This is a genomic window from Mangrovicoccus ximenensis (assembly GCF_003056725.1).
GTDB lineage: Bacteria > Pseudomonadota > Alphaproteobacteria > Rhodobacterales > Rhodobacteraceae > Mangrovicoccus > Mangrovicoccus ximenensis.
In genome coordinates, this window is sequence record NZ_QBKZ01000001.1 from 1082777 (window position 1) to 1140109 (window position 57333).

A 57333-nucleotide genomic window follows, 5' to 3' on the forward strand; every position below is an offset into this window, starting at 1 on the left:
AGGCCGACACGCATGACGGCGGCGCCCACCGGTTCCGAAACGGCAGACGGAAGGCCCGCGGCATGGCGCTACCCGACGCGTCCCGCGGCGGGCCGCCACCCGGGACCCTCCGCGACAGGAGACAGGGCGCAGGCACGGCCGTGAGCACCGGCGGGCGCTGCAACTCAATGCTCCGGAATGGCCGGCACATCAGGCTTCAAGGAACGCAGGTGCCCCCCGGAGCGCTGCGGCAACGCACCCGGCGACCGGGGGAACGTCCTCTGCCCGGCCCGGTTTGCGGCACAGCTACCCAGTGCCGCAACCATGCAGCCGCCGAATTTCCCGATCGGATATGACCCTTTCCCGACGCGGCAGACGCCGGGGGCAGCCGGAACCGGGATATCGGCCGCTTTCCTGTCCTGCCCGGCTGCGGGGGCGGTCCGCCGGGAGCGGGACCAAAGGACGCGATCCGCCGGGAGGCAGGCCGAAACCGCACGCCACAGCGCCGGACATTCCGGCCGGCCTGTGCCATCCGCCCGGCCTTGGAGCTCGCTTCGACCTGAAAAGCAGGCGCCATTGCTTCGCCGAAATCCCGTCCAAGCGGTCTCCGAGCCGCCCTCTTGCATCCGCCCCGAAAATCCGTCGCCAGGGCGGCCGGGGACACCGGTCCGCGCTCGCCGAACAGCCCGCGGCACATCGCCAAGGCAGAAGGCACGCACCCGGCGGCAATCTGGGGCAAGGCGCAAGGTTCTGGCGGCCCCGGCCGCGGGACGGGCCGGGGCGCCCGGCAACGGCGTCTGCCTGCAGTTTCCGCCACATCCGGGACCGGACCGGATTGCATGCAGGGCAGCGCCGTGACAGGGTCCGCCGCGCTCCGCAGCCAAGGACGCCATGCCCGGCTCTCGGCCTTCCCGCCCAGCCCGCGCCGCGCACTGCAGCACCTGCGCGAGCTGCGCCGCGGCAGCCGCCGCACCCACCTGTCCCACAACCCGCTGGGCGCCTTCATGGTGTGGAACCTGTGGTTGACGCTGGCCGCAATGGCCGCGACCGGCTACATGATGGGCATGCTCCGCTTCTTCGGCATGGATTGGGTGAAGGACATGCACGAGCTCGCCTTCGACTGGCTGATCCTCTCGGTGATCCTGCATCTCGCGGGCGTCGCCTTCGACAGCTGGCGCACGCGCGTGCCGCTGGTGCGCGCCATGGTCACCGGCCGCAAGTCGATTCCCCACGGGATCGAGGCCGAATGATCCGCGCCCTGGTCGCCAGGCTGGGATGCGACCGGCGGGCGGCAACGCTCGCCGCGATCATCCTGCTGCAGGCGCTCTGCGTGGTCTATTTCATCACCGACATCGTCGTCGACCTGACGGCCGGCACCGCGGAATCGCGCGAGCCGGTCCACATGGCGCTGGAAACGGTAGCCTCGCTGGCGATGTGCGCGGGAGTCGCGATGCTCTGGATGCAGCTCAGGAGCCTGCTGGCCGAGCTCGACGCGCTCGACCGCGGCATCCGGATGGCCCGCGGCGAGGTCGCCCAGCTGGTGGATGCGCATTTCGACCGCTGGACGCTGACGAAATCCGAACGCGACGTGGCGCTCCTGCTGCTGAAGGGGCTGGACAACAAGGCGATTGCCGACATGCGCGGTACCGCGCCCGGCACCGTCCGCGCCCAGACCGCGGCGATCTATGCCAAGGCCGGGGTGGAGGGCCGCGCCGATCTGTTCTGCCACTTCATGGAAGAGCTGATGTCCGGGAAATAGGCGCCGCCCGGCGGATGGCCCCCGGCAGGCTTGCCCCGGCACCGGAGGTCCAGAGCCGTCAGCCTCCGCCCGGGCCGTGTTCGGCCGGTCAGGCGGCCGGTGCGCCCGTCCCGTGACGCAGCCCCCCCCCTCGCCCGGCGGCGGAAACGGAAAAGGCCGCCCGGGGCAGTCCCCGCGCGGCCCGTGTCTCAGCTCGCCGAACCTGGGGTCAGGCGAAGAGGCGCTTGTTGAAGAACGGGGTCGAAGCCACGCCCTTTGCCGATTTCGCAGCGCCCAGCACGGCCAGATCGGCCAGCGGCTCGAGCAGGATGACCGACATGTAGGCCGCGCCGAAGGAGGCGACGGAGGCGATGTTCGCCGCGCCGAAACCCTGGCCGTAGAAGGCCCAGAAGGCGACCCAGGCGACCACGCCGCCCTGATAGGCGGTCGAGAGCTTCAGCGCCTGGCCGTAGGTCAGGTCGACATAGGCGGTATCCGGCGCGATGATGCGCTTGGCCAGCTCCGAAACCGCCCAGAGCGGCACCAGCAGCGTCGTCACGTTCATGCCGTATTGCGGCAGGTCGAACTGCGCGAAGAACAGCCCCTGCAGCAGCAGCGCCATCGCGAGGCCGATCGAGGCCGCGCCGCCGCCGAACATCAGGAACAGCGTGGAGCCGAGGATGAAATGGACCTCGGAAACGCCGACCGGGAAATGCGGCAGGATCTGGAAGAAGGAGAAGGCCAGCGCGGTGGTCGCCAGCGCAGGCCTGCTGGGCGTCGTTGAAGCGCTTGGAGATCTCGTTGATGACCTCCTGGTTCTTGCCGCCCATGCCGTGCCACCACTGGATCTGGGTGGCCTGCTGCGCGGTGGCGGAGGAAAGCGTGGCGATCAGGGCGATCGCGGAAACCGTGGCCTTGCGGATCATGTCTGTCCCTCGGAAATGCGGCCCCTGCGGGCCTCCGTTTGCTGTTCCGGCGGGACCTAGCGCCGGGCCATGACAGTTTTGCGTCGCCTGGTTGAGGCTTTTGTGACGTTTGCGTCCAAACGGTTTTCCGGGTCTGCATGGCGGGTCCGGCGGTCGGAAATGCCTGCATTTTGGGCGTTTCCCGCGCCGCCGCACGGCCGCGGCCGGAATCTGCCGTCCTGCCGCCCCTGCGTCCGTTGCGGCAATTGCGGGGCCGCCGCGCGGCCGCTAATCCGCTCTTCGGCCATTTCGAACCGCGACTCATTCCTGCCAAGCCATTCCGACGACCCCGGTCCGCGCCGAGACGGCGCCGCAGCCGGGTCCCATCCCCTCCATTCCGCTGCGGCCCTGTCATGTTCTTCGACCCCGGTTCCCTTGCTCCCTACCTGTCGCTCGGCCTCGTCGCCTGCGTCTTCGCCGCCTTCCTGGCCGAGCGCTGGCCCTCCGATGTCGTCGCCTTCACCGGCGCGGCGGCGGCGCTGGTTCTTGGCCTTGCCGGCCCCGATCAGGTGCTGGCCGCGATCGCCAACCCGGCGCCCGCAACGATCGGCGCGATGTTCGTGCTCAGCGCCGCCTTGGTGCGCACCGGCGCGCTCGAGGCGCTGGTCATTTCTCCTCGGCGGCGCGGCCCCGGCCCAGCGGATCGACATTGCGCGGCGCCTCGCCCCCGGCCAGCCCCTGCCAGTCGAGCACCTGCCGCATCAGCACCGCCTTGCCGACGCAGATGATCGCGGGCGGCTCCAGATCCGAGGCGGCGATATCGGCCTCGACGGTGGCGAGCCGGGTCTCCAGCACCTTCTGGCGCGGCGTGGTCGCATCCGTCACCACCGCGACCGGGTCTTCGGGGTCGCGCCCGCCTGCGATCAGCTCGGCCGAGATCCGGCCGATATGCTTGACGCCCATGTAGATCACGATGACCTGCGCGGCCTTCGCCAGCGCCTGCCAGTCGACCGATTGCGGCGTCTCGCCGGTCTGGTCATGGCCGGTGACGAAGGCGACGGTCTGGTTGATGTCGCGATGGGTGACCGGGATGCCGGAATAGGCGAGCCCGCCGATCCCCGCCGAGATGCCCGGGATGATGCGGATGTTGACGCCGTGCTGCACCAGCGTCTGGGCCTCCTCGCCGCCGCGGCCGAAGACGAAGGGATCGCCGCCCTTGAGGCGCAGCACCCGCTTGCCGTCGCGCGCGAGGTCCACGAGGCGCAGCGAGATGTCCTTCTGCACCGAGGACGGCTTGCCGCCGCGCTTGCCGGCATAGATCTGCTCGGCGTCCGCGCGGGCCCAGTCGAGGATCCGCGGATCGACGAGCGCGTCATAGACGATCACGTCGGCCTGGGAGAGCGCGTTGAGCGCATGCAGCGTAAGGAGCCCGGGATCGCCCGGTCCGGCCCCGCAGAGCCAGACCCAGCCGGGTTCCATTTCGGGCCAGTCGCCCGGAGGCAGGGGAAAGCGGTCGGTCATCCCGCCTTATTTGCGGGAAGCCCGCCGCTGCGCAAGGGGGAACCGTGCCGCGCCCGCGGGCTGTGCAGGAGCTCGGTCCGGCCGATCGCCCAGAGCAGCGGCGGGGCATCGGCCGTCTCCGCCAGAAGCGCGGGATAGTCGGGATCGCCGAGGCAGATCAGCCGCGCGCCGCATCTGCGCGCTGCCTTCATTTCGGCCCGCGCGGCTTCGGCCGGGCAGGGCTCGTATCCGGAGACGCCTGCCGCGCGGGCGACCTCGGGCAGGGCATCGAGCGCCGCTTGGGCGGTGCCGTGCTCCTCGATCAATCTGTGGAATGTCGCCACCCCGACCCGTCGGGATCGAAATAGGCGGAGCCACGATAACCTGTCTTCTTCCAACTTGGGTGGGGTGAGGGGTGTGGGGATGGAAGAATACAGTGTTTTGGTCATCGCAGCTCCGCCCGAGGGGTGAAGCCAACATGGCGGTCTTAAGGTTAACCGCGGGTGAACGGACGCGGGCCCAATCGAGAAAAAATGGAATCTCCTGCTTTTTTATGATCCCGCGCCACCGACCGTCAGGCCGCCCATCAGGAGCGTCGGCTGGCCCACGCCGACCGGCACCCACTGCCCGGATTTTCCGCAATTGCCAATTCCGGGGTCAAGTTCCATGTCGTTTGCGATCGCACGGATTCGCTTCATCGCCGCGGGACCGTCGCCGATCAGCGTGGCGCCGCGCACCGGCGCGCCGACCTTGCCGTCCTTCACCCGGTAGGCCTCGGTGCAGTTGAAGACGAACTTGCCGTTGGTGATGTCGACCTGGCCGCCGCCGAAGCCCACCGCGTAGATGCCGTCCTTCAGCTCCGACAGGACCTCGGCCGGGGTCGCCTCGCCGCCGGTCATGTAGGTGTTGGTCATCCGCGGCATCGGGATATGGGCATGGCTCTGGCGGCGGCCGTTGCCGGTGGATTTCGTGCCCATCAGCCGCGCGTTCTGGCGGTCCTGCATGTAGCCGACGAGGATGCCGTCCTCGATCAGCACGGTGCGCTCCGAGGGCGTGCCCTCGTCATCGACGGTGATCGACCCGCGGCGGTCGGGAATTGTGCCGTCGTCGAGCACGGTCACGCCCTTGGCGGCGACCTGCTGGCCCGTCAGCCCGGCAAAGGCGGAGCTGCCCTTGCGGTTGAAATCGCCCTCGAGCCCGTGGCCGACCGCCTCGTGGGGCTCAGCGAAGCGGCGGTCGCGGCGGCGCTGGCCGCGCTGAAGCCCTTCGGCCGCCTCGTCGCCAATGCGGTGACGCTCGAATCCGAGGCGCTGCTGCTCGATCTCCATGCCCGCCATGGCGGCATGCTGCGCCGCATCTCCGTCGCCCGCGCCGAGCCGGTCGGGCCGTTCCGGGGCTGGAAACCCGCCATGCCCGTCACCCAGTGGAGCCTCAGCACATGACCGGAACCCTGCATGGCGTCGGCGTAGATACATGAAGGAGCCGTAGAAGAACGGGTCGCCCTCGCAGAGCACGACGACATCCTCGCCGCTCTCCAGGATCGCGGCCAGCTCCGCGGCGGCGCGGTCATAGACCTCCTGCGCCGGGNAAGCGCTNCGGCCCGCATCGGGATGACGATCGGGATCTCGCGCACGCCCTCGGGCAGGTAGCCTGCCACGATCCGGCGGGCGAAGCTGTCGCCGCTGTCGGGCGCNCGGATAGGCGATGGTGGCGGCCGAGGAGATCAGCCGGTGCGCCTTCAGCGTCATCAGCTCGGGATCGCCGGGGCCGCAGACCTCGCCTTGCGCCGCCTCTTCGGCAACGGCGGCCGCCGCGGCGAAGTCGAGACCCAGAAGCGCCGCCATCGCGCCGATGCCGACCGGCACCGCCGCCTCTCCCCGGCATGGCCGCCGCCGATCAGCAGCCCGCGCAGCGCCCCGGCCAGCTGCAGGTGCATCGGCGCCGCCGCAGTCCGGTCGAGCCCCAGCCCGAACAGCGCCGCCTGAAAATTGGACCGATGCTTTTTGTCCGGATTGGCCATGTTACCATAGCCAATAGCGCGCTACCCCGCAGCGGTCCAGAGTTCGAAGGAGTCCCGCCATGAGCGACAGCCTCGCCGTCACCGACCGTTCCCGCCTGCGCCGCGCCCATGCCCGCGGCGCCTTCGACCGCGAGACCGTCCATGCCATCCTCGACGCCCAGCCGCTGTGCAGCGTCGGCTATGTCATGGACGGCACGCCCTATGTGACGCCGACCCTGCAATGGCGCGAGGGCGACCATGTCTACTGGCACGGCTCCTCGGCCAGCCGGGCGCTGCGCGCGGGCAAGGATGCCCAGGTCTGCCTCAGCGTGTCGATCCTCGACGGCTTCGTGCTGGCGCGCTCGGGTTTCCACCATTCGGTCAATTCGCGCTCGGTCACGCTGTTCGGCACCGCCTTCAAGGTCGAGGACCCCGACGAGAAGCACGCAAAGCTGATCCGCTTCGTCGACGGGCTGTTTCCCGGCCGCTACGGCACGCTGCGCCCGGACCATGCGCAGGATCTGAAGGCCACGACCGTTCTGGGGATGAGAATCGAGGAGGGCGCCGCCAAGGTCCGCACCGGTCCGCCCGGCGACGAGGAGGAGGATTACGCCCTGCCGATCTGGGCCGGGGTGATCCCGGTCGCCACCACGGTCGGCACGCCCGAACCCGATCCGCGCAACCTGCCCGGGGTGGACATGCCGGAACATGTGCGCGGGTTCCGCCTCGGCTGAGCCTCAGGCGCGGCGCAGCGTCTCCAGCGTCGCCTGCGCCTCCGCCGCGAGGCAATCGGCGACCTTCGAGGCGATGCGCGGCAGGCTGCGCCGCGCATTGACCGCCATCGAGATGCTCTGCGCCGCGATCTTCTGGCCCTCGACGGGGAGCGCCACGGCGCGGCCGTCGAGAAGTTCCGGCGCGGCGTCCATTTCCGAGGTCAGCGCGACATGGCTGCCCGCGGTGACCAGCTGCTTCAGCAATTGCAGCGAGTTGGTCACGACCGGCGGCGGACCCTCGGAGAAGATCCAGGAATGGCGCGCCTCGAGGATGCGGCGGATCGCGAGCGCCCGGCTCTGCACCACGATGGCATGCTCGCGCACCTCCTTCAGCGCGACCGCGCCGCGCGCCGCCAGCGGATGCGACGGCGCCACGACGCAGCAGAGCGGCAGCTCGGCCGACCAGAGCACGTGGAAATCGCGGTGCGGCCGCAGGTTGAAGGCCAGCACCATGTCGCACTGCCCCTCCTCCAGCGCCGCGGCGGCATCGTCCGGCGTCGCCACCTCGACATCGACCCGCACCCGCGGATAGCGCGCCGCGATCTCCGCAAGGAAGCGCGGCACCAGCCCGTTGACCAGGCTGTCCATCGTCGCCAGCCGGATATGGCCCAGATCCACCCCCTGCATCTGCTTGACGTCCGACAGCAGCTGCGCCTCGTCCGCCCGCCAGCGCTGCGCCAGCAGCACGAACATTTCGCCCGCCGCCGACAGCGCCATGCCGCGGGTCTGCCGGTCGAAGAGCTGCACGCCCAGCCGGTCCTCCAGCAGCTTGACCTGCCGGTCGATCGCCGAGGCCGCGATGCCGGTCGCGCGCGAGGCCGCCTGGATCGAGCCGTGCTCGGCCACCGCCTCGACATAGAGCAGCCCCCGCGGGACCAGATGGAGCGCCATGGTCATCATCCTAATTTCGAGAATGGATAATTGCCCACAATGTCATGGATGGCAATGATGTCCTGCGGCTAAGGTCGTGACGGAAGACAAGGAAACCGCCATGACCCCCGCCCTGAGCTGCCTGAACACCGCGCCCCGCGCCGATGCCCTGGCCATGATCGCCCCGCTTGCGGAGCGCTCGCCCTGGGTGGCGGAGGCGGCGCTCGACGCCCGCCCCTACGAGAATGACGAGGCGCTGGCCCGCGCGCTGGTCGAGGCGATCCGAGCGCTGATGGGCTGCGATGCCGGGCTGGTGGCCTGGCGGATCACCGCCGGCCGGCTCGAGGCCGCGCTTGTGCTGGCCCCCGAGGTCCCCTTGGGCAAGGCAATGGCAATACTGCCGCTCCTCGGCGTCGGCTTCCAGAACGCGCTCGGCGTGATGGCGCCTCCGGAGGTCGCGGTGCATCTCGGCTGGGACGGCGGCATCCGGGTCAACGGCGCCGCCTGCGGGCGGTTCCGCTGCATGGCCTCGACCGGCGATCCGGCAGCGGTGCCCGACTGGCTGGCAATCGGCTTCTCGCTGCCGCTCATTCCCGACAGCGACCGCCCCGGCGACCGGCCCGACCAGACCTCGCTCTATGCCGAGGGCTGCGCCGATGTCGCGCCCGCCGCGCTGATCGAGGCCTGGGCGCGCCACAGCCTGAGCTGGATCAACCGCTGGGAAAGCGGCGAGACCCGCGCGCTGCATGCCGACTGGCGCGCGCTGGTGCAGGAGATCGGCGAGGAGGTGGTGCAGGACGGGATCGGCGGCACCTTCCTCGGCGTCGACGAGGATTTCGGCATGCTCCTGCGCGACGGAGACACCACGCATCTAATCCCGCTGACCACCCTTCTGGAGCCCGCCCCGTGAAACTTGCCCGCGCCATCCATTTCGACGAAAGCGACACCCGCGTCTTCGCCTCGCCGGCGCGCACCGGCGAATGGTGCATCGCCGGCGGCTTCGAGTTCTCGGACTGGACCGAGGGCGACCTGACCGGCAAGGCGCGCCAGGCCTTCGCCAATGGCTGGCTCGGGCTCGAAACCTTCGGCCGGGTCACCTTCGTCGCCGTCACCGCCGTCGAACCGGCCGAGATCGAGGCGCTGGCCGACCTGCTGGCCGGACATTTCGTGACCTATTACGGCGCCCCCTCGGCCGAGGCCGCGCGCCCCGTCGCCCGCGAGGAACTGGCGCAGATGGCCGAGCTCTGCGAGGACCACGCGCCGAACACGCTGCTGACCGTCTCGCGCGAGCTGACCTCCGCCGGGGTCCGCGAGCAATACCGCGCGATCGAGCCGGGCGAGGCCGATCTGGGCCAGTTCGCCATTCACGGGTCGCTCGACGAGCCGCACGGACATTGAGGATCGCCCGTCGATCCGCTCGGGCATTCAGGCCGGGGGCCGACATGCCATGACGGCCCGGTCCCGCCCCGCGCCCACCGTCCGGTTGCGCCTGCTGATCCTGGCGCTGGCGCCGCTGGTGGTGCTGATGCCCTTCCTGCTGCTCCTCGGCATGACCCGCTGGACCAGCGACTACGACAAGGTGCTGGCGGCAAACGTGCAGAGCGACCTGCGCATCGCCGAGCAGTACCTGTCGCAGCTGCAGGCCCGGACCGGAGAGGAGCTGCACGGCGAGGCGCGTTCGCTGGACTTCGCCCGCGCGGCCGCCGGCGGGCTCCCCGATCCGGATTTCCTCGAACGGCGCCGCGCCGCGCTGGGGCTCGATTTCCTCTATTACCTTCCCGGGGAAGAAGCCGCCGCGTCGCGCTGGCCGGTGATCGCGGCGGCCGCGCAGGGCGCCAGGGCGCGCCGCGCCGTCATCGGCCAGCGCGTTCAGCGTGGAGGCGGCCGCGTGGTCGCGCACCAGCGGCGCGGCCAGCGTAACCGTCGTGCCGGCCAGGCCGCTGATCTCGACGATTTCGTGGGCGGCAATGTCGCCGCTGTCATCGACCAGCGCCAGCGTCATGCCCATCGCGAGACCCGTGGCATCTGTCACGTCGAACGTATCCGTCCCGGCCGCGAGATCCCCGGCCAGTGCTCCGGCGATCGGCGTCACGGTCTGCAACGTGACGTCCGTCCCCGCCGGATAGGCCAGCGACAGCCCGGCAATTCCCGCACGCGGCACGATCGGGTCCGCCGTCACGGCCGCCATCTCCGACTTGGCGCCGTCGGAAATCAGCACCGTGTCATCCGCCGCCAGCGCTCCGGGATCGTCGACCAGCAGCTCGGACGCGCCCTGCCCTGCCTGCGCCACCAAGGCCGGCGTGGCCGCAACAGCTGTTTCGGCCACCAGGCCCAGGACGGATTCCGCGGCAGCCGGGCCGACAATCCGGGTCACGTAGGCCCGCGCCCCGCCATTGCCGAAGAAGCCTTCGACCGCATAGGGCAGCGCATCGCGCCCGCCGGAATAGGCCAGCGGATCGAGAAGACCGCCGAAGCTGCGGGCGAAGGCGCCGCGGCTGGTGACCAGGGTCGGCCGGTTGACCGGCCCGCGCTGGGTCATCCCGACCATTCCCGCCGTCGACGTCCCCGCGGCCTGGATCGGCTTGTTGGCGGAAGGAACTTCCTCAACGTAAACCCCTGGGGCAAGATATTCGGGCATCTGAGACCTCCTGGTTATGCCCCGCCGAGCGAGAGCGTGACGCTGTTGACCCGACGCGCATAGTCGGGACGGAAGGGAATTTCGGTGATGCCACTGCCGCCATCGAGCGACAGGAGCATGGTTTCCAGCACCGGCAGTTCGGCGATGAAGAACTGCCCGGCGGCATCGGTGACGACCGGCAGGCCGCCGGGCGCCGAGACGCTCACACCGGGAAACGGGTCATCCGGATCATGGTCGCGGATCACCGTGCCCGACAGGGCAACCGGCAGCGGCGACAGGGAAAGGTCGAAGCGGAAGGGCGCACCGGCAATCCGCTCGACCTCGACAGCTGTTTCGCCGGCCTGCCGCGGTTCGGCAACGAGGGCAAGGTCTGCCGGGTCGACCGCTTGCGACACGACCACCGGAGCCCGCCCCGGCACCGAAATCTCGGCCTCGAGCGTCACCCCGGGAGCAGCCGGGAAGACCGGCCAGACCCGGCCCGGCGCCAGATGCGCCGCGTACCAACCTCCGGGCTTCATTGCGAGAGACACCGGCAGAGGCACCGTGACACCGTCCTGAACGGCGCGCAGCTCGACCCCGACACCGTCGAAGGATCGCCCGGTGATGGTTTCGCCGATGCGGCCCCGCACCAGAACCTGGCGGGCACTGAGACGGGCGGAGGCGAGCACGGCGCTCATGGCCGTTTCCCGACTGCGGCCGCCAGCTCGGTCACGCGCGTGCCGCGCAGCGGCGGCAGGCCGCTGTCGATGGCGACGGTTTCGACGAGGAGCGAGACGGCCACCCGGTAGGGCTGTGAAAATGCGTTCCAGATCTGCGACAGCTGTTCCAGCGTGAGCAGGTCCGGCCGCACGCGCAGCGCCGGGCTTGCCCCGCCGAAGCTGTCGCCGAGCGGCGTGCCCTCGAGAAGCGAGACCGTCGGGTGGTCGTGGAAATGCTGGATGATCCGGCCGAGAAGAAGCTGGTTGGTCTCCTCGTCCTCGCTGACCGGAGTGAAGAGATAGCGCAGCTGCAGCGGCAGCGGCGGGTTGCGGAACTGGTCCTCTGCCGTGCGGTCGGGCAGCGGCCGCTGGTTCCGCAGATGCTTGTCGACCTCGACATGGTAGAGATAGAGGCTGGCGACCACCGCCGCATCGAGTCCCTCGACGGGCGGCTGCAGGCTCAGGCGGGCAAGGACGCCCTCCAGCGCGAAATCGACATCCGGCGTCGCCTCCAAGGCGTCGAACACCTGTCGGCGAAGCTCCCGGCTGATGTCGCGGATGACACCGAACCCGGCCATGGATACACCCTCCCCTTCGCGCATGTTGCGCGTTGCGGCAGATCGAAACGATGACTTGATACGACGCTACGGTTCCCGGACGGGACAATCTTCGAAGGACAACACCAACCGCTTCCTTCCGCTCTTGCCCAGACACTAACACTAGGTAAAGCCTCCGGCAACGGGGAAGGAAGTCAGCTATAACCTACCAGAATCGAGCCGGTTTTCCGCGCGTGCCGCAGCACCGGCGATGGCTCAATTCGGCATTTCCCGACCTTAGCGACCGTCGAACAGACCAACCGCCAGCGAGCAGCCGGACACGGCGCCTGACCGCGCGCCCGGGGCCCAAGCGGGCAGAGCAGGCCGAGGCCGCAGTCCGGCCAGCCGCTCCCCGCCAGGTCACGCCGCGGCGTCGCGGAGGGCGCAAGTTAACAGCTGTTACAGCCGGCCCCGCGCATCCGCACGGCACGGCAGGCCCCTTCACGGCATCCGCAGCCGGACCCGCGCCGAGCCACGGGCCTTCGGATCACGCCATACTGCGTTAACAGCTGTTAACCCCGGGAATCGAATTCCCGGCCGAGCGCGCACCCAAGACGAAAAAAGCAAGCAATAGTTTGCACTTGACTTGGGCCAATGAATCACGGCCATAGTCGATCAGGTTGCGCAAATAAGCGCCAGTGAGCAGAGAAACGCAAACCATGATCGAGACGAGCCCCATACAGGCGGGGACACAGTCGGAGCTTACCCGCGAGATGGCCTCGCGTCTACAGACTGCGTTGACCACGCATCTGATGCAGGCCTATGCGCCGGACTACAGCAAGCAGCTGCGCTCCTTTTCGGCCACTGAGGCGGCAGACCTCCTTGGCGTGACCGGGCAGTTCCTGCGCAAATGCCATAGCGAAGGCAGCATTCCGGAACCGGCCGTGAACCGGGGCGGCCGCCGCTTCTATTCCGCCGAAGAGATCCGGGAGGCCCGCCGCATCCTCGAGGCCGGATCGCGCAAGCCGGGCAAGTACATCCCCGGGCGGCGCCAAGGCGACAAGTTGCAGGTGCTGCAGCTGATGAACTTCAAGGGCGGCTCGGCCAAGTCCACCAGCTCGATCCATCTGTGCCATTACCTTGCCCTGCAGGGCTACCGCGTGCTGGCCATCGACCTCGACCCGCAGGGCAGCCTGTCGGGTTTCTGCGGCATCCAGACCGAGCTGGAGTTCGACGGCGTCTCGATCTATGACGCGATCCGCTACGAGGACCCGGTTCCGATGGCGGATTGCATCGTCGAGACCTATTTTCCCGGGCTGCACCTGGCGCCGGCAAGGCTGATCCTCAGCGAGTTCGAAACCGAGACGGCGATCAGCGCCGGCCGTGGAGTCTCCTTCTTCGACCGGCTGACCAACGCGATCTCGACCGTCGAGGAAGACTACGACATCGTCGTGATCGACAGTCCGCCTGCCCTCGGCTTCCTGACGCTGACCGGTCTCTATGCCGCCACTGCGGTCATCGTGCCGATGACGCCCAGCATGCTGGACCTGGCCTCGACGCAGCAATTCATCGAGATGACCTCGGCCTATCTGGAAGTCTTCGAGAGCACCGGCGTGAATCTCAGCCACGACTTCTTCTCCTTCCTGATCACCCGCGACGATCCCTCGGACATCCCGAGCCAGCAGATCGTCAGCCTGATGCGGGCGCTGTTCCAGGATCGGGTGGTCCACGCGACCGGGCTGAGGAGCACCGCGATCGCGGATGCCTCGATGCTGAAGATGACGATCTACGAGGTCTCGCGGGCCGACATGACCCGCACGACCTATGACAGGGCCAGAACCAGCATGGACGCGGTGGGCGCGGAAATTGCCGGCATGATCCAGAACGCTTGGGGACGCTGACCATGGCGATGGGAAAGAACAAGACAGGGATCATGGCGGCCATCACCGCCGCGGCAGAGGCGAAGCCGGCCGCCGGGCGGGCGCATCATTCCCTGCCCAAAGGCACGATCGGCTCGGTCCGTGCGGGCCTCGGAGGCATCCAGGAAATCGATACCTCGCTGATCCTGCCTTGGGGACCGAAAGACCGGATGAATGTCGAGTTGACAGGTGTTAACTCTGACGAGGCGCAAAGCTCGATCGCGGAGCTGGCCGACAGCATCCGCGACTCCGGCCAGCAAGTGCCGGTACTCTTGCGCCCTTCGGGCCGCGAGGACGGCCATTTCGAGGTGATCTATGGCCGCCGCCGTATCCTTGCCTGCAAGGCCGCCGGGCTGCCGGTCAAGGCGCTGATCCGGACCATGGATGACAGCCAGGCCCTGATGGCCAAGGGCCTGGAGAACGCCTCCCGCTCCGAGCTGAGCTTCTACGAGCGCGCACGCTTCGCCCTGTCGATCGCCGACCAGGGTTATGAGCGTGCCGAAATCATGCAGGCGCTGGCGATATCGAAGAACACGCTCTCGCAGCTCGAACGGATCACCCGCCTGGTGCCAGCCGAGGTTGGCGACGCAATCGGCCCGGCGCCGGGATCGGGGCGGCCCAAATGGATGAGCCTTGCCCAGATCTTCGAGCGCGGGGTCACGGATGCGGACGCCGCCGTCGCGATCCTGTCGCGTTTTCCGGCTGATGCGACCTCGGACGAGCGCCTCGACGGGTTGCTGAAGGAGATCAGCCGCCGTGGAGCCCGCAGCGGAGAAACCGCCGAGGCCACGCCGGTCCCCGGCGTCACCATCCGCAGCGCACGCAGCGCCATCACCATGTCCGTGAAGCGGGCAGGGGAGAGCAAGGCCTTTTCCGACTGGCTCGACAGCCACCTGGAGGAAGTCATCCGCGAGTCCTACGAGAGGTTCCGTTCAGAGAACCCCGGGGAATGAACCCGAGTTGACAGCTGTTAACTCGACCATTGAGGCAGAAACAGAAAGGAGAAGGCGGGCAAAAGAAAACCCTCAGAACCGAAGTCCCGAGGGCTGTAAGCTGATCGCGTCCGGCAAGACGTGACCAAGTTTGACACCTAATCAGTAGCAGTCCCCCAAACTTCGAACAACGAAAAACGTCTTCGGGCGAACGGTTTTCTGCTGTCTGTTGACAGGACATGATGCATTTCAGGCAGGCCCCGGGCGGGGCAGGGCAACCGCAGGCAGCGGCGGCCGAGGGAAAGCATTTGCCGAAATCCGGCGGGAGCGGCTGGCGAAAGCAGGATGACGCCGTCCTGAGAGCCGAAGAGCTGGGCCGGGAAGGGCAGGCACTTGCCGTAGGGAAATCCGAAGCGCTGATTGCGCTGAAGCGCGCTGCGCCTCTCATTGGGCTGAAACCTGCGCAGGTACTGCTGATGGATACGCTCTGCGCATTTTCCCAGGCCCAGGACTGGGAAGACGGACAAAGCCCGATCGTCTGGCCATCCAACGCCCTGTTAACCGACCGCACCGGATTGTCGCTGAGCGCCTTGCGCCGCCATCTGCGCAAGCTCTGCGAGGCGGGCGTGCTGTCCTTCAGGGACAGCCCGAACGGCAAGCGCTGGGGACGTCGGCATGCCGACGGACAGATCGCGGACGCCTATGGCTTCGACCTTTCCCCTCTTGCCGCAAGGGCAAGGGAATTGGCCCGGCTCCATGCCGATCACGAAGCCGAGCGCCATGCCGCGTCCCGTCTCCGCCGCCAGATCACCGTGCTGCGGAGAACCATCGCCGAACGCATCGCACTGCTTTCCGATGCTGCTGGACAGGACCAGCGGATGAAGCTCGAGCAACTGGAGGCGGAAAGCAACCGCCCCGGCACCCTCGACCAACTTACCCGGAAGGCCGAGGCACTCGCCCGACAGCTTGCCCAGCTCGATGCCGAACTGGCACCCAAGGGCACCGGAAACGACACCCACATAGAAGATACAATCAATTCCCAAGAATCTAAATCTACAGGGGAAGTCATCGAACAGCCGTTAAGCCCTCCGGCGAGCCGACACACAAGCCACCGACACACATGCCGCGCTGAGGACTTGCACAGAGCCTTTCCAGCATTTGCAGCTTGGGGAGGACCTGCCACTGCGACATCGGACTGGGTCACCCTCGCAGGCCTCTGCAGAAGCCTCGCAACACTGACCGGTTTGGCCGACAGGCAATGGACCGAGCTCAAGCAGCAGATCGGCGATGTCGACGCCGTCAAAGCCATGTGCCTGTTGCTGGAAAAGACCGCGCAGGGGCAGATCCACTCTCCGTCCGCCTATCTCCATGGCATGATCCGCAAGGCCAAAACCGGCGATCTTCATCTGGACCGCTCGATCAGGGGGCATCTCCGCCGGGCACAAGCTGCCTGATGCTGCCATGAGCCACACATGCCCATGCGGTGAACTGTACAGACCGGTTTCAGAAATGCCAATATTCAGGGCACCTTGCGGGACTTGTGTGCATGCGTACATGAAATGCCACATCATTCCCAAAACGAAACAAATGTTCTTGAAAGGCAAGCGCCGGTCTTCTTCCCTCCTGCAGGCAACCCCGCGGCCTGCGCGGGGCGGAACCGAGAACCGACAGACAGGGACGACACCAAGATGAGTTTTCTGGCACGTTTCGCCGGCATGACCGCAGCAGCGCTTCTGGTCGCCAGCACCGCGGCAGCCCAATCCCCGACCTTCTTCCGCATCGGCACCGGCTCTGCCGGGGGCACGTATTTCCCGATCGGCGGCATGATCGCCAATGCGATCTCGGCGCCGCCCGGATCGCGGCCCTGCGAGGAGGGCGGCCAGTGCGGCGTCCCGGGCCTGATCGCCATCGCCCAGTCGACCACCGCGTCGGTCTTCAACTGCCAGGCCGTGCAGAACGGCGAGCTCGAGGCAGGCATGGCCTCGACCGACGTGGTCCGCGCCATGTATCTCGGCGAGGGCAAGTTCGAGGGCAAGCCGCATCCCAAGCTGCGCGTCGTCGCCAAGCTCTATCCCGAGGACCTGCACCTGGTCACGCCGAAGGGCTCCGACATCGCCTCCATGGCCGACCTCGAAGGCAAGCGCGTCGGCATCGCCGAGGCGGGCTCGGGCACGCAGGTCGCCGTGCTGCACATGCTGGAACAGTGGGGCATCACCCGCGACAACATGGACGAGGCCGAGCTGAACAACGCGCAGTCCGCCGAACGCCTCGCCGACGGCCAGCTCGACGCGTATTTCTACGTGGCCGGATGGCCGGTCGCCGCGATGGTGCAGCTCGCCTCGACCAAGGGCATGGACCTCGTAAACTTCTCCGACGAGGACATGGCGAAAATTGCCGAAGTCGAGCCGGCCTACATGCCGTCGGTGATCCCGGCGGGCGCCTATGAGGGGCTCGCGGAAGACATCCAGACCCCGGCAGTGACCGCCCTTCTGGTCGTCTCCGAGGATCTGGACGAAGAGCTGGTCTATGGCATCACCAAGGCGCTCTGGAACGACAACAGCCGCAACCTGTTCGACTCCGGCCATGCCAAGGGCAAGCAGATCACGCTGGAAACCGCGATCTCCGGCCTCGATGGCCTGGGCGTGCCGATGCATCCGGGCGCCGAGAAGTTCTACCAGGAAGCCGGCATGATGGAATAAGGGCCCCGGGTCCTCTTTCCGGGCGGTCCCCAGGGGCCGCCCTTTCGCATTCCACCACGACCTGACCGCGCGCAGCCGCGGCCCCATGCGGGAGCCTGACCATGACCCCCAGCCCCGAGTCCGATGCGCCGAGCGCGGAGGACCTGCGAGAGATCGAGCGCAAATACGACGAGGGTGCCGCCACCCGGGCCGTCGGCCCCGGCATGGCCCTGGCCCTGCGCGGCGTCGCGCTCTCCTTCGCGCTCTACCATTACCTGACCGCCGGCTTCGGCATGCCGTCCGACCGCTGGCACATGGGCTGGCATCTCGCCGGGCTCTTCGTGCTGATCTATGCCTTCTACCCGGCGATGCGCAGGAGCGGCGCCTATGCGCTGAAGACCGGGCGCTGGCGGATCGGCAACGTGCCGGTGCCGGACCTCGCGATGATGGCCCTCGGCGTGATCAGCGCGCTCTATATCGGGCTCGCCTGGCGCGGCATTCCGTTCCTGGGGATCGAGGAGCAGACCTTCCGGATGGGCAATCCCGACCCCTGGGACATGGCTTTCGGCTGCATCCTGATCCTCCTGGTGCTCGACATCGCGCGGCGCACGCTGGGCTGGATCCTGCCCGCGATCATCTGCGTCTTCATGGCCTACGCGCTCTTCGGGCCGCATTTCCCGGGCATCCTGCAGCATCCCGGCGTGAAATTCCGCACCTTCGTCAGCTCGATGTACTTCCCGTCCGAGGGCATCTTCGGCGTCACGCTCTGGGTGACCTCGACCATCGTGTTCCATTTCGTGCTGTTCGGCGTGATCGCGCAGCGCACCGGGCTCGGCAAGCTCTTCATCGACAATGCCACGATCCTGGCGGGCAAGTACCGCGGCGGCCCGGCCAAGGTCTCGGTCGTTTCCTCGGCCTTCTTCGGCACCATCTCGGGCAGCTCGGTGGCGAACACCGTCTCCACCGGCGCGCTGACGATCCCCAACATGAAGCGGCTCGGCTATCCCGGCCACTTTGCGGGGGGCGTCGAGGCTGCGGCCTCGGCGGGCGGACAGATCACACCCCCGATCATGGGGGCGGCCGCCTTCATCATGGCCGAGTTCCTGGAGGTTCCCTATACGACCATCGTCATCGCGGCGATCTTCCCGGCGCTGCTGCACTATGTCGGCGTCTTCGCCGTGGTCCACCTGATGGCGCGGCGGCTGGGGCTCGAGGGCATGGCGGCCGAGATGCTGCCGCGGCTGCGCACGGTCTGGGCCGAGGGCTGGGCCAACCTGATCCCCCTGGTCGGGATGCTCGCCATCCTCTTTGCCGGCTACACCCCCTACATGGCGGCCTTCTGCGGCATCTCGCTGACGCTGATCACCGGCATGGCGCGCTGGAAGGCCCCGGCCACCCTGGCGCTGCCTGCCGCCTTCGTCGCCTTCGTGCTGTGGAAATACGCCGGCGACGGCTTCGGCGCGGCGCATTCGGTGCTGCTGATCGCCGGCGCGATCCTCGGCACCTTCAACCCGCAGGCCCGGATCAGCCTGCCCGACATGGCCGAGACGATGGAGACCGGCGTGAAATACGCGCTCGCGGTCGGCGCGGCCTCGGCGGCCGTCGGCATCGTCGTCGGCGTGATCAACACCACCGGCATCGGGTTCCGGCTGGGCTTCATGGTGACCTCGGGCGCGGCCTCGCTGGCCTCGGACCTGCACACGATCTTCACCTTCGGCGCCTTCGAGCTCTTCTCGGTGCAGGACCTGACGCTCTTCCTGTCGCTGATCCTGATCGCGCTCGCCTGCATCCTGATGGGCGCAGGCGTGCCGACCACCGCGCTCTACATCATGCTGGTCTCGGTCGCGCAGCCGGCGCTGGCGCAGCTCGGCGTGCCGCCGATCGCCAGCCACCTCTTCGTGCTCTATTACGGGGTCGTCGCCGAGATCACGCCGCCGGTCTGCACCTCGGCCTATGCGGCGGCGGCCATCGCCAATTCGAACCCGTTCCGCACCGGCGTCTCGGCCTTCACGCTCGGACTCGGCAAGGTCGTGGCGCCGATGGCCTTCGTCTATGCGCCGGTCCTGCTGATCGTGGGGCAGGGCGGCTTCGAGTTCTTCCCGTTCCTCTACGCGTCGGTCTCGGCCATCGCCGGGGTCGTGGCGCTCTCGGGCGCGGTCGTCGGCCATCTGGCCGGGCCGGTCGCGCTCTGGGGACGGGTGCTGCTGGCGCTGGCGGGCGTCGTCTTTATCGCGCCGTCGCTGACCGCCGACCTGATCGCGGTGATCATCGCCGCGCCGGTGGTCCTGTCCCAGCTGGCGGCGCATCGCGCCCGCCCCGCGGAGGTCTGACATGGGCGAGACCGTCATCATCGGCGCGGGCGCCGTCGGCATCTGCACGGCGCTCTCGCTTCTCGCGCGGGGGCAGCAGGTCCGGCTGATCGACCGCGACGAACCGGGGCAGGCGACCTCCTACGGCAATGCCGGGGTGATCTCGCCCTTCTCGATCGCGCCGCATTCCTCGCCGGGCCTCTGGAAGGCGCTGCCCGGAATGCTCACGGACCCGCGGAAGCCGCTGCGGGTCCGGCCGGAATTCTGGCCGCGGATGGCGCCCTGGGGCCTCCGCTTCCTCGCCAACGGCACCGAGGCCAGGTTCCGCCGCAGCGCCGCCGCGATGCGCGCGCTCTGCGCGCCGTCGATCGAGCTCTACCGCCGCCACTTGGAAGCGGCGGGCCAGGGCGGGCTGATTACCGACAGCTACTACGTCCATGCCTTCCGCAACCCCGACAAGGCCAGCCTCGAGACCCTGGGCTTCAAGGTCCGTGCCGAACTGGGCGCCGAGCTGGAGCTGGTCGGATCGCAGGGGCTGCAGGCCGTCGAGCCGGCGGTGTCGAAGGACTTCAAGGCGGCGATCCTGATCAAGGGGCAGGGCAGGGCGCTGTCGCCCGGCCGGATCGGCGCGGTGCTGGCGGAGCGTGTCGCGGCGCTCGGCGGCATCGTGGAGCGCGCCGAGGTCACCGGGCTGCGCCCCGCCCGCGACGACCTGCACGCCCGCAGGCAGGCCCAGCTCGGCGGCCAGACCGGGACGCAGCGTGCCGACCACCTCGGAGCCCTCGACGAGATCCGGCATCTGGTCCGGGCGCATTCCGGTGGCCTCCAGCGCGGCCTCCGACCAGCGGCGCCCCGCCACGTCGAGCCAGGAGGTCCCGGCCGCATCCGACATGTCGGTCACCAGCCGCCCGGTCATCCACCAGAGCAGGTAGTCCTTGGGCAGGAGCACGGTCACCAGCTCGGCGAAAATCCCGGGCTCGTGGTTGCGCACCCAAGCGAGCTTCGGCGCGGTGAAGCCGGGGAAGACGACATTGGCCGAGGCCTCGCGCATCACCGGCATCGCGTCGAGCGCGGCGGCCTCCAGATGCGAACGGGTGTCGTTCCACAGGATGCAGGGGCGCAGCACCTGCCGGTCGGCGCCGAGCAGCACCGCGCCATGCATGTGACCGGAAAAGCCGATGCCCTTCAGCGCGGCCAGCACGCCGCCGTGATCCGTCCGCAGCTCCGCAAGCGCAGCGCGGATCGCGTCGATCCAGCCCTGCGGGTCCTGTTCGCTCCAGCCGGGATGCGGATGCGCGACATTGCAGGGCGCCTCCGCAGAGCCGATGACCCGCTGATCCCCGTCGGTCAGCAGGAGCCGTGCCCCGGAGGTTCCGAGGTCGATTCCGAGATACACGCGATGTCCTCCCTTCGCGGGCCCCTCTCGGGACCGCTCTCCTGCCGCGAGAGGACCACGCTTTATTTCGGCTGTCAAATTATATCTTGGCGCTCCGGGTCAGAGCGCCATGTCGAGGATCGTCTCCAGCTGGGCCTGGCTCAGCTCCACCGGGTTGCCCTTCATCGAGGACGAGCCCCGCGCCGCCTCGGCCACCATCGGGATGTCGGCGGGATCGAGCCCCATAGCTCCGAGCCGCGGCAGCCCCTGGTCGGTCACCCACTGGTCCAGGTTGGCGCCAGTGATCCCCAGCTTCAGCCGCTCGCCGATCATCCGCGCCACCCGGTCGATGCGGATATCCGCCGGATCGGGCAGGCCGACGCGCATGTGCACCGACATGACCGGCTGCAGCAGCCGCCCGCAGATCGCGCCATGCGGCGCGCCGGTGACGCCCCCTAGCGGGCCGGCAAGCCCATGCACCGCGCCGAGCCCGGCATTGGCGAGCGCGATGCCGCCGCAGAGGCTGGTCCAGGCCAACGCGTCGCGGGCCTCGGCATCCTCGCGCTCCATCAGCGTCGCCAGTGCCGACAGCCCGGCCGGGATCGCCTTTTCGCAGAGCGCATCGGTGGCGACGCTGGCCTTCGGGCTGAGATAGGGCTCGATCACCTGCACGATCGCGTCGAGGCCCGAGGCCAGGGTCACCCCGCGCGGACAGCCATCGGCCAGCGACGGATCGACGATCGCCAGCCGCGCCAGCATTCGGTCGTCGCGGAGACTGACTTTGCGGCGATGCCCGGGAACGCCGATCACCGCGTTCTTGGTCACCTCGGCGCCGGTCCCGGCGGTCGTCGGAATGGCGATGAAGGGCAGCAGCGGACCGGCCAGCTTGCGCCCGGTGCCGACGACCTCAAGGTATTCGGCCGCCGGATGGTCCTGCCCCGCCAGCGCCGCGACCGCCTTGCCGAGATCGAGCGCCGCGCCGCCGCCGCAGGCCACGAAGGCGCGGCGCTCCACCGGGTCGAGCGCCAGCCCGACATCGCGCAGCAGCCATGGCGGCAGGTCCTTGACGGCGCGCCAGTCGCGGCGCGCACGGCGCGCCCGGCGATGCTTCATCAAGGCGGCATGCAGGTCGTTGAGGTCTTTCATGGTCTTGCTCCGGGTCAGTGTTGAACGGCCTCCACTGTCGCCCGGACGCGTTTCGCGCCGATGTCTCCGCCGGGCGTGCCGTGTTTCCTTTGCATCGCGCTGCGGCCCAATGCTGAAACAATCGAAACACCCGGCCGCCTGCCGCGACACCGGACTGAAACGCGGAGGCGGCCTTATCGACCCGACAAGTCACGAAATCCTTGCCCCGGAGGACCGGTTTCCGCCATGCTCGACACCTGTTCCGAATGTTCCGACCAGTACCGCGTGATGGGATCGACCCGGCCCTGCCGGAAGGAGGACGCCTTGGAAAAATCGCTGTTCGACCGCTATGGCGGCTTTTCGACGGTCAGCAAGATCGTGCTGGATCTCTATGACAGGCTGCTGGACGACGACGATGTCGGACCGTTCTTCGACGAGATCGACATGGCGCGGATCGTCGACCACCAGACGAAATTCGTGTCCTCGCTGATGGGCGGCCCGGCTTCCTATACCGACGACCAGATCCGCAAGATGCACGCGCATCTGGCGATCGACCCCGAGCATTTCGAGCGGCTGGAGGAGATCCTGCGCGCCACGCTGTCCGATCACGGCGTCGCGCCCGAGGACATCGAGGCGATCACCGGCGCCTTCGCCGCGCGCCGCCCGCTGGTGGTGGAGAAGGAGCGGTGAGCATCGCCGCGATCAACGAACAGCTGCTGCGGGCGATCGGCGTCGGCGTCGCGCTCCTTGACCTCGACACGTTCCGCCTGCGGTTCTCCAACGACACGTTCCGCGAATGGTTCGGCGAGATCGAGATCGGCGGCGAGCTGCTCGACCGCTTCGCGGGCTTCGACGCGGCGGCGCTGCGGGCCGGGCTGGAGGCCGAGGGCCGCTATGCCACCGAGACGACCTTCCGGCTGCGCCGCCGCACCATGACCGTGGCGCTGGCCTTCAACCGCGCGCTCGACGGGGACGAGGCGGTCGCCGTGCTGGTCTGCCAGAACATCAGCCGGATCAAGGAGCTGGAGTCGATGATCGACTCCTATTCGATGATGGTCGAGCGCAACACCCGCGAGATCAAGCGCGAGAAGGAGCAGGTCGAGAAGCTGCTGCTGAACATGATGCCGCGCACGGTCTACGAGGAATACAGGACCTTCGGCGTCGTCACCCCGCGGCTCTACGATCCGGTCTCGGTGGTCTGCATCGATTTCGTCGGCTTCGCCGAGATGGTGGCCGCGCATGACCCGGCGGTGATCGTCAGCGAGCTGAACGACATCTACACCGCCTTCGACAGGATCGGCGAACAGTTCGACTGCGCCCGCATCCGCGCCGTCGGCGATCTCTACATCGCGGTGGCGGGCCTGCCGGACCCGGCCGAGGACCATGCCCGCTGCGCCGCCGATGCCGCGGTGCGCTTCCTGCGCTATCTCGAGCAGCGCAACAGCTCGCACCCGATCCGCTGGACCTGCCGGGTCGGCATCGCCTCGGGCGCGGTCGTCGGCTCCGTGGTGGGGGTCCAGAAATACATCTACGACGTGTTCGGCCCGGCGGTGATCCACGCGAGCCGCCTGCGCTACCACGCGCGGCCGATGAAGATCGTCGGCAACGGGCCGCTCGCCCGCGCGCTCGGGCCGGGCTTCGCCGTGACCGAGGCCGGGATGGCCGAGCTGTCGGATGGCGGCGAGGAGCCCGCCTTCCCGTCCCTGCCGCGCATGCCTGTCTCCGCCGTTGATCCGCGGCAGATGAATCATGTTCTGCAAACGGCGTCGAGGTCCGACTATTTCAGCAGCCTGCTAGGCCGGGGGCGGCGCGCAGCTTCCGCGCAGGCTGATCTGGCAGCCGAGCTCGATCCGCCGCGCCAGATGGCTTCCGGGGCGGCGCAGCGCCAGCTCCAGCTCCTCGAGCGCGGTCACCGCGATGTCGTCGAGCGGCGGCCGGATCGAGGTCAGCGGCGGGCTCGACATCTGTCCCGCGAAACTGTCGTCGAAGCCCATGACCGAGACATCCTCCGGCACGCGGTAGCCCGCCGCCTGCAGGACCTGCATCGCCCGGATCGCGATGTTGTCCGACAGGCAGAGCACCGCCGTCACCGGCAAGGTTCCGCCCTGCGCGGCGATCCAGGCGCCGAATTCGCGCTCGGCGATGTCCGGGGCGAAGCCCGAGAGCCGCAGGATGCGCGACTCGTCCGGCTCGATCCCCTGCTCGCGCAGCGCTTCGCGGAACCCGGCCTCGCGGCGGCGGATGGTGAAGCGCCCGCTCCAGGACAGCAGCAGGATGTCGCGGTGGCCGAGGTCCAGCAGGTGCTGGGTGCCGAGCACCGTCGAATAGGTGTTGCCGATGCCCACCGAGCTGATCCGCGAGCTGGGATCGAGCCCGAAGAGCAGAACCGACGGGCGCGGCTCTTCGGCCAGCCGCCCGATCAGCGCCGGGTTCTCGTCGAAATGCACGACGATCGCCTCGGCATCCGATCCGGCGATGCCTGCCATCACCCGCTCCGGGTCCAGCCGGTCGCCCGGAGAGATCACCGGATCGACGCGGATGCCCCGTCCGGCACATTCCGAGCGCAGCTTTTCCAGGATGCGCCAGGAGGTGAAGTTGGTCTCGGAGGCCTGCAGCATCGCCTCGGGCATGGCCAGCACGATGGATTGCAGCCCCGCCTGCGTCGCCTTGCGCACGCGGGTGTCGATATACCCTTGCGCGCGGGCGATCTCGAGGATCTCGCGGCGCTTTTCCTCCGAGATCCGGGAGCTGCCCTGCAGCGCCCGGCTGACCGTGCTGACCGACACCCCGGCCGCCTGGGCGATGTTCTTCAGGCTCACGTCATTTCACTCCGGAACTGGCCACCCCTTCGGTGATGTACCTCTGCAGGAAGAGGAAGATAAGGGTCACCGGCAAGAGCGCGACAACGGTCATCGACAGGATGTAGTGCCATTGCACCGTAAACTGCCCCTGGAAGGCGTTGAGACCGAGCTGCAGCGTGTAGTTCTCGGGGCTCGAGAGCACGATCAGCGGCCAGAGGAAGTCGTTCCAGCGCCAGATCACCGAGAAGATCGCCAGAACCGCCAGCGCCGGCGCCGAAAGCGGCAGGATGATCCGCCAGTAGATGCGGAATTCGCTCGCGGCATCCACCCGCGCCGCCTCGATCAGGTCGTCGGGGATGGTCAGCATGTACTGGCGCAGGAGGAACACGCCGGTCGGCGTCGCCACGGTGGAGAAGATCACCCCCCAGAGATTGTCGGCGAGGTTCAGCCCGACGATCACCATGAAGGCCGGGACCATGATCACCGACAGGGGCAGCATCAGCGTCGAGAGCATCAGCACGAAGATCGTGGTCGAGCCGCGGAAGCGGTATTTCGACAGGGCGAAGGCCGCCATCGAGTTCAGCACCAGCGTCAGGATGGTCGCCACCACGGTCACGAAGACCGAGTTCTTCAGGTAGGTGAGGAAGGCGAAGCGCTCGAGCGGGTCGGTGTAGTTCGCCCATTCCGCGCTGATCACCGTCTGCTTCTCGATGGCGCCGGCATCGACGCTCAGCCGCTCGCCGGGGCTTGCCGGATCGACCACGGTCGCCTTCAGCCCGATGCGGCGGACCAGCCCGACGGTGCGGGCCTCTCCGGTCTCGTCGGTCCACAGATAGGCGGGCAGCGGCTCGTCATAGCCTTCGATCACCAGTTCTTCGGCGGCGCGCGGCAATAGCGTCGGCGGGAAGCTGTTGATCTCGGCCTCGGGCTTGAAGGAGGACAGGAACGCCCAGCCGATCGGGATGGCGATCACCAGTGTGCCGAGGATCAGCCAGGCCCAGGCGAGGATGTCGGTGACGTCCATGCGGCTCTTGCCGCGGGTGCGGGTCAGGAAACCGAGCATGTCAATTCTCCGCTTTCTTGCCGAGCCAGAGCTGGACCAGCGTGAGGACGAGAAGCGCCAGCCCCATCAGCACCGAGGCGGCCGAGGCGAGCCCGTAGAGCCGCACATCGGTGGCAAAGGCGGTCTCGTAGATGAACTGGACGACGAAGGTGTTGGCCGTGCCCGGTCCGCCGCCATCGGTCAGCACCCAGGCCTCGTCGAAGACCTGCACCGAGCGGATCAGCAGGAGCACCAGCACCACCAGCAGGTTCGGCATCAGCAAGGGCAGCGTCAGCCGCCAGAACTGCCGCCAGCGCGAGGTGCCGTCGATCAGCGCGGCCTCGTAGATGTCGCGCGGGATTGCCTGCAGGCCGGCAAGGATGATGAGCGTGTAGAAGCCCATGTGGAACCAGATCGAGACATAGACCACCCAGAAGCGCGACCAGAGCACCTCGAGGAGGAAGATCGTCCGCTCGCCCATCATGTCGGCGAAGACCGCGTTCAGCAGCCCGTTGCGCGCCAGGAACCATTTCCAGACCAGCGCGACCACCACCGGCGACAGCAGTACCGGATAGAAGAAGATCGCGCGGAAGAAGGCCTTGCCGCGGGTCAGCCGGTTCAGCACCAGCGCAGTGACCAGCGACACCACGAGCGTGCCGGTGGCGTTGAAGGCGGTGTACCAGGTGGTGTTGAAGACCGCGGTCCAGAACAGGTCGAGTTCGCAGGTGGCGGGGTCGAGGTAGCTGCCGCAGCTCAGCAGCCGCGAGAAGTTCTCGAACCCCACGAAGGGCCGGTTCCACAGCAGCAGCTCGGTGCCGCCGGTGAAGGCATAGCCGATCGCCAGCAGCACCGGGATGAACACGAAGATGGTGAAGAGCGCCATGTTCGGCAGCACGAAGACCCAGGGCATCCGGCGCAGGCCGATCAGCCGCTGCAGCCGGGTGAAGGGCCATTCGACCACCCCCATCGCGGCCTCGAGCAGCCGGTCGCCGCGGTCGCCGGAGCTCACCGCCGCCTCGCGCGCGGGCCGTACGTAACCGTCATCCGTGGCGGCCATCTCACGCCCTCCCCAGGCTCTGGCCGCTGGCGGCGTCGAACAGGTGGACATGGCCCGCGCGCGGACGGACCGGCAAGCGGTCGCCCGGCGCCGCATCCAGATGGTTCTGGACATGGACGATGGTGGTCGTCTCCGCCCCGTTCAGCCGGCCATGCAGATAGGTCTCGTGGCCGAGGCTCTCGACCTGGTCGACATCGAGCATGAGGGGCGATCCTTCGGCCTCGGCGCCGACGGCGAAATGCGACGGACGCAGGCCGATCTTGACCGCGCGCCCGCTGGCGGCATGGCCGAGCGGCACCGTCAGTTCGCCGGTCTCGGGCGAGGCGACCCGCGCGGCGCCGCCTTCGGTCCCGACGATCTGCCCGTCATAGAGGTTCATCCGCGGGCTGCCGATGAAGCCCGCCACGAAGAGGTTCGCGGGCCGCTCGAACAGGTCGAGCGGTCGGCCCACCTGCTCCACCTTGCCGCCGTTCAGCACGACGATCTTGCCCGCCATGGTCATCGCCTCGACCTGGTCATGGGTGACGTAGATCATGGTGGTGCCGAGCTGGCGGTGCAGCCTCGTGATCTCGCCGCGGGTCTGGACGCGCAGCTTGGCGTCGAGATTGCTGAGCGGTTCGTCGAAGAGGAACACCTTGGGGTGGCGCACGATGGCGCGGCCGATGGCGACGCGCTGGCGCTGCCCGCCCGAGAGCGCCTTCGGCTTGCGGTCGAGATAGGCGTCGAGTTCCAGCATCCGCGCCGCCTCGGCGACGCGGGCGTCGATCTCGGCGCGCTTCATCCGCAGGTTCTCCAGGCCGAAGGACAGGTTCTTGCGCACCGTGAGATGCGGATAGAGCGCGTAGCTCTGGAACACCATCGAGATGCCCCGCTCCGACGGCGTCATCTCGTTGACAACCTCGCCGTCGAAGGCGATCTCGCCGCGGCTGATGCTTTCCAGCCCGGCGATCATCCTGAGCATGGTCGATTTCCCGCAGCCCGAGGGGCCGACCAGGGCGACGAACTCGCCTTCCTCGATATCGAGGTCGATGCCGTGGATCACCTCGAGATTGCCGTAGGCCTTGGTCAGCCCGTCCATCCGGATGGATGCCATTTCCGTCTCCTCCCTCGTTCGGTTCAGCGGGCCGTCTGCGCGGCGCGGTCGCATTCCATCAGGAACAGGCTTCCCAAAGCCTGCCCGTAGGGCGTCGGCAGGTTCGGGATCTGCCGGTAGAATTCCAGCGTGTCGCCCATCGGCGTGCCGTCCGAGACATCGCCGAGGAAGCCGTCGCCGTCGATCCGCGCCAGGATCGCGGGCAGCGCGCGTTCGACGATCCGGGCCTCCTCCGCCCCGATCAGCCCCTCGCGGCGCCCGGCCAAGACGCCATAGGCGATGCCGGCCGTTCCGGATGCCTCGACCGGGCTGCCGGGATCGTCGAGCAGCGTGTGGAACAGCCCCTCGCCGTTCTGCAGGACGGCCAGCGCGCGGACCTGGGTCAGGTAGACCTCGCGCAGGTAGCGTGCCACCGCGCCTTCCGGCGGGCAGATGCGGAACAGCTCCGGAATGGCGATCGTCACCCAGGCATTGCCCCGCGCCCAGAGCGCCTTGGCATAGCTGTGCCGTCCGATGAAGGTCCAGCCGTGGTAGAACAGCCCGCTTTCGCGGTCGCCGAGAAAGCGGACATGGGTCAGGTACTGGTAATGCGCGTCCTCGATCCAGTCGCGGCGGCCGAGGATCTTGCCGGCCTGCGCCACGAAGAGCACCGCCATGACCAGCGTGTCGTCCCAGAGCTGGCCGTCATTGTCGCGCTCCTTGACGGTATGCTGGTAGCCGCCCTCCTCGGTCTTCGGCATCTCGTCATGCAGCCACGCGGCCCAGTCGCCGATGATCGCGCGCCAGTCCCCGCGCGGGCGGCGTTCGGCCAAGAGCGCCAGCGCCAGCATCGGCGCGGTCGAATTGACCTGGCGGCGCGGCAGGCCGCGGGCGATCTGGCGGTCGTACCAGCGCGCCAGCCGGTCCATCGCGGCCTCGTCATTCTCGGCCTCGGCGCGGCGGAACTCGCCGTAGAGGCCGACGCCGACCTCCCAGTCCCATTCGTCGAAATCGATCTCGTCGCCGGGGCCCGCGCCCTCGTCGCCGATGCCCTTGAGCCTGCGGAACCCGCGCGACAGCGCGGCGATGGCCGAGGCAATGTCCAGATTGGCGTGATAGGTCATTCAGAACTCCACAGCTTGGAGGGGCGCGCCGTCGAAACCGGCATGCGGGGTGATCGAGAGAGGGGCGAAGGGCACCGGGCTGCCGTCGCGCAGCAGGCCGCCGGCGAAATCGGCGGCAAGCGACGCGTCCCCGGCCTGCCAGCCCAGCCGCAGCCCGGCGGCATCGAATTGCGGCGCCAGCGCACGGGCCGCGCCGCGGAAGTCATCGAAGCTGCCATGGGTGGCGGCGGAACCGGCCACCATCAGCCAGCCCGCCTGCGCGGCATGGGCCCGCCATTCCTGGCCCTTGTAGAGCCCGGTCTCCAGCCGTTCGAGCGGCGCCGAGGCCCAGAGCGCAGCATAGCCGTCGCCCGTCCGCTGGAACAGCCACTGGCCGTCCTCGATGCAGTCGTCGAGCAACTCGGCCGGGGCGAAGGCATGGGTGAAGCGCACCGGATGGCCGTGGCGGCCGAGATCGTAGACCAGCGCGGCAACATTGCCGTCCATGCAGACCCGCGGCACGGTGCCGTTCGCCATCCAGTAGGAGGGCCGCCCGCCGCCCCAGACCTTCAGTTCGCCGGGATGGCTGATCCAGGTCCGCGCCAGCGGATGGGCGGCGAACTGGATTTCCGCGACATGCTGCTGGTGGCCCGGATCGCCGGTGCGGTGGCCGGTCACCGCCGAGAGCTGGGCGGCGGCCGATTTCCACAGCGCAAGCTTGGCATTGCGGTTCAGCCCCTGGACATAGCGCGCCTCCAGCCGGCCATGGCCGCCGAGCCGGTGCAGCCCCTCGCAGGCGGCGGGCGGCATGTAATCCGACACCGCGAAGAGCGCGGCGGCGCGCTCATGGCCCGGGCACCAGATGCCGCCGAAGGCGACGGCGGCGACCGCGCCCAGCTCCGTGGCGGGCCCGGCGAACAGCTCCTTTTCATAGACCCGGCCCTGGCTGCCCACCGGCATGCCGTCGACCGAATGCAGCGCGGTCATCACGAAGATGCTGTCGATCAGCGCCTTTGCGCGCGCCTTCAGCGCCGCATCCGGGCTGCAGGCCTCCAGCGTGAAGAGCCCGAGCAGGTCGATCGGATAGTAGCAGGAGGAATTCCACTCGGCGAGCCCGTGATCCTCGACCGAGGCGAACCAGCGGCCCAGCCGGGCACGGGCGGCCTCGCGGTGCTCGGCGCCAGTGCGGCCGCTGTTGGGGAAGACCTCCTCGGGGAAGGTGTCGCCCGCGAGGAACTGCGCGACATGGAAGCAGAAGGCATGGTTCTCGCTCCAGAACCACATCACGTCATTGCCCGGCTCGTCGAGCCAGTAGCGGAAGCCGAGGATGGCGCGGCGCACCTCGGCCCAGAGCTCCGCGCCGATGCCGGTCCCGGCATGGCCGCGCCAGGCCCAGATCAGCGGCAGGATCCAGAAATCCGCGCAATCGTAGCGTCCGTCGATGCCGGTCAGCGTGTGGCGGACGATCCGCTCGATCTCATCCGCCGGGCCGCCTTCCTTCAGCAGGAGCAGGCCGCGCGAGATGCTGCTGCCGGGTTCGGCGGCGATGCGGGCGCGGGCTTCGGCCTTGCGCGCCTCAAGCGTGGCGCCGCCGAGCCAGAGCCCGAGCCGCGCGGCGTCCGCGCAAAGCGCCCTGAGCTTGCCGTCTCCCGGCCCGGAGTGGCCGAGACGGCCCGTCGCGGCCCGAGCGCGCCACATGGCTCCGGCCATCGCCTCTTCGGCCATGTACAGCCGGCGCAGCAGGCCGGAAGTCCCGGACCGGCTTCTTGCGAGGCGCGGCTTCTGCCATGCCGCGACGGGGGGGCGCAGCATGTCAGAAGACATCGAAACGCTTCATGAAAACCCGTCTCAGCTGACGGAAGGCCTGCAGGCCCAGCGGTTCCCGGCCGAGATCGAACCGCAGGAAGACGCGATCGCCGATGCGTTGCGGCCTCCACTCCGGCGGCGTCGCCAGACGGACATGGAAGATGTCTTCGAGCACGGTGAGGTCCTCCTGGCCTGCAGGAGAAAGGCTGAAGCGCCCGCCGCCCGGGACGGCAAGCGCGGCCGAGTGCAGCTGGCGGGTGGTTCCCGGCTCGATCAGCAGCACCTCTGCGTCGCTCACCTGCGCCAAATCCCATGCGGGCCGCGCCTCGGCGCGGCTGAGGCGGCTGCGCAGGATATCGAATTCGACAGCAGGCAGGGCCGCCTCGATCAGGGACGCGTCCAGCGTGCTGACGAAGCCCGGCGACTGGCCGCGGCCAATGAAGCGGCCGACAAGCGCGCCGGTGTCATGGGCCAGGAAGATGCCGCCTTCCCCGGCGCGCAGGACCAGCGATCCCGCCCGTTCCTCGGCACGCGCGAGACGGGCCTCTACATGCGCAAGCTCCGCCCGGAAGCCGCGGGTGCTGACCGGATCATCGAGCGTTGCGCGCAACAGCGCCCCCAGTTCCGCCGCCTGGGACCGCAGCACGGCGATCTCGGCATCGACCAGCGGCGCTTCGAGCCTCATCAGGACCTGCCCCGCTTCGACATGCTCGCCGGGCTGCGCCTCGATCGACCGCACAAAACCGTTTTCCCCTGCACGGACCGCGCTGTCCTCGGATGCCAGGATGACGCCTTCGGCGATGATGGCCGAGGGCGCGGGCACCAGGAGCAGCAGGCAGGCCAGCAAGGCAAGTCCGCCGCCGCTGAGGCCCAGGGCCCTTGTCCGGCGTCCATTGAGGGCCGGTGAGGCGGCAAGGAACCAGGCCAGCCTGGCGATCGGCAGGACGAACATCTGGAATGCCGCCCAGACCGCAAGCATGACGCCAATGGTGAAGAACCTGCTGGCGACGAACAGGATGATCGCCGTCATCACCGTCAGCCGGTAGAGATACGAGGCAATGGCGAAGGAGAACAGGATCTTGCGCTCGCCGGGGGAATCCGCGGTGCTTTGCGCCCGCTCCACCCCAAAGGCATGGCGCTGGACAAGATAGCCGATGTAGCGGTTCGCCCGGGGCCCGAGATTGGGCATCTGCAGGAGGTCCATCAGGATGTAGTAGCCGTCGAAGCGCAGCAGCGGGTTCCCGTTGAAGAGAACCGTCGAAACACCGGCGATCAGCACGACATTGTACATTGCCGACCGCGCCAGCCCCGGCTCCATTTCGGTCCAGAACCACAACGCAATGACGGCAAGCGGAAGTTCGGCGAGGATACCGCCGGCGCTGACGGCGACCCGCTGCCAGCGGGACGGGAATGCCGTGGCACTGGAGGCCTCGACATAGGGCACCGGCACGAACACCAGGAACATGATGCCGATCTCGTGCACCTCGCCGCCGCGGCACTTGGCGGCGTAGCCGTGGCCGAGTTCGTGGATCACCTTCACGGCCGGGAAAAGCATCCAGAGCAGGAGGAGGTTGTCGGCGCTGAGCACCCGGTCCGCGACGTCGGAACTCAGCTCGTTCCAATGCAGCGCTCCGAGCGATATGCCCCAGGCAACGAAGGCGAACCAAAGTACCGCGCCGAACGGCGAGAAGAACGGCCGGACGAGGAAGGCCGTCGCCTCGAGGAAACGGTCGGGATCGAAGAGCGGAACCCGGATTGCCAGCGGGCTGCGCACGCGCGACAGCCGGTTGCGGCGCGCCAAGTCGCGCGCGCGGCGGCCGATTTCGTCGAGATCGGGCGATAGTTGGCCCCGCATCACGTCGGCGCTGTGCAGCCGCCCCAGGAGGGCGATCACCTCGTCCTGGGTCGGGCTGGCCTCGCCTTCATGATGAACGGCATCGGTCCAGATGTCCTGCACCGTCCGGCGGCCGTCCATTCCCGCGACGATCCGGTAGAGTTCGGGGGTGATCCGGTGGAAACGGCCGTTCACCTTGTCCTGCAGAACGTACCAGACCTTGCCGCGCAGCACATGGCGGTGGATCTCCGCCTGGGGCCTCAGCCGCGGCCGCATTGCCGCGACATGGCGCCAATGCGCGCTCAGCAGGGGATCCGGCGTCCCGCCCGCGGTGTTTTCCGTCCCGGCATCGCGATCATCCTCGGCCATGGGATCAGCTGCTCCACCGCCACAGCTTCAGCCGCGCCCAATCGGCGATGCGGTGGGTCCAGATCCAGATCAGGCGGCGGTCCTCGATCCCGATTTTCGCCACGCCCTCCATCCCTGGACGCAGCTTGGCCTGTCCGGCTGCATCGCCAAGCACCGCGTCGACCTCGAAGAAATTCAGGCCGTCGGCCTGGGACGCGACCGGAGACACCCTTTCGACCAGGATATCGACGGGTGTCTCGGGAAAGGCCGACAAGGCGAGCTGGCCGGTCTGGCCCGGCGCTATCTGGTCGATGTCGCGCTCGTCGACCTGGACCCGGACGCGATACGCGTCGAGCGGGGCTATTTCATACAGAACCTCGCCGCGGCCCACGGCATCCCCGATGCGCTGGCTGAGATCGCCGCTGACGACCACGCCGTCCAGCGGGGAATGCAGACCGGTCCTTGCGATCTGGGCGTCAAGCAGCGCGATCTGCGCGTCCGCCTGGTCGATCCGCGCGCGCAGGACGTTGAGCTCGGCCCGGTTGCTTTCCGCCAAGGCCTCATCGTATTCTACCATGCTCTGGTTGCGCTCGCTCAGGCGCCGCAGCCGCTCTATCTCAAGGTCGCTCGCGTCGAGCTGCGCCAACAGGTCCCCCTCGCCCACCACGTCGCCGGCGCGAACCGCGGCAAGTTGCAGATACCCGTCGAAAGGCACCGTCACCACGCGCTCGACCAAGCCGGAAAGCCGCGCATCGGCGGTCACCCGATAGGGCCGCTGCACGAAGACCAGCGCCGCGAGCACGGCCGCGGCAATTGCCAGCACCAGCTTGCGCCCGAGATGGCGCGGTCCGAACAGGCGCACCAGCCCGCCCCGGAGCGCATCCGCCGCCTTGAACAGGAGCGGCCGGCCGTTCAGGCGCTTCTCTTCCAGCGCGGGCGCGGCCAGTGCCGCCACTGTCTCCAAGAACAGCGCATCTTCTTCCGAGAAGGGGGAGTCGCAGGCCCGTTCCAGCACGAGGCCGCCGATCGCCCGGTCGCGGACCGGAAGCGGCGTCGCGAGAATGGCCAGCCCGCCGCTCAGCTTCGCCAGTGCCGCCTGCGCCAGCCGAACCGCCCCGTCCCCGACGGGCGCCGGGGTGAGGATGGAGTGCCATTGGTCGATGGCTTCGTCCGAGACGTGTTCGATGGCCCGCATCAGATTGCTGCGCCGGTCGAAGGCCGCGCTGTGCGATACCGCGATGACGCGGCTCTGCCGGTGCCTCCAGCGCGTGACCGAAACCCGGTCGCAATCCAGTTCGGTCGCAAGTTCGGTGGCCAGGGTGCGGCAGGCATCTTGGAAACGCGTCTCCGACAGCATCGCCGCAAAGAGTTCCAGCGACAGGCGCAGCCGGTTCTGGCCCAGCCGGTCGCGCCTGCCTTCGCGTTCGCGGAAGGCGGTGGTGATCCAGGCCGAGCCCCATTGCAGATCGCGCATGACCAGCGCCAGCGCCTGGCGTGACCGCGGCGATATCTCGACCGACACGATGCCGATCGTCTCGCCGCCGGCCCGGATCGGTTGGGCGATGTCGACGGCATCCGGCGCGCGGGCCTCGCCGGCGCCGCCTGACCTGGCCGGGCTGCCGCCCGCGTTCCGTTCGGCCAGCGGGGCAGCCCCGGTCGCTGCCGGCGGCGTCCCGGCCTCCGGCGGTTTGCGGTTTTCGGTCATGCCACGCCTCCCGGGGTCTGGGCTGCCCTGATTTCATTCGCGTTCTTGACCATCTTGCCCAGCACCTCGTCGCGCGGCCCGAAGGCCTTGACGCTGCCGCCGTCCAGCACCAGCAGCATGTCGCATTCCTGGATCGCGGCCGGGCGGTGCGCCATGATCAGCACCGACTTGCCCTCGGTCTTCATCGAGCGGATCGCGTGGTTCAGCGCCTGGCTGCCCTCGTTGTCGAGGTTGGAGTTCGGCTCGTCCAGCACCAGAATCACCGGGTCGCCGTACAGCGCGCGGGCCAGGCCCACCCGCTGGATCTGGCCGCCCGAGAGCTGCGCCCCGGCCGCGCTGACGCGGGTGTTGTAGCCGTCGGGCAGGCGCAGGATCATGTCATGCGCCGCCGCCTTCTTGGCCGCCTTGATGATGTCCTCGTCCTTGGCGCCGGGCTCCAGCCGGGCGATGTTCTCGGCCAGCGTGCCGTCGAACAGCGTCACCTGCTGCGGCAGGTAGCCGACATAGCGGCCGAGCGCGTCGGCCTCGTACTGGTCGATCGTGGCGCCATCGAGGCGGATCTTGCCGCCCGCGGCGCGCCAGACCCCGGTCAGGGCCCGCGCCAGGGTCGACTTGCCGGCCCCCGACGGCCCGATCACCCCGAGCGCCTTGCCCGGCTCCGGAGGGGCTGGCGCGGCTCGGATTGCCGACCTGACACCCGCAAACGCGGGCGAACCTGCGGCAGGACACTCCGCCCCCGCGCCCCGTCGACAGCGCCATCGCATTTGCCTCTGGGATGGCAGCGGCTGAGCGGGCAGATAGGACACCCCAAGCGCCGCCCGGACCGCGGCAGGCAGCGCGCTGGCCGCCGCCAAGTTTTGCGAGAACTTCCCAAGCCGCGGCTCCTCCCGGCAGGAGCCGCAACGCGGTCAGCGACGGACTGGCGGACAGGCCTGTCCGCAACGGCGGGGAACACTGGATCGGCCTCCGGGGCCGGTGCAGGGAGCGATCCCGGACCGGGCTCCGGAGCCGCCGGAACCGACGCGCGATGACGTCGCCGGATTTATCCCCGCGGAACCGAAGCCATGGGCAACCTGCGGCATGGCCCGCAGACCCGGCCCCGTGGATCGGGCAATGCGTGATCCAGTGCGGGAAGCACCGACCTGCGGCACGGCAAGGAGCGGCAGCTGCCGCGTCTGGGATCGGCAGAACGGCGAAGGCCGGTTCGAGCCCCGCTCCGCAGATCTCCGCTGCAGGCCTGCGCGCCAGATTGGCGGGCCGAAGCAAGGCGCGGCGGAACCAGTGCCGCGCCCGTGGCCTGGGCACCCGGACGGGGCAGCACCACATCCGGCTTTTTACCGATCTCTCCCGGGCTGGATGCAGCGCCTGCGAGCGTCGGACGGATGTGGCGGAATGTGCGCAACTCTGCCGCCGCAAGCCTTCGCGGCGCCGGCGCCATGCATTCGGCTGCTGCCCGGAACGCTCTCTGGTCGCACCCGCCTCGGCAATTTTGGAGATAGGCGCGTCAAGGCCCCGCAGTCACTGGCCAGTGAAAGCTCCGGAAACACGCTTGCCGCGGCGATCCGGTACGGGCAGCCGCTCAACCGCCAAGCCGATGGCAGACAAAGAGCCGCCGAGCGCAGTCCGATGGCAGGGCGCCCGACATTGGCGGATGCCCTGACGGCCGGTCCGGCGCTCCCGTCCCCAAGCCAAGCGGCGGCGGTTCTCCGGCGATGCGCCGCATCCCGGACGGGAGCGGCCGCCCGCCCGGGCATGGCGCGGATCGCCCGTGCGCCGGTCTTCGGGCCGGTGATCTCGGCGCGCGTGCCGCTCGCGGTCTCCGAGGCCGGCCGGGTGCATGTCTTCCGCCCCGAGGATGGCGGCGAGGAACATTACGCGGTCGAGATCGGCCGTCCGGACCGCGCGAAGCCGGTGCTGGCGCGGCTGCATTCGGCCTGCTTCACCGGCGACCTTCTTGGCTCGCTGAAATGCGACTGCGGCCCGCAGCTGCGCGGCGCGCTGGAACAGATGGGCAAGGCCGGCGAGGGCGTGCTGCTCTACCTCAACCAGGAAGGCCGCGGCATCGGGCTGGCGAACAAGATGCGCGCCTATTCGCTGCAGGACCAGGGGTTCGACACGGTCGAGGCCAACCACCGGCTGGGCTTCGAAGATGACGAGCGCGATTTCCGGCTCGGCGCGCAACTCCTGCGGACGCTGGGATTCTCCAGGGCGCGGCTCATGACCAACAATCCGAACAAGATGAAGATGCTGGCGGCAAACGGCATCGAGGTCACGGAGCGGGTGCCGCTGAAGGTCGGGCGCAATCCGCTGAACTCGGCCTATCTCGACACCAAGGCCGCGAAATCGGGGCATCTGCTGTGAGCGCCGCCGACATCGTCGTGACCCGCTGGGGCGTCCGCGCCTTCGGCCGCCGCCTCCCCGCCGCGATCGGCAAGGGCGGCATCACCCATGCGAAACGCGAGGGCGACGGCGGCACGCCCGCGGGCATCCACCGGATCGAGGGCATGCTCTACCGGCCCGACCGGATCGCGCGCCCCGCCCCCTGGGCCGAGCCGATCCTGCCGGGCGACCTGTGGTCCGACGCCTCCGGGCAGCCCGACTACAATCATGCGGTCCGCGCGCCCTACCCGTTCAGCCATGAAAAGCTCCGCCGCGCCGATCCGCTCTACGATGCCGTGCTGGTGACCGACTGGAACTGGCCCGAGGCCGAGGCCGGCCGGGGATCGGCGATCTTCCTGCACCAATGGCGGCGGCCGCGCTTTCCGACCGAGGGCTGCGTCGCCTTCGGCCGGGACGATCTGATGTGGCTGCTGTCGCGGATCACCCCGGGGACGCGGCTGATCGTGAAGGGCTGAGGCCTCAGCCCGCCGCGGCGGGGACACGCTCGCCGAAGATCGCCGAGCCGACGCGGACATGGGTCGCGCCCATCGCCACCGCCTTCTCGAAATCCGCGCTCATCCCCATCGACAGGCCGGCAAGCCCGTTGCGCTCCGCCATTTTCCGGAGCAGCGCGAAATGCAGGGCCGGCTCCTCGTCGACCGGCGGAATGCACATCAGCCCGGCCATCGGCAGGTCGAGCGAGCGGCAGAGCCCGACAAAGGCGTCGACCGCCTCGGGCAGGACCCCCGCCTTCTGCGGTTCCTCGCCGGTATTGACCTGGACGAACAGTTCCGGACAGCGCCCTTCGGCCTGGGCGAGCTCGGCGAACTTGCGCGCCAGCTTCTCGCGGTCGAGCGAATGGATCGCGTCGAACATCTCGAAGGCGGGCCGGACCTTGTTGGTCTGCAGCGGTCCGAGCAGGTGCAGCTCGATGCCTTCGTAACGCTCGCACAGCTCGGGCCAGCGGCCCTGGGCTTCCTGCACGCGGTTCTCGCCGAACAGCCGGTGGCCCTCTTCCAGCACCGCCTCGATCCGGTCCCGCGGCTGGACCTTCGACACGGCGATCAGCCGCGTGGCGCCCTCGGGGCGGCCGGCCCGGCGCTCGGCGGCGCGGATGCGGTCAAGGATCTCTGCGAGTGCCATGGTGCGAACCCTCCGTCTGACGCGGCGGTTTGACCATGCATGCGCCCAAAAGAAAAGAGCGGACCCGAGGGTCCGCTCTCCGAAAAACCGATCCGAGTGGGATCAGAAGTTCATCATGACGCCGAAGGAGTACTTCTCGGTCTCGTCGTCGGAGTCGGAGATGTCCTGTGCGTATGCAGCGCGCAGTGCCAGACCGCCGCCCAGGTCGTAACCTGCGCTCAGAGCGTAGCTCTCGGTCTCGTCGACGGCCAGGTCGGAGTCGTAGTCGATGTAGCCGTAGGACGCTGCGACGGTGATTGCGTCGAAGGTGTAGCCGACGCCGACACCGTAGGAGGTGTAGTCGGTGTCGAGGCTTTCGCTGGTGTTGCCCGGCAGGTTGATCAGGTCCCGTCGATTTCGGTCTGCGACACGACTGCGTTGAACTGCAGGCCCATGTCGAGAACCAGCTGAGCCGAGATGCCGTAGACATCCAGGTCGCCGTCGAAGACGTTTTCGGCGGTGCTGTCGAAGGAGAAACCGGTGAACTCGTCGCTGTCGTCGTCGATGTTCGCGCCGACGGTTGCGTCATGCACGCCCTGGTAGGCTGCACCGACCAGAACCGAGCCGCCTGCGAAGGCGAAGTTGTAGGTCGCACCGATGCCCAGCAGCGGATCGCTTTCGAAGTCGTCGTCCAGTTCGGCCGACACGGCGATGCCGAAGCCGCCGAAGGAGTAGTCGTAGCGGGCAACTTGGCCGCCGAAGATGCCGTCCAGGCCGTCATCGAGCGGGTCGATGCCGTAGCCGCCGCTGTATGCGCCGTACTCTTCGACGTCGCCGATGGTGCCTTTGTGCGGGCGGATGTACTCGGCGATCGCGTAGTCGAACGCGCCGTTGGTGTCACCCATTGTGATGGTGCCGAAGTCGCCCGACACGAAGACGGACTCACCGCCCTGGTCTTCTTCGTTGGCGAACTGCGGGCTGCCGATTGCGTCGTCGAGCTCGATGGCTGCGCCGAAGGTCACGCCGCCGTCGGTTTCGCCGGACAGGACGAAGGTGACGTCAAGGTCGGACACGAAGGAGTATTCGTTGTCGTCGTAGTCGTCGCCGGCCTTGATGTAGTCGTCACCGCCGATGACGCCCATCGCGGCGTAGCCTTCCAGGGTCACTTCTGCAAATGCAGCACCGCCGACCAGGACCAGCGCGCTCGAAGCAAGGAGGATCTTTTTCATGTCATCCCTCGTAGGTTACAGGTGGTCCTCAAGCGGGAGGACCCGATTGAGTTGCCCCCTATCTCACGCCGGAGAGAGCGGATTACAACAATCCCGGAGGATGCCTTGAAAACTCGCCCCCCGATTGGTGCAGCGAAGACACAGTCCCGGACATGCCCTCCGGATGGCGCGTCAGCGCATCCCGGGACGGCGCGCTTGTCCGCGGAGGGATCATCCGGTAGACACGCCGCACCGGACGGGGACGGGGTCCCCTTTCCAATCTTGGAGGTCCCAATGGGCTGGGCAGCAAAGAGTTTCGCCGCCGCGCTTTGCGCGATCGTTCTGGCCGGGTGCGCCAACGAGGGCAAGCCGGTGGTCGAGGACCCCCGGGGCAACAACCTCCTGGACGAGGGCCGCGAGACCGTCTTCGACCTGTTCGGCGCGGACCAGGACCCGAACGTCACCCTCGAGGTGAACCGCTACATCTGGAACGCCTCGCTCGAGGTCCTGTCCTTCATGCCGATCCGCAGCGTCGATCCCTTCTCGGGGCTGATCGTCTACGATTACGGCACGCCGCCCGGCGGCGGCACCTCCTACCGCGCCACGGTCCACGTGAAGGATCCCGCGCTCGACGCACGCTCGCTGAACCTGTCGCTGGCCACCCGCTCCGGCCCGGCCGCGCCCGACACCGTGCGCAAGGTCGAGGACGCGATCCTGACCCGCGCCCGCCAGCTGCGCATCGCCGACAACAACCTCTGATCCTCCGGCGCGCGGCGCAGCGGCGGGCGGGGTCTGGACCGCGCCGCCGTCCCGCTCTATCACCCGCGCCAAGTTCCCAGAGCAGACATTTAGCCGGAGGCCCTCCCATGTCCCGCTACGATCACACCCAGGTCGAACCGAAATGGCAGGCCGCCTGGGCCGAGGCAGAGGTCTTCGCCGCCCGCCACGACCCGGAGCGCCAGAAATACTACGTCCTCGAGATGTTCCCCTACCCGTCCGGGCGCATCCACATGGGGCACGTGCGCAACTACACGATGGGCGACGTGATCGCGCGCTACAAGTCCTCCGCGGGCTTCTCCGTGCTGCACCCGATGGGCTGGGACGCCTTCGGCATGCCTGCCGAGAACGCCGCGATGGCGACCGGCGGCCACCCGAAGACCTGGACCTACAACAACATCGCCGTCATGCGCGACCAGATGAAGCCGCTCGGGCTCTCCATCGACTGGTCCCGCGAATTCGCCACCTGCGACCCGGAATATTACGGCCAGCAGCAGGCGATGTTCCTCGACTTTCTCGACAAGGGCCTGGTCTACCGCAAGAACGCGGTGGTGAACTGGGACCCGGTCGACATGACCGTGCTCGCGAACGAACAGGTGATCGACGGCTGCGGCTGGCGCTCGGGCGCTCCGGTGGAACGCCGCGAGCTGACCCAGTGGTTCTTCCGGATCTCCGACTATTCCGACGAGCTGCTCTCCGCGCTCGACGGGCTGGAGAACTGGCCCGAGAAGGTCCGCACCATGCAGGCCAACTGGATCGGCAAGAGCCGCGGCCTGCAATTCGCCTTCACCCTGACCGCACCGGTCGCCGATTTCACCGGGATCGAAGTCTACACCACCCGCCCGGACACGCTGATGGGCGCCAGCTTCGTCGGCATCTCGCCGGATCACCCGCTGGCCCGCCAACTCGAGGCCGAGCGCGAGGACATCGCCGAATTCTGCAACGAATGCCGGCAGATGGGCACCTCTGAGGCCGACATGGAAAAGGCCGAGAAGCGCGGCTTCGACACCGGCCTGACCGTCCGCCACCCGCTGGACGACAGCTGGGAACTGCCGGTCTGGATCGCCAACTTCATCCTGATGGATTACGGCACCGGCGCGATCTTCGCCTGCCCGGCGCATGACCAGCGCGACCTCGATTTCGCCCGGAAATACGACCTGCCGGTGAAGAACGCCTTCTTCGCCCCCGACGACGACACGCCCGTCGGCAACGAGGCGCTGGTGCCGATGAAATCCGAAAAGGTCCGCTTCGCGGATCATTTCGCGGGCATCTCGGAGGTCACCGGCGAGGAGGCCGTCGAGGCCACGATCCGCTTTGCCGAGGCCGAAGGCTGGGGCAAGGGCGTCGAGAACTACCGCCTGCGCGACTGGGGCCTGTCGCGCCAGCGCTACTGGGGCTGCCCGATCCCGGTCGTCCATTGCGCCGATTGCGGCGTGGTGCCGGAGAGGAAGGAAAACCTGCCCGTCCTGCTGCCCGACGATGTCAGCTTCGACGTGCCCGGCAACCCGCTTGACCGGCACCCGACCTGGCGCGACTGCGCCTGCCCGTCCTGCGGCAAGCCGGCCCGGCGCGAGACCGACACGATGGACACGTTCGTCGACTCGTCCTGGTACTATGCGCGCTTCACCGCGCCGCGCGCCGCCACGCCGACCGATCCGGCCGAGGCCGCCTACTGGATGAATGTCGACCAGTATATCGGCGGCATCGAGCACGCGATCCTGCACCTGCTGTATTCCCGCTTCTTCGCGCGGGCGATGAACATCTGCGGCCACCTGCCCGACTCGGCCCGCGAGCCCTTCGACGCGCTCTTCACCCAGGGCATGGTCACCCATGCGATCTACCTGACGCGCAACGCCGAGGGCCGACCGGTCTACCACTACCCGGAAGATGTCGAGCAGAAGGACGGCAGGACCGTGCTGAAGGCGACCGGCGCCGAGGTGGAGGTCATCCCCTCCGCCAAGATGTCGAAATCCAAGAACAACGTCGTCGATCCGCTGAACATCATCCGCGATTTCGGCGCCGATACCGCGCGCTGGTTCATCCTCTCCGACAGCCCGCCCGAGCGCGACGTCGAATGGACCGCCTCCGGCGCCGAGGCCGCCTTCAAGCACCTCCAGCGCGTCTGGCGCCTGGCGGACGACGTCCGCCAGCGGGCCGAGGAGGCGGGGGCCGCAGGCCCCTCCGACGAGGCCCGCCCCGAGGACGACAAGGCCCTGGAAAAGGCGACCCACCGCGCCATCGCCGACGTGACCGCCGGGATCGAGGGTTTCGCCTTCAACACCTCGGTCGCCAAGCTCTACGCCTTCACCAATGCCGTGGCGAAATCCAAGGCCTCCGCACCGGTCAAGGCGCAGGCCATGCGCGCCATGGCCCAGCTGATGTCGCCGATGACCCCGCACCTGGCCGAGGAAATCTGGACCATGCTCGGCGGCGAAGGGCTCGTCGCCCGGGCCGCCTGGCCGGTGGCCGATCCCGCCCTGCTGGTCGAGGACACGGTCACGCTGCCGATCCAGATCAACGGCAAGAAACGCTCCGAGCTGCAGGTGCCCGCGGACATGGACAAGGCCGGAATCGAAGCCCTCGCCCTCAGCGACGCCGCCGTGCAGAAGGCGCTCGGCGGCGGCCAGCCGAAGAAGCTGATCGTCGTGCCGGGCCGGATCGTCAACGTCGTGGTGTGACGATGGCGCGGGCGACAGGACCTTCCCCCGCCCGCCTCTCCCGCCGGGCGCTGCTCGGCGGGCTGTCCCTCGGCCTCGCGGGCTGCGGCTTCGCCCCGGTCTACGGGCCGGGCGCAGCGGCAGCGCGGTGGCCAGCACCAGCCCGGCGCTGCCGGTCAGGAAGCCGCGGCGCGACAGGTTCAGCGGGCGGGATTTCGGGAAGCTCATCTCGGTCATGGATCAGGCCTCCGACGCGGCGCGCACGGCAGCGCGGATCTTGTTGTAGGTCCCGCAGCGGCACAGGTTGACCATCGCGGCCTCGATGTCGCCGTCGGTCGGCGCGGGGGTGCCGGTCAGCAGGGCGGTCGCCGCCAGCACCTGGCCCGACTGGCAGTAGCCGCATTGCGGCACCTGATGCTCGACCCAGGCCTCGACCACCTTGCGGCCGGTCTCGGTTTCCTCGACGGTCTCGATCGTCTTGATCTCGGTGCCCTCGACCATCTCGGCCGGGGTGATGCAGGAGCGCGTCGGCTGGCCGTCGACCAGAACCGTGCAGGCGCCGCATTGCGCGACCCCGCAGCCATATTTCGTTCCGGTCAGCCCCAGTTCCTCGCGGATCACCCACAGAAGGGGCGTATCGGGATCGACATCGACTTCGCGGACCGTTCCGTTGACGTTGAGCTGCACTGCGGTTCTCCTGGTTGTCCTGGCAAAAAGCTGGGCGGCCACCGGCATGGCGCTATTCCCCACATCCATGATGTGGGTTCAACGGCGGCGGCGGGGAAGTCCGGGTTCCCTCATTGCACCCATGAATGGAACTCATGAGTCCGCCCTCGGTGCGTCTCAGCCGCGTTCGCGCAGCGCGTCGAGCACCACCTGGAAGGCCGAGGAGGGCCGCTGGCGGCTGGGATAGTAGAGGTGGAAGCCGGGGAAGGACGGGCAGTATTCGTCGAGGCAGGTGCGCAGCGTCCCGGCCTGGACATGCGGCGCGGCGAGCCGCTCGGGCACCAGCGCCAGCCCGTGCCCGTCGGCCGCCGCGCGCAGCACCGGGTTGATCGTGTTGAAACAGGCCTGGCCCTGCACCTTGACGCGGATCTCGTGGCCGTCTCGGTCCTCGAATTCCCAGGCATAGAGCGCACCATGGGTCGAAAGCCGCAGGTTGATGCAGCGGTGATGCGTCAGGTCCTGCGGCGTTTCCGGCGCGCCCGCCGTGTCGAGATAGTCCGGCGCGCCGACGCAGATCATCCGTTCGTCCGGGCCGATCCGCATCGAGATCATGCCCTCGGCCACCTGTTCGCCATAGCGCACGCCGGCATCGCATTGCGAGGCGGCGAGGTCGGAATAGCCGTAATCCATCACGAATTCGACATTCACCGACGGGTGCTGCTTCAGCACCGGCGAGAGCTTCGGCCAGAGGATCGACTCGATGGCATATTCCACCGCGACGATCCGCACCGTGCCGGTCGGCTGGTCGCGGGCATCGTTCAGCGCCGCCAGCCGCGCCTCGATCTTCTCGAAGCACGGATTGATCGTCGCCAGCAGGTCCTCGCCCTCGAGCGTCGGCGCGACCGAGCGGGTGGTTCGGGTCAGAAGGCGCAGTCCCAGCCGCTTCTCCAGCCCCTTGATGGTGTGGCTCAGCGCGGATTGCGACACGTTCAGCCGGGCGGCAGCGCGGGTGAAGCTGCGTTCCTCGGCGACGGCGGCAAGCGCAATGAGATCGTTGATGTTTTCGCGGAGCATGAGGGAGGCCCTGAGCTGGTGGTCAAGGATCATTGTTGTGGTCTCCCGACGATATATGAGCCCCGCTCATCATGTCCACTGCCTGCGGCTTCAGGGCGCGAGCCGGATCAGCCGGTCGTCCGACGGACCGTCGCGGCGCGGCGAGCGGGCGGTCGTGACGGCGAAGATCCCGCCGCCGGTGACCAGCACGTCGCGCAGCCTTTCGCCCGCGTCATGGGCCTCGCTGACATCGCCTCCGGGCGTGACCGCCAGCAGGCTTCCGCTGCGCAGCCAGGAAGGCGCTGCGCCAGGACCTGCCGGGGGTCGACGGGCTGATCGCGCGGGTGCCGGACGCGCTGCAATCCGATCCGGGGCTTGCCTTCGAGCGGATGGCCTGGCGGATGCGGCGCGGGCGCTACATGGACACCGCCGAACTGATGCAGGCGCAGTCCGCGACGGCGGCGACGCTGGGACGGCCCGACCAATGGGCGGATTACCGGCGGCGGCTGGCGCGGCAGCTGATGCGCGACAAGGAGTACCGCGAGGCCTATCTGATCGCCTCGGGCCACCGGCTGACGCCCGGCGCCGACTATGCCGATCTCGAATGGCTCTCGGGCTACATCGCGCTGCGCTTCCTCGATGCGCCGGGCGCCGCGCTCGACCATTTCCAGCGGCTGCGCGCGGCGGTTTCGACGCCGATCTCGCTGGGGCGGGCGGGCTATTGGGAAGGCCGGGCCTACGAGGCGCTGGGAGAGGAAGACCAGGCGAAGGCGGCCTATGCCTTCGGCGCGGAGTACCAGACGAGCTTCTATGGCCAGCTCGCCGCCGAGCGTGGCGGCATCGCGCCCGATCCACGGCTGACCGGGGGCGAAAGCTTCCCCGACGGGGTGCGCGCGCCGTTCCGGTCCTCGCCGGTCTACCAGGCCGGGGTGACGATTTTCGAGGCCGGAGACCTGCGGCTGGCGGCGCGGTTCTTCTCGCATCTGGCGGAAAGTCTGAGCCGCGAGGATATCGGCTCGATGGCGGCGCGGCTGGAGCTGCTGCGCTCGCCGCATGTCGAGCTGGAGATCGCCAAGCGGGCCCAGACCATGGGCTACGACATCCACAAGCCGTTGTTCCCGGTGATGCGGCTCGACACCCGCCAGACGCCGGATGTCGCGCCGGAGCTGGCGCTGTCGATCGCGCGTCGCGAGAGCGAGTTCAACCATGCGGTGGTCAGCCATGCCGGGGCGCGCGGGCTGATGCAGCTGATGCCGGGCACGGCGCAGCTGATGGCGCCGGTGGTCGGCGTCAGCTACAGCCCGGCGCGGCTGACCTCGGACCCGGTCTACAATGCGCGGCTGGGCAGCGCCTACCTGCAGCGGCTGCGCGACGAATTCGGCGGCAGCACGGTGCTGGTGGCGGCGGGCTACAATGCCGGGCCCGGACGGCCGCGGGACTGGATGGAGCGCTACGGCGATCCGCGCGATCCGTCGGTGGACGCGGTCGACTGGATCGAGCACATCCCGTTCCGCGAGACGCGCAACTACGTGATGCGGGTGATGGAGTCGCTGGCGCCCTACCGTGCGCGGCTGTCGGGCAAGACGGAGCCGCTGGGGCTGGAGGCGGCGCTGAAAGCGCGCTGACCCGGGCGTCCGGGAGAGGGCGCCCCCCCTCCCTGACCCTCCCCCGCGCGCTGCCCGGAAGCCGGGCTCGACAGGCTCGCGCGGCTGGAGCTGCCCCCGCCGGTGCTGCTGGCCGCTCCGGTGGCGCTTTCCGCCCTGGCGGTGGTCGTGGCGAAGCCGCAGGCGGCGGCGGTGGCCGGAGATGGCTACCAGTTCCCGTACTATCTGCTGTTCTTCCTGGGCGGGTTTCTTGCCGGGGCACGGCATGAGGCGGTGCTGGACTGGGCGCGGCGGCAGGCCTGGCGGCTGCTTGCGGCGGCCATGGCGCTCTTCGCCTGCAAGGTGGTGCTGCTGACCCTTGCGCTGGTCGAGGACACCGCTACCGGACAGGCGCTGGCCGCGGGGGGCTGGACTCCGGCGGGACTGCATCCCGAGCGGGCGGCGATCTTCTGCGTGACCGAGGCGCTGACCGCCTGGGCCTGGTGCCTTGCCGCGCTCGGCCTGTCGGCGCGGTATCTCGCCCGGAGCGGGCGGATGCTGCCCGAGCTGACCCGCGCGGTCTTCCCGGTCTATGTGCTGCATTTCCCGCTGACCCTGGCCGGGCTTGCGCTGGCCGCGCAGGTCCCGGCGCCCTGGCCGCTCGAATTCGCGCTCCTGCTGGCCTTCGTCTACGGTGCCAGCTGGCTGCTCTGGCGGCTGGCCGACCGTCTCGGCCCGGCGCGGTATCTCGTCGGTGGCAGGCCGCGGAAGACGAAGACATAGGCCGGGCGAGGCGCCGTTGTCCGCCCCGGTTTCGATATGCAGCGCGCCATCCGGATCTGGAATGTCCCCAGGATGATCTGCGGCTCTGGCGGCCATGAAAGCGCGTCGGTCAGGGTCCCCGCCGGCAGGACGGCGGCAGGAAGCAAGGCAGCGGACCGTGCCCCGGCGCCGGCAATCGGCTGCTGCTGTCCGAAGGCGCCCCGTGAGAGCGTCTTCCGGGAACAGGATCGCAAACCTCAGCGGAATGCAGGCCGGCAGGCGCCATGTCGCGGGACCTCTGCCCGGACCGATCGCCCCAACGGGACAAAGGAAAAAGCCGGGCAGTCCGGCGCCCTGACGGTCGTGCCTCCGCCCCGGGCTCAGCCCGTCTCCGGAACTCCGCATGGAAGGCGCTGCGCTTCGCGGCCATGTGCCCGGCCGCAGGGACCGGGCCGTCATTTCCCGTCATGCCGCCGCCCTGCGCCATCCCGGATCCCATGACGGCGTCCGCCCGTGCGACCAGTCGCCGAGCCTGTCCGCATGGTGCCCGGACACGCGGGTTCGCGCCCGCTCGCTGCCTTGGCCTCGCTCGGCGCGCCGGAGGGCGCCTCCGGGAACAGGGCTGCCAGACGGGTGCCAGCGCCTGCGGAGAGGTCGCCGGCCCGCTGCCGGATCTCGGGCGATCTCCCCGTGCATCATCGCGAAGATGCGGACGCCAGCTCGTCGAACCGCTCCATGGGCTCCTTGACGGCGCCGCTGGCGTGCTCATGGGCGGCAACGCCCCCGCCGACACACAGCGTCAGGACCGGGACAGTCCCAAAGACAGCCGATGGCAGGATCGTGCCTTGTTGCCGCCTTGCCGGGTCTGCGGTCCGCCCCATGCGCCTGCGGGGCGCCGCCGTCACCCGGGGCCGGACGCAGTGGCCGATCCGGGATGGTGCGCAGCACCCTTTGCCCGGCAATCCAAGGCAGTCCGGGGAAACTTCGGGCTTCGGCGGGTTCCGCACCGGGTCTGCGGCCCAGGGCAATGCCCGTCTCGCGGCGGTCTGTGCTATCGTCGGAAAATGCCGCCCGGACATTTCCCGTCCCATTTGTACGCAGGAGCATTCGATGACGTTCAAGCCCACGGACCCTGTCACCAGCCTTGCTGCGCTGCGCGAGATCATTCCCGACCCGGTCTCGGTCCGCGTCCGGAACAAGGACATGACCTTCCTGAACGGACTGGCGCGCGCCTTCATCGCGCTGTCCCCGCTTGCCGTGCTTGCAACCCGCGCGCCCGACGGATCCGTCGCGACCTCGCCGCGCGGGGACGCGCCAGGTTTCGCCAAGGTACATGACGAGCGCACGCTGTTCCTGCCGGACCGGCTGGGCAACCACCGCCTCGACAGCTTCCGGAACATCCTGGCCAACCCCGATATCGGCCTGCTCTTCATGGTGCCGGGTCACACCGAGACTCTGCGCATCGCCGGAACCGCGCAGATCCTCCGCGATGCGGATATCCGCGAAGCGCTTGCGCATAACGGCCGGGTGCCCGACCTCGCTCTGGCGGTCACGGTCGGGACGGTCTTCATGCATTGCTCCAAGGCCTTCGTCCGCTCGGCGCTCTGGAAGCCCGCGACCTGGCCCGGCCGGGGCAGCGCCCCGACGCTGGCCCAATGGGCTGCCGAGGCCGTCCCGTCGGATCTGGACGCGGGGCAGATCCAGGACATGCATGACAGGGATGCCGCGACGCGGCTCTACTGAGCGGGAGGGCCGGGCCGGAGGCGACGGCGCGGGTCACGCCGCAGGCGACAGTCCGGCCATTCCGTGATAGGGTGCAGGGGCAAGCTGACGGCACGACCATCCTCACTGGGCAGCGGAGGACAGTCCAATGGGAAGACCCGCGCGTGCCCCGGCCGGTCCGGCCGCGGGACAGCAGCACGATCCGCTCGTCGCAATGCATTGGGGCTCGTACCGGGCGGAATGCCGGGAGGGCAGTCTCGTCGCCCTGCGCGGCATGGAAGACGATCCGGACCCTTCGCCAATCGGCCAGGGGATCGCGGGCACGCTGGACGGGCCCTGCCGCATCCACGGTCCGATGGTCCGCAGGGGCTTCCTCGAGAACGGCCATCGCGGCAACACCGCGCTGCGAGGCGCGGACAGCTTCGTCGAAACCGGCTGGGACGAGGCGCTCGATCTCGCCGCCGCGGAGCTGGAGCGGGTGCGCAGCGGCCACGGCAATGCGGCCATCTATTCGGGCTCCTACGGCTGGGCCAGCGCCGGACGCTTCCACCATGCCAAGAGCCAGCTGCGCCGCTTCATGACCATGTTCGGCGGCAGCACCGTGTCGGTGAACACCTACAGCTGTTCCTCCGCCGAAGTGATCCTGCCGCATGTCGTCGGCCATTTCATGCCGCTGCTGGCCGAGCATACCTCCTGGGATGCAGTCGCTGGCGCAGGATCCCTGGTCGTCGCCTTCGGCGGGTTGGCGCGGCGCAACGGGCAGGTCAATGCCGGTGGCGTCGGGCGGCATGTGCAGCATGCCGCGATGATGCGCGCGCGCGGCGCCGGAGCGCGCTTCGTCAATGTCTCGCCGATCCGCTCGGACATCGACCCGGAACTGGAGGCGGACTGGCTTCCGGTGCGCCCGGGAACCGATGTCGCGCTGATGCTGGGGCTGGCCCATGAGCTGCTGCGCACGGAGCGGCATGACCGCGGCTTCCTGGAAAGCCACTGCACCGGCTTCGGCTCCTTCCTGCCCTATCTGACCGGCGAAGCCGACGGCCAGCCCAAGGATGCAGCCTGGGCCGCGGAGATCACCGGCCTTCCGGCCTCCGCCATCGAGGAGCTTGCCATGCGCATGGCAAGCGGACCGGCAATCCTGAATGCCAGCTGGTCGCTGACCCGGCAGCAGAATGGCGAACAGATCTACTGGATGCTGGTGGTGCTGGCGGCGATGCTCGGCGGGATCGGGCGCCCCGGCGAGGGTTTCGCGCTGGGACTGGGCGCCGTCAACGGCGTCGGCAACAGCTTTTCGCGGCTGTCGCTCGCGGCCCTGCCGATGGGCGAGGACCCGGCCGACAGTTTCATCCCGGTGGCGCGGATTTCCGACATGCTGCTCTCGCCTGGCGCGGCCTACCGCTATGACGGGCAGACGCGGCACTATCCGGAGATCCATCTGGTCTACTGGGTCGGCGGCAATGTCTTCCACCACCACCAGGATCTCAACCGGCTGCGGCGGGCCTGGCAGCGGGCCGGGACCGTGATCGTGCACGAGCCGTTCTGGACGCCGATGGCGCGGCATGCCGACATCGTCCTGCCCTCCACGCTCCCGGCGGAGCGCAACGACATCGTCGGCACCTTCAACGAGAGCCGGGTCATGTTCTCGTCGCAGGTCTCCGCGCCATATGGCGACACGCGGAACGATCACGACATCTTCGCCGGGCTCGCCGCCCGGCTGCGGCCCGGGGACGGCAACGGGACCGGCTTCGCCGAACGTTTCACCGGCGGGCTGGACGAGACCGCCTGGCTGGAGCGGCTCTACGAGGAGTCGCGAGCGGCGACGCCTGGCGGCGGAGACTGGCCCGGCTTCGCGGATTTCCGCGCGCAGGGATATCTCGATCTGCCGCCGCCGGCGCGGCCGCGGACGATGCTGGAGGCGTTCCGGATGCCCGCGACCACGGTCTGGACCCTGCCTCGGACGACAATGCCGCCGCCTTCGCCGCCGCCGTGGCGGCCACGCCCGCGGGCGGCACGCTGAAGGTGCCTTCGGGGCGCTATGTCACCGGACCGGTCTTCCTCAAGGCGGGGATCACGCTCTGGCTGACGGACGGTGCCGAGATTGCCGGCAAGGCGGACCGCACGGGCTGGCCGCAGCTTCCCGCCCGCGACGGGTCCGGTCGCGTCATCGGCACCTGGGAGGGCCTGCCCGAGACCTCTTTTGCCGCCGTCTTGACCGCGATCGACTGCTCGGGGCTGAAGATCACCGGGCGGGGCACCATCGACGGCGGCGGCGACCGCGGCGACTGGTGGTCCTGGCCGAAGGAGACCCGCGACGGCGCTCGCCGCCCGCGCACGCTCTTCCTCGCGCATTCGCCGGATGTGGAGCTGTCGGGCTTCACTGTCAGGAACTCGCCGAGCTGGACGGTGCATCCGTTCCGCTGCGACCGGCTGACCGCCGCCGCCCTGTTCATCGAGAACCCGCATGACAGCCCCAATACCGACGGGCTCGACCCCGAAAGCTGCGAGGATGTCCTGCTGGCCGGGCTGCATTTTTCGGTGGGCGACGATTGCATCGCGGTGAAGGCGGGGAAGCGCGCCCCGGGGCAGGAGGACCACCTCGCCCCGACACGGCGGCTGGAGATCGTGCAGTGCCACATGGAGCGCGGCCATGGCGCCGTGGTGCTGGGCAGCGAGATGTCGGGCGAGATCACCGACGTCACCATCCGCGCCTGCAGCTTCGACGGCACCGACCGCGGGCTCAGGATCAAGACACGCCGGGGCAGGGGCGGCAAGGTCGCCCGGGTGACGCTAGACCATGTCGCGATGACGGACGTGCCGACGCCCTTTGCCGCCAATGCCTTCTATTTCTGCGATCCCGACGGGCATGACGACTGGGTGCAGGCCCGCACGCCCGCGCCGGTGGATGCGACCACCCCGGTGATCGAGGACGTCACCTTCCGCGACGTGACCGCGACCGGCGTGACACTCGCGGTCGTGGCGCTGCTCGGCCTGCCGGAACAGCCGATCCGCGGCATCCGGCTGGAGCGGGTGCGGGCAAGCTTCGACCGGGACGCGCAGCCCGGCGTGCCGCTGATGGCGGCGGGCGTCGCGCCCGCCTGCCGCGAGACCATCCGCGCCGATTTCGCCGAGGTGACAGGCGATGTCGAGATTTTCGAGACGACGAAGGACCCAGAGCCATGCTGACCGACTATTTTGCCGCCTTCACCGCGGCCTACACGCCCTACAAGGGCGGGCCCTGGTGCTACGAGGACGGCTGCCTCTACCGCGGGCTGGAGCTTCTGCACCGCGCCACCGGCGAGGCGCGCTGGCTGGAGGAAATGCAGTCCCGCGTCGATGCGCAGATCGGCGACGGCAGCTCGCTCGCGGGCTACAACCTCTCGGACTACAACATCGACAACATCATGTCGGGCAAGGCGCTGCTCTATCTCGACGAGGTGACGGGCGATCCGAAATACATGAAGGCGGCGGCGATCCTGATCGACCAGCTGGCGACCCATCCGCGGACGAAATCCGGGGTCTACTGGCACAAGCTGCGCTATCCGTGGCAGGTCTGGCTCGACGGCCTCTACATGGGCGCGCCGTTCCAGATCGGCTACGGGCTGAGGACCGGCGACGCGGCGCTGGTCGAGGACGCCATCGCGCAGGTCTCCACCGCGCTCGAGATGACCTTCGTGCCTGCGACCGGGCTCTACGCACATGCAATGGACGAGGCGCGCAAGCAGCCCTGGTCGGACCGCGAAACTGGCCACAACAAGGCGCATTGGTCGCGCGCGCTCGGCTGGCTCGCGATGGCGCTGGTCGACATCGCCGAACTGGCAGGCCCCGAGCGGTTCCGTCCGCTCGAGGCGCAGACCCGGGCGCTGCTGGCACGGATCGCCGGGCTGCGCGTGCCGGGCGGTCTCTGGCTGCAGGTGATCGACCGGCCCGACCTGGCCGGGAACTACGAGGAAAGCTCGGCTTCGGCGATGTTCGTCTATGCGCTGGAAAAGGGCGCGGTGCTGGGCTTCGCCGACGCGCCGCCCGCCGATCTCTTCGACATCCTCGCCGCCAAGGTGGTGCGCAAGCGCGCGGGCGGCGGGCAGGAGATGGCCGAGATCTGCGAGGTGGCGGGCCTCGGCTATTTCGGGAACCGCTTCCGCGACGGCTCGGCCGAATATTACCTGACCGAAGCCCGGGTGTCCGACGACATCAAGGGCGTGGGGCCGCTGATGATGAGCTATGCCGCCCATCTGGAGCGCGGCAGCGATGCGGCAGAGGCGCGGGTCGCCTGATGCTGGACGTGTCTCCGGCACGGCCCGAGCTGAGCGCGGCACAGGCGGCCCGCTTCACCCGCGCGCGCGTCCTGGCGCGGGCGGGGTGGCTGCCTCCCGGCCCGATCAGCGCCGCCCAGAGCGTGCGCGTGCCGATCTCCACCTTCTGCCAGGCACAGCCCTCGGCATCGAGAAAGGAGCCGCCCGCCCCCCGCGGGGCATCCGCGCCCGGCTGGGCGGCGGCCTGCGCAGCCAGCAGCCCCAGAAGGACGGCAAGACGGGCGGCTCCGGTCATCTGGCGTTCTCCCTATCCCGCATCGGCACCCAGCCGTTTCAGCACACGCTCGCGGGTCGCGCCGTCGCAGAAGGCCGCCTCCGCCGCCACGCGGTTGATCCCGGCGAAGACCTCCTCGTCCCAGCCGAAGGCATGGGCCAGCCGGTCGTATTCGCCCGACAGCGTCGTGTGGAAGAACGGCGGGTCGTCGGTCGAGACCGTGACCTTCACGCCGCGTTCCCAGAGCTGGCAGACCGGGTGCCGGTCCCAGCGCGGATAGAGGCCCAGCGCGATGTTCGACCCCGGGCAGACCTCCAGCACGATGCCGTCCTCGGCCAGCCGGTCGACCAGCGCCAGATCTTCGATCGCCCTTACGCCATGGCCGATGCGGCTGACCCGCAGATCCTCTATGGCCTCGCGGACCGAGACTGGCCCGCCCCATTCGCCGGCATGCGCCGTCAGGCCCAGCTCGGCCTCGCGCGCCAGGTCGAAGCTCCAGGCGAAATCCTTCGGGCGGCCCATCGTCTCGTTGCCGGCAATGCCGTAGCCGGTGACGAAATCGCCCATCGTCTCGGCGGCGCAGAGCGCGGCGCGCTTGGCCTTGTCCGGGCCGAAATGCCGGATGCAGGTCACCACGCCGCGCAGGATCGGGCCGCCATGGGCCTCGGCGGCCAGCGCCGCCTCCTGCATCGCGGCCACGTAGTCGCGCCAGGCGGAGACATCGCCGCCGCCGCAGAAATCCGGGCTGAGGAAGGTCTCGGCATAGACCACACCCTGTTCGGCCAGCTCGCCCGCCACGGCGGTGACCAGCCGCGCGTAATCCTCGGGCGTCTTCAGCACCGAGGTCGCGGCCTCGTAGACCTCGAGGAAATGCGGGAAGTCGTCGAAGGCGTAATGGCCCCGCTCGTCGAAGACGCGGGCGATGTCGATCTTCTTCTGCTTCGCGAGGCCGGCGATGAAGGCAGGCGGCGCCGCGCCTTCGAGATGCAGGTGAAGTTCGGCCTTGGGGAGGGATTTCATGTCAGGGGCGTTCCGGGTCCGGTGTCATCGAGGCCGAGATGGCACGCCACGGTGGCGGCGACATCCACAAAAGCGCAGAGTCCCTTCGCGCCGGGCACAAGGCCGCGGCCCAGCACCGGCACGCGCTCGCGGGTGTGGTCGGTGCCCCGCCAGGTGGGATCGTTGCCATGGTCGGCGGTGAACAGGATCAGGTCGCCGGGGCGCAGCGCATCGAGCAGCCGCGGCACCTGCGCGTCGAACCATTCCAGCGCCCGCGCATAGCCCGCGACATTGCGGCGATGGCCCCAGAGGCTGTCGAACTCGACGAAGTTGGCGAAGGTCAGGCTGCCCTCGGGCGCCCCGCGGATGTCGTCGAGCAGATGCTCCATCAGCTGGGCATCGCTGCCCTTCCTGACCGAGGAAACGCCGCTCCCCGCGAAGATGTCCCGGATCTTGCCGACGGCGCGGACCTCGTGCCCGGCCGCCTGCGCCCAGTTGCAGAGCGTCGGCCGCGGCGGCCTGAGCGCGTAGTCGCGGCGGTTGACGGTGCGGGCGAAGCCCTCCTCCGGGCTGCCGAGGAACGGCCGCGCGATCACCCGGCCGACGCGCTTTTCATGCAGGTGGGGCGCCAGCCGCTCGCAGAGGTCGAGAAGCCGCGCAAGCCCGAAGCTTTCCTCGTGCGCGGCGATCTGGAAGACGCTGTCGACCGAGGTGTAGCAGATCGGCCAGCCGGTCCGCACATGCGCGGCGCCGAACCGCTCGAGCACGTCCGTGCCCGAGCCATGGGCATTGCAGAGCGTGCCCGCCACCCCGGCGATGTCGCGCACGAGCTTGAGGTCCTCCGGCGGGAAGGCCGGATCGGCATCGGGATAATAGGTCCAGTCGAACGGTACCGGCAGCCCGGCCAGCTCCCAATGGCCCGAGGGCGTGTCCTTGCCCGGCGACACCTCGGAGGCCGCCGCCCAGGCGGCATCGGGGCCGGGCGCGGGCCAATGGCCGGTGCCCTCCGCCGGCGGTCGGGCGGCCGCGGCGGGGCAGTCTCGGGAAGGCGGGCATCGGGGCTCCTCGCAGGGCAAACGGCACGGGCTGCACCCTAGGCCATCGCGCCCCCCGGGGCTTCGGCGCTCCCGGATGCCGTGCCTGCCTGTCCGGCCAGACGTCCTATCCCGACGGATAGGCCTGCCTGTCCGGGCCGGTGCGGCCGATGCAGTCGGCGGGAAAGGGGGGCGGTCCCGGGCGGACGAGACCGGGAAATGCGGCCGGTCCGCCAAGGCGAAGATCCGGGTCCGGAATTCGGGCGGTGCGGCGACTGTAGGCGGCGCTTTCAGCGGCGGCGGTTCAGAACAGGCCTTCCTGCTTGGCGATCAGCGCCGCCTGGGTGCGGTTGGTTGCGCCGATCTTGCGGTAGAGCGTCTTCATGTGCAGCTTCACCGTCGGCTCGCGCAGGTCCAGATCGCGGGCGATCTCCTTGTTGGACTTGCCCTGGCTCAGGCCTTCGAGCATCTCAAGCTCGCGGCTCGACAGCTTTCCGGCCAGCGGATGCGCCTCTGCCGTGCTGCCGCGCAGGAAGTCGAGCGGGGCGTATTGCTCGCCCATCGCCATGAAGCGGATCGCGTTCACCAGCGATTTCGCCGACAGCGTCTTGGGCAGGAACCCGGCCGCGCCCCGGGCCAGGACGTCCTCGGCGATCGCGCGGCTCGCCGTGCCCGAGATGATCGCCACCTGTCCGGTCCCCGGCGTGGCGCGCATCCGGTCGAGCCCCTCCAGCCCGTCCATGCCGGGCATCGAATAGTCGAGCAGGACGAGGTCGAAGGCCGGTCCGGCCTCGGCCAGCTGCAGGGCCTCGCCGAAATCCCGGGCCGTCACGGTCTCCATGTCCTGTTCCTGCTGCAGGAACACCACGAGCGTGTCCCTCAGCAGGTCATGGTCGTCCGCAATGAGGATGCGCATGGCCGATGCTCCGGTGCCGTGCCGGGGCCGGGACAACCCCGGCCGCCTGGGCACTCTGTTTCCGGAAGAGAATAAACGTTCCTTGCGGTTCCTCAAGCAGTTCGCGCCAAGCTGCGCCATTGTCGCACCGCCGGCCGGCAGTGCGGAGGCATGGCCGGGCGATCCGCAAGGATAGCCGCCGCTCGCCATCCGGCTGGCGGCCTCTCCGGACCGGCACTGCGCCATCCCTCCGGGCAGGCCGGCTGTCCTGACGCGGCGTTGAGCCGGAGGCCCCTGCCGGAGCATCGCTGGGTCAACATTCCGGAAAGGATTTCCCGATGACCCTTGCCCTGCCTGCCCGACTTTTCGCCAATCCGATGTCCAGCCCGTCGCCGCCGCTCCGGACCGAAACCGTGATGGGAATGGAGCTGGTCTCGGCCGCCGCCTCCGCGGTGATCGCGCATCTGCTCGCGCCCGGCCGCCGCAGCCGCGTGGCCTTCGTCAACGCGCATTGCTGCAATGTCCGGGCGCGGGACTCGCGCTATGCCGATGCGCTGGAGACGGCGGATCTGCTGCTGCCGGATGGGATCGGCGTGGAGCTGGGCGCGCGCCTGGCCGGGCGCCGCCTGGCGGAGAACCTCAACGGCACCGATTTCGTGCCGCTGCTCCTGCAGGCTGGCCTCCGCCGCGGCCGCCCAGGCTCGCTCGGGCGGCACGCTGAAAGATACGCTGGAGGAGCTCGAGGCGAAGCTGATCAACGACGCCATCATCCGCTACAAGGGCAACAAGAAGAAGGCGGCGGAGTATCTCGGCGTGTCGCGCTCCTATCTCTACAAGAAGCTCGAGGCGCTCGGCGCCGATCCCGAGTGAGCGCCATGGGCAGGGGCAGGGGGCGTCCCCCTGCCCCGCCGGTCACGGCAGCGCGATGCGGTAGACCCGCGCCGCGGTGCCGCTGTAGAGCGCGGCCTTTTCCTCGGCGGAGCAGCCTGAGGTGATCCGCTTCAGCGCGTTCCACAGCTCGACATAGCCGCAGGAGCGTGCATCGGGCGGGAAGTTGCTTTCCATCATCGCCCGCTCCGGCCCGAACAACTCGATCGCGGTCTCGACAAAGGGCCGCCAGGCCGCGGCCAGCTCTTTGCTGCCCGGTTTGGTCTCGCGCGTGTCGAAGCCGAATCCCCAGATCGGCATGCCAAGCCCGCCGATCTTGCAG

At 68.9% G+C, this 57333-nt stretch carries 45 protein-coding genes and 11 pseudogenes (2 of these 56 only partly in view); 28 read left to right on the top strand and 28 right to left on the bottom strand.

All coding sequences use genetic code 11. From position 1 onward, the window contains the following. From C7T91_RS05910 to C7T91_RS05920, 3 genes are all read left to right on the top strand, one after another. Positions 1–335 carry the final stretch of a calcium-binding protein gene (locus C7T91_RS05910; RefSeq protein WP_161555754.1) on the top strand. The gene continues 2041 nt to the left of window position 1, outside the view, so 335 of the gene's 2376 nt are visible here — the last part of the coding sequence; its start codon lies beyond the left edge, outside the window; the stop codon is at positions 333–335. Positions 336–833: 498 nt separating this feature from the next. Continuing rightward, a complete protein-coding gene (locus tag C7T91_RS05915; protein WP_236638000.1) occupies positions 834–1229 on the top strand; it encodes a cytochrome b/b6 domain-containing protein in 396 nt (131 codons plus the stop codon). Continuing rightward, positions 1226–1738: a helix-turn-helix transcriptional regulator gene (locus C7T91_RS05920; RefSeq protein ID WP_108258367.1), complete on the top strand. Its 513-nt coding sequence runs from the start codon at positions 1226–1228 to the stop codon at positions 1736–1738. The genes C7T91_RS05915 and C7T91_RS05920 overlap by 4 nt, the downstream gene beginning before the upstream one ends. A gap of 208 nt (positions 1739–1946) precedes the next feature. On the opposite strand, the pseudogene C7T91_RS05925 reads toward C7T91_RS05920, so the two are convergent. Further along, positions 1947–2480: pseudogene (locus C7T91_RS05925) on the bottom strand (energy-coupling factor ABC transporter permease); the annotation flags it as partial. Here C7T91_RS05925 and C7T91_RS31400 point away from each other — a divergent pair. After that, positions 2398–2703 (top strand): hypothetical protein, encoded by a 306-nt coding sequence (locus C7T91_RS31400; protein WP_145962792.1) that lies wholly within the window; start codon positions 2398–2400, stop codon positions 2701–2703. The pseudogene C7T91_RS05925 and the gene C7T91_RS31400 sit on opposite strands and share 83 nt — an antisense overlap. Positions 2704–3035: 332 nt before the next feature. Next, a pseudogene (locus tag C7T91_RS38360) lies at positions 3036–3230 on the top strand (SLC13 family permease); the annotation flags it as partial. Between the two features lie 58 nt (positions 3231–3288). Here C7T91_RS38360 and cobA read toward each other — a convergent pair. The 4 genes and pseudogenes from cobA to C7T91_RS40330 form a co-directional block, all read right to left on the bottom strand. Continuing rightward, entirely contained in the window at positions 3289–4143 is an 855-nt protein-coding gene (gene cobA / locus C7T91_RS05930) for a uroporphyrinogen-III C-methyltransferase (protein ID WP_108258369.1), read from the bottom strand. Further along, on the bottom strand, positions 4140–4571 hold the full coding sequence (locus C7T91_RS05935; RefSeq protein ID WP_330848813.1) for a hypothetical protein: 432 nt from the start codon (positions 4569–4571) through the stop codon (positions 4140–4142). The genes cobA and C7T91_RS05935 overlap by 4 nt, the downstream gene beginning before the upstream one ends. Before the next feature lie 102 nt (positions 4572–4673). Next, positions 4674–5339, bottom strand: a pseudogene (locus tag C7T91_RS40325) (TldD/PmbA family protein); the annotation flags it as partial. A 255-nt stretch (positions 5340–5594) separates the two neighbouring features. After that, positions 5595–5966 (bottom strand): annotated as a pseudogene (locus tag C7T91_RS40330) (SAM-dependent methyltransferase); the annotation flags it as partial. Between the two features lie 235 nt (positions 5967–6201). On the opposite strand from C7T91_RS40330, the gene C7T91_RS05955 reads away from it, so the two are divergent. Beyond that, positions 6202–6855, top strand: coding sequence for a pyridoxamine 5'-phosphate oxidase family protein (locus C7T91_RS05955; protein ID WP_108258371.1), 654 nt, complete (start codon positions 6202–6204; stop codon positions 6853–6855). 3 nt (positions 6856–6858) lie between these two features. On the opposite strand, the gene C7T91_RS05960 is transcribed toward C7T91_RS05955, so the two are convergent. After that, on the bottom strand, positions 6859–7785 hold the full coding sequence (locus C7T91_RS05960; RefSeq protein ID WP_161555756.1) for a LysR family transcriptional regulator: 927 nt from the start codon (positions 7783–7785) through the stop codon (positions 6859–6861). Positions 7786–7885: 100 nt separating this feature from the next. Between C7T91_RS05960 and C7T91_RS05965 the strand changes: the two genes are divergently transcribed. The 3 genes from C7T91_RS05965 to C7T91_RS33320 are packed head-to-tail and all read left to right on the top strand — an operon-like array spanning position 7886 to position 10465. Beyond that, a complete protein-coding gene (locus tag C7T91_RS05965; protein WP_269100059.1) occupies positions 7886–8674 on the top strand; it encodes a DUF4444 domain-containing protein in 789 nt (262 codons plus the stop codon). Further along, positions 8671–9162 carry a DUF6505 family protein gene (locus tag C7T91_RS05970; RefSeq protein WP_108258373.1) on the top strand — a complete coding sequence of 164 codons (492 nt, stop codon included), beginning with the start codon at positions 8671–8673 and terminating at the stop codon, positions 9160–9162. The genes C7T91_RS05965 and C7T91_RS05970 overlap by 4 nt, the downstream gene beginning before the upstream one ends. Before the next feature lie 49 nt (positions 9163–9211). Further along, on the top strand, positions 9212–10465 hold the full coding sequence (locus C7T91_RS33320) for a hypothetical protein (protein ID WP_201741971.1): 1254 nt from the start codon (positions 9212–9214) through the stop codon (positions 10463–10465). Here C7T91_RS33320 and C7T91_RS05985 read toward each other — a convergent pair. Further along, positions 10417–11079: a hypothetical protein gene (locus C7T91_RS05985; RefSeq protein ID WP_108258374.1), complete on the bottom strand. Its 663-nt coding sequence runs from the start codon at positions 11077–11079 to the stop codon at positions 10417–10419. The genes C7T91_RS33320 and C7T91_RS05985 overlap by 49 nt on opposite strands. Next, on the bottom strand, positions 11076–11678 hold the full coding sequence (locus C7T91_RS05990; RefSeq protein ID WP_108258375.1) for a DUF4255 domain-containing protein: 603 nt from the start codon (positions 11676–11678) through the stop codon (positions 11076–11078). The genes C7T91_RS05985 and C7T91_RS05990 overlap by 4 nt, the downstream gene beginning before the upstream one ends. A 755-nt stretch (positions 11679–12433) precedes the next feature. Here C7T91_RS05990 and repA point away from each other — a divergent pair. The 6 genes and pseudogenes from repA to C7T91_RS39105 all read left to right on the top strand — a co-directional run. Beyond that, entirely contained in the window at positions 12434–13537 is a 1104-nt protein-coding gene (repA, locus tag C7T91_RS05995) for a plasmid partitioning protein RepA (protein WP_236638001.1), read from the top strand. A 2-nt stretch (positions 13538–13539) separates the two neighbouring features. After that, positions 13540–14508, top strand: coding sequence for a plasmid partitioning protein RepB (gene repB / locus C7T91_RS06000; protein WP_236638002.1), 969 nt, complete (start codon positions 13540–13542; stop codon positions 14506–14508). A 221-nt stretch (positions 14509–14729) separates the two neighbouring features. Continuing rightward, positions 14730–15941: a plasmid replication protein RepC gene (gene repC / locus C7T91_RS06005; RefSeq protein WP_236638003.1), complete on the top strand. Its 1212-nt coding sequence runs from the start codon at positions 14730–14732 to the stop codon at positions 15939–15941. A gap of 234 nt (positions 15942–16175) precedes the next feature. Further along, positions 16176–17186 carry a TAXI family TRAP transporter solute-binding subunit gene (locus C7T91_RS06010; RefSeq protein WP_108258379.1) on the top strand — a complete coding sequence of 337 codons (1011 nt, stop codon included), beginning with the start codon at positions 16176–16178 and terminating at the stop codon, positions 17184–17186. Between the two features lie 101 nt (positions 17187–17287). Further along, positions 17288–19495 carry a TRAP transporter permease gene (locus C7T91_RS06015; protein WP_108258380.1) on the top strand — a complete coding sequence of 736 codons (2208 nt, stop codon included), beginning with the start codon at positions 17288–17290 and terminating at the stop codon, positions 19493–19495. 1 nt (position 19496) lies between these two features. Further along, a pseudogene (locus tag C7T91_RS39105) lies at positions 19497–20123 on the top strand (FAD-dependent oxidoreductase); the annotation flags it as partial. Between the two features lie 48 nt (positions 20124–20171). Here the strand turns inward: C7T91_RS39105 and C7T91_RS39110 are convergent. Both C7T91_RS39110 and C7T91_RS06025 read right to left on the bottom strand, forming a co-directional pair. Continuing rightward, positions 20172–20870 (bottom strand): annotated as a pseudogene (locus tag C7T91_RS39110) (FGGY family carbohydrate kinase); the annotation flags it as partial. A 99-nt stretch (positions 20871–20969) separates the two neighbouring features. After that, complete coding sequence (locus C7T91_RS06025; RefSeq protein ID WP_108258382.1) at positions 20970–21995, bottom strand: iron-containing alcohol dehydrogenase; 1026 nt, start codon at positions 21993–21995, stop codon at positions 20970–20972. Between the two features lie 303 nt (positions 21996–22298). Between C7T91_RS06025 and C7T91_RS06030 the strand changes: the two genes are divergently transcribed. Continuing rightward, entirely contained in the window at positions 22299–22664 is a 366-nt protein-coding gene (locus C7T91_RS06030) for a group I truncated hemoglobin (RefSeq protein WP_236638004.1), read from the top strand. A 536-nt stretch (positions 22665–23200) separates the two neighbouring features. Beyond that, a pseudogene (locus C7T91_RS34860) lies at positions 23201–23587 on the top strand (adenylate/guanylate cyclase domain-containing protein); the annotation flags it as partial. Between the two features lie 180 nt (positions 23588–23767). Here the strand turns inward: C7T91_RS34860 and C7T91_RS06040 are convergent. The 9 genes and pseudogenes from C7T91_RS06040 to C7T91_RS06080 all read right to left on the bottom strand — a co-directional run. Then, entirely contained in the window at positions 23768–24793 is a 1026-nt protein-coding gene (locus tag C7T91_RS06040; RefSeq protein ID WP_108258383.1) for a LacI family DNA-binding transcriptional regulator, read from the bottom strand. A 1-nt stretch (position 24794) separates the two neighbouring features. Beyond that, positions 24795–25838, bottom strand: a complete 1044-nt coding sequence (locus tag C7T91_RS06045; RefSeq protein WP_108258384.1) for a carbohydrate ABC transporter permease — start codon at positions 25836–25838, stop codon at positions 24795–24797. 1 nt (position 25839) lies between these two features. Continuing rightward, positions 25840–26874, bottom strand: a complete 1035-nt coding sequence (locus C7T91_RS06050; RefSeq protein ID WP_108258385.1) for a carbohydrate ABC transporter permease — start codon at positions 26872–26874, stop codon at positions 25840–25842. A gap of 1 nt (position 26875) precedes the next feature. Beyond that, positions 26876–27967: an ABC transporter ATP-binding protein gene (locus C7T91_RS06055; protein ID WP_108258386.1), complete on the bottom strand. Its 1092-nt coding sequence runs from the start codon at positions 27965–27967 to the stop codon at positions 26876–26878. A 23-nt stretch (positions 27968–27990) separates the two neighbouring features. Continuing rightward, a complete protein-coding gene (gene bglB / locus C7T91_RS06060; RefSeq protein ID WP_108258387.1) occupies positions 27991–29070 on the bottom strand; it encodes a beta-galactosidase BglB in 1080 nt (359 codons plus the stop codon). Beyond that, a complete protein-coding gene (locus C7T91_RS06065; RefSeq protein WP_145962794.1) occupies positions 29071–30774 on the bottom strand; it encodes a hypothetical protein in 1704 nt (567 codons plus the stop codon). Positions 30775–30862: 88 nt separating this feature from the next. After that, positions 30863–33058, bottom strand: a complete 2196-nt coding sequence (locus tag C7T91_RS06070; RefSeq protein ID WP_108258389.1) for a site-2 protease family protein — start codon at positions 33056–33058, stop codon at positions 30863–30865. 4 nt (positions 33059–33062) lie between these two features. Beyond that, positions 33063–34559, bottom strand: coding sequence for an HlyD family efflux transporter periplasmic adaptor subunit (locus C7T91_RS06075; RefSeq protein WP_161555757.1), 1497 nt, complete (start codon positions 34557–34559; stop codon positions 33063–33065). A 179-nt stretch (positions 34560–34738) separates the two neighbouring features. After that, positions 34739–35434, bottom strand: a pseudogene (locus tag C7T91_RS06080) (ATP-binding cassette domain-containing protein); the annotation flags it as partial. A 1093-nt stretch (positions 35435–36527) separates the two neighbouring features. Here C7T91_RS06080 and ribA point away from each other — a divergent pair. Next, positions 36528–37103 (top strand): annotated as a pseudogene (gene ribA / locus C7T91_RS06085) (GTP cyclohydrolase II); the annotation flags it as partial. Beyond that, a complete protein-coding gene (locus tag C7T91_RS06090; RefSeq protein ID WP_108258392.1) occupies positions 37100–37597 on the top strand; it encodes a L,D-transpeptidase family protein in 498 nt (165 codons plus the stop codon). The pseudogene ribA and the gene C7T91_RS06090, both read left to right, overlap by 4 nt. 4 nt (positions 37598–37601) lie before the next feature. On the opposite strand, the gene C7T91_RS06095 is transcribed toward C7T91_RS06090, so the two are convergent. The 3 genes from C7T91_RS06095 to C7T91_RS06105 all read right to left on the bottom strand — a co-directional run bounded on the left by C7T91_RS06095 (position 37602) and on the right by C7T91_RS06105 (position 39472). After that, entirely contained in the window at positions 37602–38264 is a 663-nt protein-coding gene (locus C7T91_RS06095; RefSeq protein ID WP_108258393.1) for a YggS family pyridoxal phosphate-dependent enzyme, read from the bottom strand. Between the two features lie 102 nt (positions 38265–38366). Then, complete coding sequence (locus C7T91_RS39115; protein ID WP_108258530.1) at positions 38367–38648, bottom strand: porin; 282 nt, start codon at positions 38646–38648, stop codon at positions 38367–38369. Continuing rightward, positions 38645–39472 carry a porin gene (locus C7T91_RS06105; RefSeq protein WP_108258394.1) on the bottom strand — a complete coding sequence of 276 codons (828 nt, stop codon included), beginning with the start codon at positions 39470–39472 and terminating at the stop codon, positions 38645–38647. Before C7T91_RS06105 ends, C7T91_RS39115 begins: the two co-directional genes overlap by 4 nt. 273 nt (positions 39473–39745) lie before the next feature. Between C7T91_RS06105 and C7T91_RS06110 the strand changes: the two genes are divergently transcribed. Then, entirely contained in the window at positions 39746–40210 is a 465-nt protein-coding gene (locus C7T91_RS06110) for a DUF3576 domain-containing protein (RefSeq protein ID WP_108258395.1), read from the top strand. A 107-nt stretch (positions 40211–40317) separates the two neighbouring features. Then, complete coding sequence (gene leuS, locus C7T91_RS06115; protein ID WP_108258396.1) at positions 40318–42906, top strand: leucine--tRNA ligase; 2589 nt, start codon at positions 40318–40320, stop codon at positions 42904–42906. A gap of 219 nt (positions 42907–43125) precedes the next feature. On the opposite strand, the gene C7T91_RS06120 is transcribed toward leuS, so the two are convergent. Both C7T91_RS06120 and C7T91_RS06125 read right to left on the bottom strand, forming a co-directional pair. Beyond that, the gene (locus C7T91_RS06120) at positions 43126–43572 is read right to left on the bottom strand and encodes a (2Fe-2S)-binding protein (protein ID WP_108258397.1); all 447 of its coding nucleotides are present in this window, start codon (positions 43570–43572) and stop codon (positions 43126–43128) included. Between the two features lie 156 nt (positions 43573–43728). Continuing rightward, positions 43729–44658: a LysR family transcriptional regulator gene (locus C7T91_RS06125; RefSeq protein ID WP_330848814.1), complete on the bottom strand. Its 930-nt coding sequence runs from the start codon at positions 44656–44658 to the stop codon at positions 43729–43731. 290 nt (positions 44659–44948) lie between these two features. On the opposite strand from C7T91_RS06125, the gene C7T91_RS06130 reads away from it, so the two are divergent. From C7T91_RS06130 to C7T91_RS06155, 6 genes and pseudogenes are all read left to right on the top strand, one after another. Next, positions 44949–46229 (top strand): lytic transglycosylase domain-containing protein, encoded by a 1281-nt coding sequence (locus tag C7T91_RS06130; protein ID WP_108258398.1) that lies wholly within the window; start codon positions 44949–44951, stop codon positions 46227–46229. A gap of 102 nt (positions 46230–46331) precedes the next feature. Further along, positions 46332–46970 carry a hypothetical protein gene (locus C7T91_RS06135; RefSeq protein WP_108258399.1) on the top strand — a complete coding sequence of 213 codons (639 nt, stop codon included), beginning with the start codon at positions 46332–46334 and terminating at the stop codon, positions 46968–46970. 1089 nt (positions 46971–48059) lie between these two features. Continuing rightward, positions 48060–48692, top strand: coding sequence for an MSMEG_1061 family FMN-dependent PPOX-type flavoprotein (locus tag C7T91_RS32240; protein WP_161555758.1), 633 nt, complete (start codon positions 48060–48062; stop codon positions 48690–48692). Between the two features lie 193 nt (positions 48693–48885). Then, a pseudogene (locus C7T91_RS06145) lies at positions 48886–50370 on the top strand (molybdopterin-dependent oxidoreductase); the annotation flags it as partial. A gap of 170 nt (positions 50371–50540) precedes the next feature. Continuing rightward, positions 50541–51854: a polygalacturonase PglA gene (gene pglA / locus C7T91_RS06150; RefSeq protein WP_456237834.1), complete on the top strand. Its 1314-nt coding sequence runs from the start codon at positions 50541–50543 to the stop codon at positions 51852–51854. Then, on the top strand, positions 51848–52942 hold the full coding sequence (locus C7T91_RS06155; protein WP_108258403.1) for a glycoside hydrolase family 88/105 protein: 1095 nt from the start codon (positions 51848–51850) through the stop codon (positions 52940–52942). Before pglA ends, C7T91_RS06155 begins: the two co-directional genes overlap by 7 nt. 286 nt (positions 52943–53228) lie before the next feature. Here the strand turns inward: C7T91_RS06155 and C7T91_RS06160 are convergent, their stop codons facing one another. The 3 genes and pseudogenes from C7T91_RS06160 to C7T91_RS06170 all read right to left on the bottom strand — a co-directional run bounded on the left by C7T91_RS06160 (position 53229) and on the right by C7T91_RS06170 (position 56144). Beyond that, positions 53229–54215: an adenosine deaminase gene (locus C7T91_RS06160; RefSeq protein WP_108258404.1), complete on the bottom strand. Its 987-nt coding sequence runs from the start codon at positions 54213–54215 to the stop codon at positions 53229–53231. Beyond that, positions 54212–55180 (bottom strand): annotated as a pseudogene (locus C7T91_RS06165) (phosphopentomutase); the annotation flags it as partial. The pseudogene C7T91_RS06165 and the gene C7T91_RS06160, both read right to left, overlap by 4 nt. A 352-nt stretch (positions 55181–55532) precedes the next feature. Then, on the bottom strand, positions 55533–56144 hold the full coding sequence (locus C7T91_RS06170) for a response regulator (RefSeq protein WP_108258405.1): 612 nt from the start codon (positions 56142–56144) through the stop codon (positions 55533–55535). 561 nt (positions 56145–56705) lie between these two features. Here C7T91_RS06170 and C7T91_RS06175 point away from each other — a divergent pair. Beyond that, positions 56706–56993, top strand: a complete 288-nt coding sequence (locus tag C7T91_RS06175; protein WP_108258406.1) for a helix-turn-helix domain-containing protein — start codon at positions 56706–56708, stop codon at positions 56991–56993. Between the two features lie 42 nt (positions 56994–57035). On the opposite strand, the gene C7T91_RS06180 is transcribed toward C7T91_RS06175, so the two are convergent. After that, a protein-coding gene (locus C7T91_RS06180) for an amidohydrolase family protein (RefSeq protein ID WP_108258407.1) crosses the window boundary here: on the bottom strand, positions 57036–57333 show its 3' portion. Its footprint extends 689 nt past the window's final position; 298 of the gene's 987 nt are visible here — the last part of the coding sequence; its start codon lies beyond the right edge, outside the window; it ends in the stop codon at positions 57036–57038.

Coding starts and splice junctions, on each gene's coding strand:
- C7T91_RS05920 (WP_108258367.1), top strand. CDS start 1,226: ATGATCCGCGCCCTGGTCGCCAGGCTGGGATGCGACCGGCGGGCGGCA.
- C7T91_RS31400 (WP_145962792.1), top strand. CDS start 2,398: ATGAAATGGACCTCGGAAACGCCGACCGGGAAATGCGGCAGGATCTGG.
- cobA (WP_108258369.1), bottom strand. CDS start 4,143: ATGACCGACCGCTTTCCCCTGCCTCCGGGCGACTGGCCCGAAATGGAA.
- C7T91_RS05935 (WP_330848813.1), bottom strand. CDS start 4,571: ATGACCAAAACACTGTATTCTTCCATCCCCACACCCCTCACCCCACCC.
- C7T91_RS05955 (WP_108258371.1), top strand. CDS start 6,202: ATGAGCGACAGCCTCGCCGTCACCGACCGTTCCCGCCTGCGCCGCGCC.
- C7T91_RS05960 (WP_161555756.1), bottom strand. CDS start 7,785: ATGGCGCTCCATCTGGTCCCGCGGGGGCTGCTCTATGTCGAGGCGGTG.
- C7T91_RS05965 (WP_269100059.1), top strand. CDS start 7,886: ATGACCCCCGCCCTGAGCTGCCTGAACACCGCGCCCCGCGCCGATGCC.
- C7T91_RS33320 (WP_201741971.1), top strand. CDS start 9,212: ATGACGGCCCGGTCCCGCCCCGCGCCCACCGTCCGGTTGCGCCTGCTG.
- C7T91_RS05985 (WP_108258374.1), bottom strand. CDS start 11,079: ATGAGCGCCGTGCTCGCCTCCGCCCGTCTCAGTGCCCGCCAGGTTCTG.
- C7T91_RS05990 (WP_108258375.1), bottom strand. CDS start 11,678: ATGGCCGGGTTCGGTGTCATCCGCGACATCAGCCGGGAGCTTCGCCGA.
- repB (WP_236638002.1), top strand. CDS start 13,540: ATGGCGATGGGAAAGAACAAGACAGGGATCATGGCGGCCATCACCGCC.
- repC (WP_236638003.1), top strand. CDS start 14,730: ATGCATTTCAGGCAGGCCCCGGGCGGGGCAGGGCAACCGCAGGCAGCG.
- C7T91_RS06010 (WP_108258379.1), top strand. CDS start 16,176: ATGAGTTTTCTGGCACGTTTCGCCGGCATGACCGCAGCAGCGCTTCTG.
- C7T91_RS06015 (WP_108258380.1), top strand. CDS start 17,288: ATGACCCCCAGCCCCGAGTCCGATGCGCCGAGCGCGGAGGACCTGCGA.
- C7T91_RS06025 (WP_108258382.1), bottom strand. CDS start 21,995: ATGAAAGACCTCAACGACCTGCATGCCGCCTTGATGAAGCATCGCCGG.
- C7T91_RS06045 (WP_108258384.1), bottom strand. CDS start 25,838: ATGCTCGGTTTCCTGACCCGCACCCGCGGCAAGAGCCGCATGGACGTC.
- C7T91_RS06050 (WP_108258385.1), bottom strand. CDS start 26,874: ATGGCCGCCACGGATGACGGTTACGTACGGCCCGCGCGCGAGGCGGCG.
- C7T91_RS06055 (WP_108258386.1), bottom strand. CDS start 27,967: ATGGCATCCATCCGGATGGACGGGCTGACCAAGGCCTACGGCAATCTC.
- bglB (WP_108258387.1), bottom strand. CDS start 29,070: ATGACCTATCACGCCAATCTGGACATTGCCTCGGCCATCGCCGCGCTG.
- C7T91_RS06065 (WP_145962794.1), bottom strand. CDS start 30,774: ATGGCCGAAGAGGCGATGGCCGGAGCCATGTGGCGCGCTCGGGCCGCG.
- C7T91_RS06070 (WP_108258389.1), bottom strand. CDS start 33,058: ATGGCCGAGGATGATCGCGATGCCGGGACGGAAAACACCGCGGGCGGG.
- C7T91_RS06095 (WP_108258393.1), bottom strand. CDS start 38,264: ATGGCACTCGCAGAGATCCTTGACCGCATCCGCGCCGCCGAGCGCCGG.
- C7T91_RS06105 (WP_108258394.1), bottom strand. CDS start 39,472: ATGAAAAAGATCCTCCTTGCTTCGAGCGCGCTGGTCCTGGTCGGCGGT.
- C7T91_RS06110 (WP_108258395.1), top strand. CDS start 39,746: ATGGGCTGGGCAGCAAAGAGTTTCGCCGCCGCGCTTTGCGCGATCGTT.
- leuS (WP_108258396.1), top strand. CDS start 40,318: ATGTCCCGCTACGATCACACCCAGGTCGAACCGAAATGGCAGGCCGCC.
- C7T91_RS06125 (WP_330848814.1), bottom strand. CDS start 44,658: ATGATCCTTGACCACCAGCTCAGGGCCTCCCTCATGCTCCGCGAAAAC.
- C7T91_RS32240 (WP_161555758.1), top strand. CDS start 48,060: ATGACGTTCAAGCCCACGGACCCTGTCACCAGCCTTGCTGCGCTGCGC.
- C7T91_RS06155 (WP_108258403.1), top strand. CDS start 51,848: ATGCTGACCGACTATTTTGCCGCCTTCACCGCGGCCTACACGCCCTAC.
- C7T91_RS06160 (WP_108258404.1), bottom strand. CDS start 54,215: ATGAAATCCCTCCCCAAGGCCGAACTTCACCTGCATCTCGAAGGCGCG.
- C7T91_RS06170 (WP_108258405.1), bottom strand. CDS start 56,144: ATGCGCATCCTCATTGCGGACGACCATGACCTGCTGAGGGACACGCTC.
- C7T91_RS06175 (WP_108258406.1), top strand. CDS start 56,706: ATGGGATCGGCGTGGAGCTGGGCGCGCGCCTGGCCGGGCGCCGCCTGG.